This is a genomic window from Cupriavidus sp. CER-90 (assembly GCF_057652055.1).
The window spans coordinates 1,988,908-2,045,661 of sequence record NZ_JBYGYM010000001.1; the positions used below are offsets into that span (position 1 = coordinate 1,988,908).

Annotated in this window: 51 protein-coding genes (2 of these 51 cut by a window edge); 19 read left to right on the top strand and 32 right to left on the bottom strand. The window is 66.8% G+C overall.

All coding sequences use genetic code 11. The annotated features are described in order from the left end of the window. The 3 genes from AC24R4_RS08820 to AC24R4_RS08830 all read right to left on the bottom strand — a co-directional run. Positions 1–698, bottom strand: partial view of a protein-L-isoaspartate(D-aspartate) O-methyltransferase gene (locus AC24R4_RS08820; protein WP_487522755.1) — the 5' portion only. Its footprint begins 1,306 nt before the window's first position; 698 of the gene's 2,004 nt are visible here — the first part of the coding sequence; it begins with the start codon at positions 696–698; its stop codon lies beyond the left edge, outside the window. Between the two features lie 161 nt (positions 699–859). After that, positions 860–1,291, bottom strand: a complete 432-nt coding sequence (locus AC24R4_RS08825) for a PRC-barrel domain-containing protein (protein WP_487522756.1) — start codon at positions 1,289–1,291, stop codon at positions 860–862. 101 nt (positions 1,292–1,392) lie between these two features. Continuing rightward, positions 1,393–1,947, bottom strand: a complete 555-nt coding sequence (locus tag AC24R4_RS08830; RefSeq protein ID WP_487522757.1) for a BON domain-containing protein — start codon at positions 1,945–1,947, stop codon at positions 1,393–1,395. Positions 1,948–2,287: 340 nt separating this feature from the next. Between AC24R4_RS08830 and AC24R4_RS08835 the strand changes: the two genes are divergently transcribed. From AC24R4_RS08835 to AC24R4_RS08855, 5 genes are all read left to right on the top strand, one after another. After that, positions 2,288–2,899: a hypothetical protein gene (locus tag AC24R4_RS08835; RefSeq protein WP_487522758.1), complete on the top strand. Its 612-nt coding sequence runs from the start codon at positions 2,288–2,290 to the stop codon at positions 2,897–2,899. 21 nt (positions 2,900–2,920) lie between these two features. Beyond that, positions 2,921–3,682 carry a meso-2,3-butanediol dehydrogenase gene (gene budC, locus AC24R4_RS08840; RefSeq protein WP_487522759.1) on the top strand — a complete coding sequence of 254 codons (762 nt, stop codon included), beginning with the start codon at positions 2,921–2,923 and terminating at the stop codon, positions 3,680–3,682. A gap of 8 nt (positions 3,683–3,690) precedes the next feature. After that, on the top strand, positions 3,691–4,800 hold the full coding sequence (locus tag AC24R4_RS08845; RefSeq protein ID WP_487522760.1) for a flavodoxin family protein: 1,110 nt from the start codon (positions 3,691–3,693) through the stop codon (positions 4,798–4,800). Between the two features lie 72 nt (positions 4,801–4,872). Next, on the top strand, positions 4,873–5,523 hold the full coding sequence (locus AC24R4_RS08850) for a BON domain-containing protein (protein WP_487522761.1): 651 nt from the start codon (positions 4,873–4,875) through the stop codon (positions 5,521–5,523). 16 nt (positions 5,524–5,539) lie between these two features. Beyond that, positions 5,540–6,160, top strand: a complete 621-nt coding sequence (locus tag AC24R4_RS08855) for a UdgX family uracil-DNA binding protein (RefSeq protein ID WP_487522762.1) — start codon at positions 5,540–5,542, stop codon at positions 6,158–6,160. 38 nt (positions 6,161–6,198) lie between these two features. On the opposite strand, the gene AC24R4_RS08860 is transcribed toward AC24R4_RS08855, so the two are convergent. From AC24R4_RS08860 to AC24R4_RS08895, 8 genes are all read right to left on the bottom strand, one after another. After that, entirely contained in the window at positions 6,199–8,445 is a 2,247-nt protein-coding gene (locus tag AC24R4_RS08860) for a catalase (RefSeq protein WP_487522763.1), read from the bottom strand. A gap of 105 nt (positions 8,446–8,550) precedes the next feature. Next, positions 8,551–9,561, bottom strand: coding sequence for a diguanylate cyclase (locus tag AC24R4_RS08865; protein ID WP_487522764.1), 1,011 nt, complete (start codon positions 9,559–9,561; stop codon positions 8,551–8,553). A 5-nt stretch (positions 9,562–9,566) separates the two neighbouring features. Further along, positions 9,567–10,598, bottom strand: a complete 1,032-nt coding sequence (cheB, locus tag AC24R4_RS08870; RefSeq protein WP_400395875.1) for a chemotaxis response regulator protein-glutamate methylesterase — start codon at positions 10,596–10,598, stop codon at positions 9,567–9,569. After that, positions 10,595–12,907 (bottom strand): hybrid sensor histidine kinase/response regulator, encoded by a 2,313-nt coding sequence (locus AC24R4_RS08875; protein ID WP_487522765.1) that lies wholly within the window; start codon positions 12,905–12,907, stop codon positions 10,595–10,597. The genes cheB and AC24R4_RS08875 overlap by 4 nt, the downstream gene beginning before the upstream one ends. Beyond that, entirely contained in the window at positions 12,904–13,602 is a 699-nt protein-coding gene (locus AC24R4_RS08880; protein ID WP_487522766.1) for a chemotaxis protein CheW, read from the bottom strand. The genes AC24R4_RS08875 and AC24R4_RS08880 overlap by 4 nt, the downstream gene beginning before the upstream one ends. After that, complete coding sequence (locus tag AC24R4_RS08885) at positions 13,595–14,863, bottom strand: CheR family methyltransferase (protein WP_487522767.1); 1,269 nt, start codon at positions 14,861–14,863, stop codon at positions 13,595–13,597. Before AC24R4_RS08885 ends, AC24R4_RS08880 begins: the two co-directional genes overlap by 8 nt. Next, complete coding sequence (locus AC24R4_RS08890) at positions 14,860–15,333, bottom strand: chemotaxis protein CheW (protein ID WP_487522768.1); 474 nt, start codon at positions 15,331–15,333, stop codon at positions 14,860–14,862. The genes AC24R4_RS08885 and AC24R4_RS08890 overlap by 4 nt, the downstream gene beginning before the upstream one ends. Positions 15,334–15,354: 21 nt before the next feature. Beyond that, positions 15,355–16,974 (bottom strand): methyl-accepting chemotaxis protein, encoded by a 1,620-nt coding sequence (locus AC24R4_RS08895; RefSeq protein ID WP_400395652.1) that lies wholly within the window; start codon positions 16,972–16,974, stop codon positions 15,355–15,357. Positions 16,975–17,262: 288 nt separating this feature from the next. On the opposite strand from AC24R4_RS08895, the gene AC24R4_RS08900 reads away from it, so the two are divergent. Next, on the top strand, positions 17,263–18,588 hold the full coding sequence (locus tag AC24R4_RS08900; protein WP_400395650.1) for a putative bifunctional diguanylate cyclase/phosphodiesterase: 1,326 nt from the start codon (positions 17,263–17,265) through the stop codon (positions 18,586–18,588). A gap of 272 nt (positions 18,589–18,860) precedes the next feature. Next, positions 18,861–21,638 carry a DUF6600 domain-containing protein gene (locus tag AC24R4_RS08905; protein WP_487522769.1) on the top strand — a complete coding sequence of 926 codons (2,778 nt, stop codon included), beginning with the start codon at positions 18,861–18,863 and terminating at the stop codon, positions 21,636–21,638. A gap of 172 nt (positions 21,639–21,810) precedes the next feature. On the opposite strand, the gene AC24R4_RS08910 is transcribed toward AC24R4_RS08905, so the two are convergent. From AC24R4_RS08910 to AC24R4_RS08940, 7 genes are all read right to left on the bottom strand, one after another. Continuing rightward, positions 21,811–22,983 carry an ABC transporter substrate-binding protein gene (locus AC24R4_RS08910; protein WP_400396357.1) on the bottom strand — a complete coding sequence of 391 codons (1,173 nt, stop codon included), beginning with the start codon at positions 22,981–22,983 and terminating at the stop codon, positions 21,811–21,813. Positions 22,984–23,169: 186 nt separating this feature from the next. Then, a complete protein-coding gene (locus tag AC24R4_RS08915) occupies positions 23,170–23,877 on the bottom strand; it encodes an ABC transporter ATP-binding protein (protein WP_400395852.1) in 708 nt (235 codons plus the stop codon). Further along, positions 23,864–24,628, bottom strand: coding sequence for an ABC transporter ATP-binding protein (locus AC24R4_RS08920; RefSeq protein ID WP_400395851.1), 765 nt, complete (start codon positions 24,626–24,628; stop codon positions 23,864–23,866). Before AC24R4_RS08920 ends, AC24R4_RS08915 begins: the two co-directional genes overlap by 14 nt. Beyond that, the gene (locus tag AC24R4_RS08925) at positions 24,621–25,649 is read right to left on the bottom strand and encodes a branched-chain amino acid ABC transporter permease (protein ID WP_400395849.1); all 1,029 of its coding nucleotides are present in this window, start codon (positions 25,647–25,649) and stop codon (positions 24,621–24,623) included. Before AC24R4_RS08925 ends, AC24R4_RS08920 begins: the two co-directional genes overlap by 8 nt. A 13-nt stretch (positions 25,650–25,662) precedes the next feature. Beyond that, positions 25,663–26,526, bottom strand: coding sequence for a branched-chain amino acid ABC transporter permease (locus tag AC24R4_RS08930; protein ID WP_153949226.1), 864 nt, complete (start codon positions 26,524–26,526; stop codon positions 25,663–25,665). A 314-nt stretch (positions 26,527–26,840) separates the two neighbouring features. Further along, complete coding sequence (locus tag AC24R4_RS08935) at positions 26,841–27,161, bottom strand: hypothetical protein (protein WP_487522770.1); 321 nt, start codon at positions 27,159–27,161, stop codon at positions 26,841–26,843. 3 nt (positions 27,162–27,164) lie between these two features. Further along, positions 27,165–27,416, bottom strand: coding sequence for a hypothetical protein (locus AC24R4_RS08940; RefSeq protein WP_487522771.1), 252 nt, complete (start codon positions 27,414–27,416; stop codon positions 27,165–27,167). 54 nt (positions 27,417–27,470) lie between these two features. On the opposite strand from AC24R4_RS08940, the gene AC24R4_RS08945 reads away from it, so the two are divergent. From AC24R4_RS08945 to AC24R4_RS08955, 3 genes are read left to right on the top strand one after another with little or no spacing between them, the layout of a single operon-like run. After that, the gene (locus tag AC24R4_RS08945; protein WP_400396684.1) at positions 27,471–28,313 is read left to right on the top strand and encodes an IclR family transcriptional regulator; all 843 of its coding nucleotides are present in this window, start codon (positions 27,471–27,473) and stop codon (positions 28,311–28,313) included. A gap of 30 nt (positions 28,314–28,343) precedes the next feature. Then, the gene (locus AC24R4_RS08950; RefSeq protein WP_153949230.1) at positions 28,344–29,156 is read left to right on the top strand and encodes an SDR family oxidoreductase; all 813 of its coding nucleotides are present in this window, start codon (positions 28,344–28,346) and stop codon (positions 29,154–29,156) included. Between the two features lie 57 nt (positions 29,157–29,213). Next, entirely contained in the window at positions 29,214–30,209 is a 996-nt protein-coding gene (locus AC24R4_RS08955) for a tripartite tricarboxylate transporter substrate binding protein (RefSeq protein ID WP_487522772.1), read from the top strand. Positions 30,210–30,238: 29 nt separating this feature from the next. On the opposite strand, the gene AC24R4_RS08960 is transcribed toward AC24R4_RS08955, so the two are convergent. Beyond that, complete coding sequence (locus AC24R4_RS08960) at positions 30,239–30,994, bottom strand: winged helix-turn-helix domain-containing protein (protein WP_487522773.1); 756 nt, start codon at positions 30,992–30,994, stop codon at positions 30,239–30,241. A 604-nt stretch (positions 30,995–31,598) separates the two neighbouring features. On the opposite strand from AC24R4_RS08960, the gene AC24R4_RS08965 reads away from it, so the two are divergent. Together AC24R4_RS08965 and AC24R4_RS08970 are read left to right on the top strand one after the other, a co-directional pair. Then, positions 31,599–34,295, top strand: coding sequence for a glycoside hydrolase family 18 protein (locus AC24R4_RS08965; RefSeq protein ID WP_487522774.1), 2,697 nt, complete (start codon positions 31,599–31,601; stop codon positions 34,293–34,295). Between the two features lie 119 nt (positions 34,296–34,414). Beyond that, entirely contained in the window at positions 34,415–34,657 is a 243-nt protein-coding gene (locus AC24R4_RS08970; protein WP_487522775.1) for a hypothetical protein, read from the top strand. On the opposite strand, the gene AC24R4_RS08975 is transcribed toward AC24R4_RS08970, so the two are convergent. The 4 genes from AC24R4_RS08975 to AC24R4_RS08990 form a co-directional block, all read right to left on the bottom strand. After that, complete coding sequence (locus AC24R4_RS08975; protein ID WP_487522776.1) at positions 34,649–36,028, bottom strand: MFS transporter; 1,380 nt, start codon at positions 36,026–36,028, stop codon at positions 34,649–34,651. The genes AC24R4_RS08970 and AC24R4_RS08975 overlap by 9 nt on opposite strands. A 179-nt stretch (positions 36,029–36,207) precedes the next feature. After that, positions 36,208–39,567: an ATP-binding protein gene (locus tag AC24R4_RS08980; RefSeq protein ID WP_487522777.1), complete on the bottom strand. Its 3,360-nt coding sequence runs from the start codon at positions 39,565–39,567 to the stop codon at positions 36,208–36,210. A 147-nt stretch (positions 39,568–39,714) separates the two neighbouring features. Continuing rightward, complete coding sequence (locus AC24R4_RS08985; RefSeq protein WP_153949237.1) at positions 39,715–40,359, bottom strand: response regulator; 645 nt, start codon at positions 40,357–40,359, stop codon at positions 39,715–39,717. A gap of 339 nt (positions 40,360–40,698) precedes the next feature. Further along, positions 40,699–41,634, bottom strand: coding sequence for a hypothetical protein (locus AC24R4_RS08990; RefSeq protein WP_487522778.1), 936 nt, complete (start codon positions 41,632–41,634; stop codon positions 40,699–40,701). A gap of 393 nt (positions 41,635–42,027) precedes the next feature. Between AC24R4_RS08990 and AC24R4_RS08995 the strand changes: the two genes are divergently transcribed. Then, a complete protein-coding gene (locus tag AC24R4_RS08995; RefSeq protein ID WP_487522779.1) occupies positions 42,028–42,279 on the top strand; it encodes a hypothetical protein in 252 nt (83 codons plus the stop codon). Between the two features lie 47 nt (positions 42,280–42,326). Here AC24R4_RS08995 and AC24R4_RS09000 read toward each other — a convergent pair whose 3' ends face one another. From AC24R4_RS09000 to AC24R4_RS09020, 5 genes are all read right to left on the bottom strand, one after another. Next, on the bottom strand, positions 42,327–42,770 hold the full coding sequence (locus tag AC24R4_RS09000) for a BLUF domain-containing protein (RefSeq protein WP_487522780.1): 444 nt from the start codon (positions 42,768–42,770) through the stop codon (positions 42,327–42,329). 27 nt (positions 42,771–42,797) lie between these two features. Further along, entirely contained in the window at positions 42,798–43,520 is a 723-nt protein-coding gene (folE, locus tag AC24R4_RS09005) for a GTP cyclohydrolase I (RefSeq protein ID WP_400396660.1), read from the bottom strand. Between the two features lie 77 nt (positions 43,521–43,597). After that, positions 43,598–44,857 (bottom strand): arsenic transporter, encoded by a 1,260-nt coding sequence (locus tag AC24R4_RS09010; RefSeq protein WP_487522781.1) that lies wholly within the window; start codon positions 44,855–44,857, stop codon positions 43,598–43,600. 71 nt (positions 44,858–44,928) lie between these two features. Next, the gene (locus AC24R4_RS09015; RefSeq protein WP_487522782.1) at positions 44,929–46,992 is read right to left on the bottom strand and encodes a penicillin-binding protein 1A; all 2,064 of its coding nucleotides are present in this window, start codon (positions 46,990–46,992) and stop codon (positions 44,929–44,931) included. A gap of 10 nt (positions 46,993–47,002) precedes the next feature. After that, on the bottom strand, positions 47,003–47,914 hold the full coding sequence (locus AC24R4_RS09020) for an alpha/beta hydrolase (RefSeq protein WP_400394215.1): 912 nt from the start codon (positions 47,912–47,914) through the stop codon (positions 47,003–47,005). 168 nt (positions 47,915–48,082) lie between these two features. Here AC24R4_RS09020 and AC24R4_RS09025 point away from each other — a divergent pair, with 168 nt between their 5' ends. Beyond that, complete coding sequence (locus AC24R4_RS09025) at positions 48,083–48,316, top strand: hypothetical protein (RefSeq protein WP_400394213.1); 234 nt, start codon at positions 48,083–48,085, stop codon at positions 48,314–48,316. A gap of 59 nt (positions 48,317–48,375) precedes the next feature. Here the strand turns inward: AC24R4_RS09025 and bglX are convergent, their stop codons facing one another. Beyond that, positions 48,376–50,694 carry a beta-glucosidase BglX gene (gene bglX / locus AC24R4_RS09030; RefSeq protein ID WP_400394221.1) on the bottom strand — a complete coding sequence of 773 codons (2,319 nt, stop codon included), beginning with the start codon at positions 50,692–50,694 and terminating at the stop codon, positions 48,376–48,378. Positions 50,695–50,990: 296 nt separating this feature from the next. Between bglX and AC24R4_RS09035 the strand changes: the two genes are divergently transcribed. Then, positions 50,991–52,547 carry a glucan biosynthesis protein G gene (locus AC24R4_RS09035; RefSeq protein ID WP_400394219.1) on the top strand — a complete coding sequence of 519 codons (1,557 nt, stop codon included), beginning with the start codon at positions 50,991–50,993 and terminating at the stop codon, positions 52,545–52,547. Between the two features lie 51 nt (positions 52,548–52,598). Here AC24R4_RS09035 and AC24R4_RS09040 read toward each other — a convergent pair whose 3' ends face one another. After that, positions 52,599–52,838 (bottom strand): DUF3820 family protein, encoded by a 240-nt coding sequence (locus tag AC24R4_RS09040; protein WP_400394211.1) that lies wholly within the window; start codon positions 52,836–52,838, stop codon positions 52,599–52,601. A 164-nt stretch (positions 52,839–53,002) separates the two neighbouring features. Here AC24R4_RS09040 and AC24R4_RS09045 point away from each other — a divergent pair, with 164 nt between their 5' ends. Next, the gene (locus tag AC24R4_RS09045) at positions 53,003–53,296 is read left to right on the top strand and encodes a nicotinamide mononucleotide transporter (RefSeq protein WP_487522783.1); all 294 of its coding nucleotides are present in this window, start codon (positions 53,003–53,005) and stop codon (positions 53,294–53,296) included. Between the two features lie 92 nt (positions 53,297–53,388). Continuing rightward, on the top strand, positions 53,389–53,538 hold the full coding sequence (locus AC24R4_RS09050) for a hypothetical protein (RefSeq protein ID WP_487522784.1): 150 nt from the start codon (positions 53,389–53,391) through the stop codon (positions 53,536–53,538). Between the two features lie 39 nt (positions 53,539–53,577). Here the strand turns inward: AC24R4_RS09050 and AC24R4_RS09055 are convergent, their stop codons facing one another. Continuing rightward, the gene (locus tag AC24R4_RS09055; protein ID WP_487522785.1) at positions 53,578–54,366 is read right to left on the bottom strand and encodes an NAD(P)H-dependent oxidoreductase; all 789 of its coding nucleotides are present in this window, start codon (positions 54,364–54,366) and stop codon (positions 53,578–53,580) included. Between the two features lie 107 nt (positions 54,367–54,473). Here AC24R4_RS09055 and AC24R4_RS09060 point away from each other — a divergent pair, with 107 nt between their 5' ends. Continuing rightward, positions 54,474–55,376 (top strand): LysR family transcriptional regulator, encoded by a 903-nt coding sequence (locus tag AC24R4_RS09060; protein WP_400395216.1) that lies wholly within the window; start codon positions 54,474–54,476, stop codon positions 55,374–55,376. Between the two features lie 16 nt (positions 55,377–55,392). On the opposite strand, the gene AC24R4_RS09065 is transcribed toward AC24R4_RS09060, so the two are convergent. Beyond that, the gene (locus AC24R4_RS09065) at positions 55,393–55,857 is read right to left on the bottom strand and encodes a hypothetical protein (protein WP_400395214.1); all 465 of its coding nucleotides are present in this window, start codon (positions 55,855–55,857) and stop codon (positions 55,393–55,395) included. Between the two features lie 457 nt (positions 55,858–56,314). Between AC24R4_RS09065 and AC24R4_RS09070 the strand changes: the two genes are divergently transcribed. After that, positions 56,315–56,754, top strand: the start of a protein-coding gene (locus AC24R4_RS09070) for an MFS transporter (protein ID WP_400395211.1). It continues 805 nt past the right edge of the window; 440 of the gene's 1,245 nt are visible here — the first part of the coding sequence; the start codon lies at positions 56,315–56,317; its stop codon lies off the right edge, out of view.

Consider the following 56,754-nt stretch of genomic DNA (forward strand, 5'->3'; position numbering starts at 1 on the left):
GCCGCATCGGCGAACGCCCGCGCAGCGGGGCGCATGTTGCCCGCGCGAGGGTCCTCCCATCCTTGCTCGCCGATCAGCGGCACGAACATGACCTGCGCGAGCTCGTCGCGCGTAAGGCGTCCATCGGTCTCGCGAACGATCCGCACCAGCGTTTGCTGCGAATGCAGGGCGCCCAGCGGCATGATCAACGTGCCGCCCGGTGCCAGCTGCTCGATCCATGCGTCCGGGATGCGGGGGCCTCCGGCCGTGGCGATGATGGCGTCATACGGTGCGCCCGCGGGCCAGCCGCGCGTGCCGTCCGCAATGTGAATCTCCACGTTCGATATGCCCAGCGCCGCGAGCCTTTCGGCCGCGGCGTTCGCCAGCGCACCGTGCCGTTCCACAGAGATAACGTGGGCCGCGACGCGCGCGGTCACAGCGGCCGAATAGCCCGACCCTGTGCCGATCTCCAGCACGCGCGCAGTGGGCGACAAGCGCGCTGCTTCAATCATGCGGGCGACGATATAGGGCTGGGAGATCGTCTGGCCCTGTCCGATGCCAAGCGGCGCATCGTCATAGGCGCTCGGCGTGGCCGCCTCGGGCACGAACTGCTCGCGCGGTACGTCGCCCATGGCTTGCAGCACACGGGCATCCACGATGCCGCGCCGGCGTAGCTGCAGCGCCACCATGTTTTGGCGGCGATCAGCGGGGGTATCCATTCGGTGCTGCGGACAATGCGGCGGCTGCCGCGCCGGCTTTTGAATCACCGGCTTGTAAGGCGTGCAGTCGCGGGTAGATACGCGCCGCCGCCGACGCCGCGCACCCGTGCGGTACGAGTGCGCGATGGCAGTCGGCGCGACGCGTCATCCGGTGGCGAAGGTCAGACGGGGCCGCCCACATTGGTCCAGTACGGGTCGCGGCCGTAATACTGGTGGACGGTGGTGGCCCACTGCGGATCGGCCATTCTCGGCCAGCTGTCCTTGTTGAAGCCGGGGGCGTTCTTGATGCGGTCGGCGGTCATTCCAAGCCGGAAGCACTTTGCGTCGGTGTCCATGACCAGCGCGCTCCACGGAATCGCATGCAGCGTATCGCCAATGCCGAGAAAACCGCCAGTCGTCAGCACGGCGTATGCGACGCGCCCGCTTTGAACGTCGATCATGATCTCCTTGATCTCGCCCACGTGCTCACCATCGGACGCGTAGACCTTGGTGTCGTCGAGGCTCGACGCGGCCATGACTTCGGGGCCGGGGCCTTCGCCCACGCCCGAACCGACAATGCCGGCGCCCTGGGAGGATGAGAGATTGGATGCCATTGCAGTCTCCTGTGATGTGCCATCGGAAATCACCGTGGCGCAACAAGCGTGCCCGTCGATGTCGCTGGCGCCGACTGCCGCTTGCGTCGCCCGGCGACTGCTTATCCGCTGACGGCCAGTTCCAGCTGGTTGCGGATCTCATGGGACGGCAGGCATTCCTGCGCCACGTGTCCGATCCGGGCTTTCGTTTGCGCGTCGTGCACGTGGCCGGTCAACACGCAGACGCCGTCCGAGATCGTTGCCTTGACGGTGCCGGGATCGACCCACTGGGCCAGGCGCTCGTCCAGCACCTCGCGCTGCTGGATGGCGCTGCGGGGTGCGATGGCCTGCATGTCGACATTGTCGTACTGGCCGAGCGAAGCGGGCCCGGGCAACGGTCGGGTGGATTCGGCCATCGTGGGCGGCGCGGCCTGGCGCGGCGCGGTGCCATACATGCCGTGCTGTTCGATGCCGGCCGGTTCCGTCGTGCCGCACGGCGAATAGCGGGGCGTGGGAGCGTTGTCCAGATGCGCGGGCATGGCCTGCTCGTACTGGCGCTTTCGATGGTCGTCGCTTACGCCGCTGTGGCCGCCATAGCGATGGTTCGTCAGCGGCGCGCTGGTTTCGGGGCTGGCCGGGTTCTCCAGCTGCACGCCTTCCGGTGTCGTGTCGCTCATGGTTGCGCTCCTCGTGCATGGGTTGCGAAAAGCTTTAGTCGACGCATCGACCGTGCCAGCCCCCAAAGGCGCGACGCAGCGCACGGATGCAGCCGTTGCACGTACATCTGACGACCGGGCGGAGATTTTTACTATCCGTCGGTGACTACCCGTCGGACTATTGCGGCACCGCACGCGCCACATGCCGGGACGCTGCGTTCCCGGCCCCGGCGGGTGAAGGCAGGTGGCGCAAACGCGGGATCTGCCGCTTGAAGGCACGGCGTGCCGGAGCGGCCCGTCACCCGGCATGGCCGTTGCGAGGATCGTGCAGATCTTTCGTCCACCGATTGGGAGAACAGGCATGAAACCAGGCAAGCTGATCGCGATGACAGCAGTCGTGCTGTGCACGGGCGCCGCATATGCGCAGACAGGCACCGGCGTGGGTGCAGGGGGCACCAGTGGCGGCGCCGGTTCGACGTCGCCCGGCGCGACGACCGTGCCGGGCGGTACCGGCTCCAACGCTGCTGGAAACCAGGCGGGCCAGCGCGGCCGCGCCAATCCGTCGAACTCGGGCAATCCATATGGCGCGCCGAATACGCGCCCGGGTACGGGGCCCACTGACAGCAGCAACTATGGCAGCGCGACGCCGTCCCCGGGCATGCCTGGGACGCCGGGGACACCAGGTACCGTGGGCAGGCCCGGCACACCGGGAACGCCCGGCACGCCGGGCACTCCCGGCAGGCCCGGTACTTCCAGCGTGAACCCTGGCGACGGCAGGACCGATACGCCGACTGGCCTGCCACCGGGAACCGGCGTGGCGCCGGGCGGACGCGTGCCGGGCGGCAGCGCGGGAAGTGGCACGACGGGTGGCGCCACGGGCACCGGCACCATGGGTGGCGGCACCTCGGGCGGCGGGATGGGCGGCACCGCGGGTGGCGGCGCGGCGGGCGGCGCCGGCGGTGGCGCGCGGTAATCGGCACCGGGGAGGCAAACCATGAACCGGTTCCAGGACAAGGTTGTGATCGTGACAGGTGCGGGCTCGGGCATCGGCGCAGCGGCCGCGCGCAGGTTTGCATCGGAGGGTGCGGCCGTGGTGCTGGCAGGGCGCACACGCGACAAGCTCGAACGGGTGGCCAGCGATTTGCCGAACGCGCAACGCCTCGTACAGGTGACTGATGTGAGCCAGCTCGACCAGGTGGAAGCCCTGGTCCGCGCCGCAGTGGATCGCTTCGGCAAACTCGATGTCATGGTCAACAACGCCGGTGTGGCGCCTGAAGGCCGTGCGACCGAAGCCAGTGTGGAGGATTGGCGCGCGGTCATGGCGACCGACCTCGACGGGGTGTTCTTCGGCGCACGGGCCGCATTGCCGCATCTGATCCGCACCAAGGGCTGCATCGTCAATACCGCCTCGGTGTCGGGGCTTGGCGCCGACTGGAAGCTCTGCTTCTACAACGCGGCCAAGGGCGGCGTGGTCAATCTGACGCGCGCGCTGGCGCTGGACTATGGCCGCGATGGCGTGCGCATCAACGCGGTGTGCCCCACGCTGACGCGCACCGACCTGACCGTCGACATGTTCAAGGACGAGGCGCTGCTCGACAAGTTTCGCGAGCGCATCGCGCTGGGACGCACGGCGGAGCCGGACGATATTGCCGGGGCGATTGCCTTTCTGGCCAGCGACGATGCGCGCTACATCACGGGCGTGAACCTGCCCGTGGATGGCGGCCTGAGCGCGTCGAACGGCCAGCCGCCGCAGTAACCGGCGCGATGGCGGACAAGCAACGGCCGGACCCCCACGCAGAGGCCGCGCAGGACGTGCGCAAGGGGCAGGTCACGGCACCGATGCCGCGCGAGGTGTTCCGCGAACGCTTTCGCGCCCGGTTCTATGACCCGGCCTTCCGGACCGAGGACGCCGCGATCGACCGGCTGGAAGCCATCGCCTGGGATGCCTACCGCGAGGGGCGCAAGGCACCCGTGACCGCGAAGGCAGGCCCCGGTGCGGCCGATCCGGACTACGACCTGTCCGTCGAATGGCGCCAGTCGCGCGATGCCGTGCGCGATGCGCAGCGCGAGCATGACGATCCTGCCAGCCCCTCGCGTGTGCTGCTGGTGGTTGGCGCGGCCAGGAATGACTACACCTGTCCCGGCGAGATCTCCAAATCGTGGCGCCTGGCCGGCATCGCCCGGGCAAGGATGGAAGCCCTGCGGATGACCGTCGACACGCTGGACCTGAGCCTGCTGACGTCCGATCCGGACCGGCATATCCACCCCTGCAAGGGGTGTGTCTCCACGTCGATGCCGCTTTGTCACTGGCCATGCAGTTGCTATCCGAACCACTCGCTGGGCCAGGTCAATGACTGGATGGCAGAGATCTATCCGCGCTGGGCCCGCGCGCATGGCGTGCTGATCGTGACGCCGACCTACTGGTATCAGGTAGCAAGTCCGCTGAAGCTGATGATGGACCGGCTGGTCTGCGCCGATGGCGGCAACCCCGATCCCAGCAGCACGCATGGCAAGAAGGTGCCCGAAGCCAAGGCGCTGGAACTGCAGGGCTGGGACTATCCCAAGCACCTCGCGGGCCGCGTCTTCGGCGTGGTGGTGCACGGTGACGTGGCGGGCATCGAAGGCGTGCGCCGGTCGCTGTCCGACTGGCTGAATTGGATGGGACTGCTCGAAGCGGGCCCCCAGGCACAACTGGACCGCTTTATCGGGTACTACGCGCCCTATGCCACGTCGCACCGGGCGCTCGACGCGGATATTGGCGTGCAGAAGGAAGTCGAGAATGCCGCCGCTGCCGTGGCGCAGGCGGTCACATTGCGCCGGCAGGGCAGGTTGCCCGCCGTGGGCGAAGACCTGAAGCCACCGCGTCCGAAGTAATCGGCCAGGCTCCAGGGCCCACGGCACGCTTCTTGCGCCAGCCACGATATCGGCAACCATGAGGAGCGGATCATGTTCGACTTTTTGCGCCGACACAGGCATGACCCTGCCGGTGACGAAGCCACGCGCGATGCGGCACGCGATACCGGCCCGCAGCGCCGCGAGTCCCGTGCGTCGTCCGGCGCCGAGAGCTGGCGTGCGAAGGCGCACCGCGACCGCGACCAGCGCCAGGACGAACCCGGCTATGGCGGTGCCGGCTACTTTGGCAACAGCGACAGCGGTGGCCAGTCATTCAACGGTGCCCAGCGCGTGTATCCCGGCGATCCCGGCTACCGCGCGCATCCCACGCAACCGGTCAATTCCGCGCGTATCGGCGCGGCGCGCCATGCCGGCCCGAAAAACTACCAGCGCGCCGACGACCTGATCCGTGACGAAATCTGCGAGCGGCTGACCCTGCACGATGGCGTCGACGTGTCAGAGGTGTCGGTCGAGGTGGCGGCCGGCGTCGTGACCCTGTCGGGCATGGTCGAGGACCGCTATGAAAAGCGCCTGATCGAGGATATCGCCGATGATGTGTTCGGGGTGCAGGACGTCGAAAACCGCATCCGCGTGCAGCGTCGCGACGATCTCCACGACCGCCGCGACGGCGGGGTCGATAACGGTGCCGCGTCCGGGCCATCGGCATCCACGGAGCCCTCGGAGCGAACCCTGAACCTGAGCTGACGATACGGGCCTGCGCATGGCGGCGAAGCGAGACATCCCGATTGCCGATGCGGCGCACCTGAATGCCTGTCGGCGCTGCGACCTCTGGCACGACGCCACCCAGGCCGTGCCGGGCAAGGGTCCTGCGCACGCGCCGCTGATGCTGGTCGGCGAGCAGCCCGGCAACGACGAGGACCTCCAGGGCGAAGCCTTTGTCGGGCCCGCGGGGCGCCTGCTGGACGAGGCGTTGGCGCGGGCCGGCGTGCTGCGCAGCGCCGTCTACGTGACCAATGCCGTCAAGCATTTCAAGTTCGAACTGCGCGGCAAGCGCCGCATGCACAAGACGCCTGGGCAGCTTGAAGTCGAGGCCTGCCACCTGTGGCTGGAACGGGAAATCGCGCAGGTGCGCCCCAAGACCATCGTGGCGCTGGGCGCTACCGCCGCCGGGTCGGTATTGCACCGGAAGCGCGTGACGCTGTCGGAACTGATGCGCGCGCCTGTTGCGTGCGACGACATGCTGGTGGTCGTGACGTACCACCCCTCGTTCGCCTTGCGCCAGCGATCGTCAGAGGCGCGCGACGCGGCGCTCGACAAGATTGTGGCGAGCCTGCGCCAAGCCGCTCGCCTGGCCCATCTGGACGCCGCGCATAGAGGCTGACCAGGCCGGATGCAGCGCCGGCCGGTCAGCCGCACCGCCTACGCCGGAATCTTCATCGCATCGGGCCGTTGCCACCAGCGGTGCTGGCCCACCGCGTCGAGAAACGCCTGATGGGTCTTGGCATCCTCGCTTTTGCCGATCACCAGGCCAGGCCCCGCAAAGCCGCCCTGTATGCCGGCGCGCCGCGCGGCTTCGGCCACCAGCATTGCGCCGCTACCGCCGGCACCCACCGCTTTGAAGTGCTTGTAGGCCTCGCTGACGAACAGCAGCGCGCGCGGATCGGGATCGGCCGGCGGGTTCTTGCCGTCTGGCACGTAGACCGCATCGAACAGCACCGAGCCGACGGACGCCAGTGCATAGTCCACCGGCAGCGCGGCGCCGCCTGCCGTGGTCACGCTGCTGGCGCGCGGGCCGACGATCTTCGCGCTGGCGCGCAGCCCTTCGGCCAGCGATTGCAGCGACTGGATCGCGGCATCGTCCACGCCGTCGTTGACCAGCACCGCGATCTTGCGGCCGGTGATGTCGCCCTTGGGTTGCGCGTCGAGGCTCAGCGCAGGCGATGTCTGCACGCCATAGTCGTTGATCTGCACCGCCGGCCCGACCGGCTCCACGGCGATGCCCAGCTGCAGCGCCACGCCGTCCGCCAGCTCCTGCGCGATATGCACGATCTGCCCCACCACGCGCGAGCGGATGGCCGGGTCCTGCACCTTGGACAGCTCGAAGCTGTAGGCGTCAATGATCTGCTGCTTTTCCACGTCGGACTGGCTGCGCCAGAACAGGTTGGCCTGCGAGAAGTGATCGGCAAACGTATTGCTGCGCACGCGCGCCTTGACCGCGCCATCTTCGGCCGGCGCCGGATAGTGGCGGTACGCGTCCTTGTCGCCGGCCAGGAACGGGCAGCCGCCGCTGACCGAGTTTGGCTGATAGCTTTCCTTGCCCTGCACCACCGTCTGCCGCATGAACCCGTCGCGCTGGTTGTTGTGGACCGGGCATAGCGGGCGATTGATCGGCAGCTCGTGGAAGTTGGGACCGCCCAGCCGGGTGATCTGCGTGTCGATGTACGAAAACAGGCGCGCCTGCAGCAGCGGATCGTTGGTGAAGTCCATGCCGGGCAGCAGATGCCCCGGGTGAAACGCCACCTGTTCGGTCTCGGCGAAGAAGTTGTCCGGGTTGCGGTTCAGCACCATCCGCCCGATGCGCTTCACGGGCACCAGTTCCTCGGGGATGATCTTGGTCGGGTCCTGCAGGTCGAAGCCCAGCTTGAGCATGTCGGTCTCGGGCACCAGCTGCACGCCGAACTCGTATTCGGGGTACTGGCCCATCTCGATCGATTCCCAGAGGTCGCGCCGGTGGAAGTCGGGGTCCTTGCCATTGATCTTCAGCGCCTCGTCCCAGATCAGCGAATGGGCGCCGCACACGGGTTTCCAGTGATACTTGACCAGCGTGGCGTCGCCCCGGGCATTGATGAGCCGGAACGTGTGGACGCCAAAGCCCTCCATGGTGCGGAAGCTGCGCGGAATGGCGCGGCCCGACATCGTCCATAGCACCATGTGCATCGATTCGGGCTGCAGCGAGACAAAATCCCAGAACGTGTCATGGGCCGACGCCGCCTGCGGAATCTCGTTATGCGGCTCCGGCTTCACCGAATGCACGAAGTCCGGAAACTTGATGCCGTCCTGGATGAAGAATACGGGGATGTTGTTGCCCACCAGGTCGAAGTTGCCCTGGCGTGTATAGAACTTGGTGGCAAAGCCGCGCACGTCGCGCGCCAGGTCGGCGGAGCCGCGCGAGCCAGCCACCGTCGAGAACCGCACGAAGACCGGCGTCTTTTCTCCGACGCGGGTGAACAGTTCGGCCGTCGTGTAGTCCTCGATGGACTCGGTCAGCTCGAAATAGCCGTGCGCTGCCGCACCGCGCGCATGGACCACCCGCTCGGGGATGCGTTCGTGGTCGAAGTGCGTAATCTTTTCACGCAGGTGGAAATCTTCCAGCAGCGTGGGGCCCCGCAAACCGAGCTTCAGCGAGTCGTCATCCTCGGGAATCTGCAGGCCCTGGTTGGTGGTCAGCGTCTTGCCGGCATTCGATACGACGTTGCCGACGCTGGGCGATCCCAGCCGCTCGGGGCGGCCGGAAAGCCGGTCAGCCACGGCTTTCTCGTAGGTGCCGTCCTGATTGCTGCCGGATGCGCGGTCCTGGCTGGGATTGTCGCCGGAGTGCTGGGGCGTGGTCTGGCCCGTAGGCACGGTCGTCGCTGATGTTGGCTTTGGTGGGGACTGATCGGGCATGACGGCGCCTCCTTTGCGTTCCATGACGTATGGGGAAACCGTTTGTTCTGCAGAATGCGTGCCATGCCCGCACGCGCGCCCCTTGCCCGCCGCCGCGCCGGGTCGCTACACCATCACCACCTGGTTGCGGCCATTGCGCTTGGCCTGGTACAGACCGGTATCGGCCGCCTCGACCAGCCGGCTGAAGTTGCCGTCGCTGTCGGGCACGATCACCGCACCGCCGATGCTGACCGTCACGAAGCCGCTGGTGGGAGATCCGCTGTGCGCGATGCGCAGCGTCTCGATCGACCGGCGCACCTTCTCGGCCAGCAGGCGTGCGCCGCCGGGCGATGTGGCCGGCAGGATCATCGAGAACTCCTCGCCGCCAAAGCGCGCGGGCAGATCCGCCGGCCGGGCGCAGTTGTCGCGGATCACGGTGGCCACGCGGCGCAGCACTTCGTCGCCCGCCACGTGCCCGTAGGTGTCGTTGTAGGCCTTGAAGGCATCGACGTCGATCATCAGCAGCGCCAGCTGCGTCTGTTCGCGCTGGGCGCGCTTCCACTCGGCGCCCAGGTATTCATCGAAATAACGCCGGTTGGACAGCCCGGTCAGGCCGTCGGAATTGGTCAGGCGCTGCAGCTCCAGGTTGGTCTCCAGCAGTTGCTGCTGACTCTGGCGCAGCGCGCGGTAGGCCTCGTCGCGCTGCAGCAGGTTCAGGTACGAGCGCGAGTGATAGCGGATGCGTGCCACCAGTTCGATGGTGTCGGGGAGCTTGACCAGGTAGTCGTTGGCCCCGGCGGCAAACGCCGCGCTCTTCATCGTGGGCTCTTCCTTGGTGGACAGCACGATGATCGGAATATCGCGCGTACCGGCGTTCTGGCGATAGCGGCGCACCAGCGTCAGCCCGTCAGTGCCGGGCATGACCAGATCCTGCAGGATCACGGTCGGCTGCGTGCGCTCGGCCACGGCCACCGCTTCCTCCGGGTTGGCGCAATAGTGGAAGTCGATATCGGTCTCGCCGGCCAGCGCGCGGCGGATGGCTTCGCCGATGATGGCCTGGTCATCGACCAGCAGCACCATGGCCAGGTATTCGTTGCCGGCGGCCGACGGATCGGCCGGATTCCCAAGTCTAGGCATTTCCATTACCCCTTGTTTCTTGTTGTCTCCTGCCCGCCGAAGGCCCGGATCAGCCGGGGTGCGATGCGTGGCAACGGCAGGATCTCGCTGGCCGCCCCCAGCGTGGCGGCGGCCTTTGGCATGCCATAGACGGCACTGGTGGCCTTGTCCTGCGCGATGGTCAGGAAGCCGCGCTCGCGCATGGCCTTCAGGCCCTGCGCGCCGTCACGCCCCATGCCGGTCAGCAGCACGCCCACGGCCTCGCCGCGCCAGTGCTCCACCACGCTTTCGAAGAACACGTCGATCGACGGGCGGTACAGATAGTCGCCCGGTTCGGGCGTGTAGGCCATCCGCGTGCCGCCCACCAGCCGCAGATGATCGTTGGTGCCGGCCAGCAGCACGGTGCCGGGCTGCGGCGTTTCGCCGGCGCGCGCAATGCGCACCGGCAGCGGGCTTTGCGCGTCGAGCCATTCGGCCATGCCCTGCGCAAAGGCCTCGTCCACGTGCTGCACGGCCACCACCGCCGCGCCGAACCCGGCGGGCAGGGCACCCAGCAGCGTGGCCAACGCGGCCGGGCCGCCAGCCGACGCCCCGATCGCCACCAGCCGTGGCGCGGCCGGTGCCGATGCGGCTGCCGCCCGCGGCGGCGGCGTCTGGGTGCGGCCCGCCAGCAGGCGGCCGATATTGCGGATCTTGCGCAGCAGCGGGCCCGCGGCGAGCGTGGCGTCCGACTGCGTCAGCGTTGGCGTGTCGACGGCGTCGATCGCGCCGTGACCCATGGCGTCGAACACCTGGTTGGCATTGCGCCCCAGGTCCATCGTCACCACCACGATCGCGCACGGCGTGGCCGCCATGATGCGGCGTGTGGCTTCCACGCCGTCCATCACCGGCATCAGCAGATCCATCAGGATCAGGTCGGGCGTCTGGCTGGCGGCCATCTGCACGCCCTGCTCGCCGTTGCCGGCGACCCAGACGATGTCGAGCGATGGGTCGAGTGCCAGCGCGCGGCGTAGTGCGGCCACGGCCAGTGCGGAGTCGTTGACAATGCCGATCTTCATGCGCGTGCCTCGCCGATCAGGTCCCGCACGGCATCCAGCAGCGCGGTGTCATGGAAACTGCCCTTGGCCAGATAATAGTCCGCCCCGGCCTGCATGCCGCGTTCGCGGTCCTGCTCGCGGTCCTTGTACGACACGATCATCACCGGCAACTGCGCCAGCCGCGGGTCGCTGCGGATCCGCGTCACCAGTTCGATGCCGTCCAGGCGCGGCATGTCGACGTCGGTGATGACCAGGTCGAACGCCTCGGCGCGCAGCACATTCCAGCCATCCATGCCGTCGACAGCCACGCTCACGTCGTAGCCCCGCCCGGCCAGCAGCTTGCGCTCCAGTTCGCGTACGGTCAGCGAGTCGTCGATCACCAGCACGCGCTTGCTGCGCACGACGGCCTTGTCGGCGGCCGACTGGCGTACGCGCTCGATGCGGCCTTCGGACACGAGCTTTTCCACCGAACGCAGCATGTCCTCGACGTCGAAGATCAGCACCGGCGTGCCGTCGTCGGTCAGGCTGCCCGCCGCGATATCCTTGATCTTGCCCAGCGCCTGCGCCAGCGGCTGCACCACCAGCATACGTTCGCCCAGCAGGCGATCCACGGCAATGCCGTAGACGCGCTCCTGTTCGCCAATCACCACCACGGGCGTGGTGTCGCCCTCGCGCGGCGCCTCCGGGCGCTGCAGGATCTGCGCGGCGCTGACCAGGCCCACCGGACGGCCTTCGTGGCGAAAGTGCTGATGCCGCTCGGTCTGCTCGATGGCGTCGCGCGGCACGGCCACGGCGCGATGCACGAGCCCGAGCGGAAAGGCATAGGCCTCGCCGGAGATTTCCACCAGCAGCGCGCGCACGACGGACAGCGTGAGCGGCAGTTCCAGATGGAAGTGCAGGCCGCTGCCGGGCTGCTGCGACAGCTTCAGGCTGCCCCGCACCCCGCGGACCATGTCTTGCACAGCGTCGAGCCCGACGCCCCGGCCCGACACTTCGGACACCGTCTCGCGCAGGCTGAAGCCGGGCAGCAGCAGGAATTCGAGCATCTCGGCCTGCGACAGCCGTGCGGCGGTGTCGGCCTGGGCCAGGCCACGGCGCACGATGGCCGCGCGCAGCGCATCGAGATCGACGCCGGCGCCATCGTCGAAGATCTCGATCACCAGGCGGCCGGCGTTGTGGCGCGCCATCAGCGTGATGCGTCCTTCCTCGGGCTTGCCGGCGGCACGCCGCGCGTCGGGAGACTCGATGCCATGGTCCACGGCATTGCGCAGCAGGTGGGCCAGCGGCGCATCGAGCTGTTCCAGGATGTCGCGATCGACCTGTGTCTGCTCGCCGGACAGCTCCAGGTGCACATGCTTGCCCAGCGCACGGCCCAGGTCGCGGACCATGCGTGAAAATCCGGTCATGCCGTCCGACAGCGGACGCATGCGGCACGACAGCGCCGTGTCATAGATCCGGCGCGACAGGCGGCTGGCGCGATGATCGTACTGGTCGAACTCGTCCACGCGCTGCGACAACTGGGCGTGGCCGTCTTCGAGCAGCTGGCGCACCTCGGCCAGCGCGGCACGCATGCGCGGCACCGAGCCTTCGGGCGCGTCCAGCAGCGCCTGCACGCCATCGAGCGCCTGCAGCGCGCGCATCTGCTGGCGGCGCGCCTGCTGCAGGGAGCCGCCGAACGGCCGCAGCCAGTGCGATTCGACCATGGCTTCGCCGGCCATCGCCAGCAGTCGATCCAGGCGATCGGCATTGACGCGCAGCATCCGCTCGTGCGTGCCGCCGCCGGCCGCCGGTTCCTGCGCGCTTTCGTGAGACAACGCAAGATCCGGGTCGGCCGCCGGCGCGGCGGTGTGTCCGGCGTCTTGCGGAGGTGCTGCCAGCGGTGGCGGCACCAACGTGGCGCCGGGGGGCGGCAGGGCTTCGTCGCCGTCAAGCAGCTGGCTCATCCGCGCGATCCAGGCGTCGATCTCGGCCCGGCCCTCGCCTTCGGGCCAGTCGAGGTCGCCGCCGTGCGGGTGGCCAATGCGCTGAAGCAGGTCGGTGCCTTGCAGCAGGGCGTCGATATGGGCGGGCGCCAGCACGATGCCGCCGCGCTGGGCCGCGACCAGGCAGTCTTCCATGACATGCGCCACACGCACGCCGCCATCGAGCCCGACGATCCGCGCCGCGCCCTTGAGCGAATGGGCGGCACGCATGCAGGCTTCCAGATGCGAGGCGGCGGCGGGATCGCGTTCGAGCGCCAGCAGGCCGGTGTTCAGTACCTCGGCCTGCGCGTCTGCTTCGAGCGCGAACAGGTCCAGCATCGAGGCATCGCGCAATTGCTCGGGATTCATGCCAGGCTCCGCGACAGGGCCTGGCGCAGCAGGTCGGCATCGAGCAGCCCCACGCTATGGCCGGCGTGTTCGAACAGCGCCTGCGTATAGCGCGACGAAGCGCGCGTCAGCGTGGCGGGCAGCGGCAGCAGCACGTGACGCGGCACGTGCTCGACACCCGCCACCTCGGCCACCGGCAGCGCGATGGCATTGCGGCCCTGGCCCAGGATCAGGCAGCGCGCGGCCTGCCGGTCAGCGCCTTCGGGGGCGCCGAACAGCAGCGCCAGCGATACGCAGGTCAGCAGCACCCCGCGTACCGCGGCCACGCCGATCAGGGCGGCATGGCGCCGGTGCGGCAGCGAATGCACGGGAACGGGCGCCGTGATCTCTCCGAGCGCGGCCGTGGGCAGCGCCAGCCATTCGTCACCGACGCGAAAGATCAGCAGCGACTGGCCGGCGGCGCGATCGATGCCGGTGGCGGCGTGGGCGCCGGCATTGTCGATGGTGCTGTCCCACAGGCTGCCGGCCGAAAGCGAATCGAGCACGGTCACGGCGGCCTGCGCATAGACCGGGCAGTTGCGGCAGCGCAGGTGGACGTCGAGCTTCGGGCAGGAACGGTCGCCGCCGGTGCCGATGCGGCGCCAGCAGTCGTCCACGGTGCCGGCAGCCAGGCCGGGCAGCGTGTGGGGGGCGTGTTGGACGATCGAATCAGCCATGGCTCAGTCGGGCATGTCGCTGGGCGCGCTCGCGCAGCCGGTGGGCGCCCGAGGCATCGCCCTCGCTGTCGAGCAGGGCGGCCAGATGATAGAGCGCCTCTTCGTGGGCCGGGTCAAGATACACCGCCTTGCGATAGGCGGCATGCGCATCGGCGATCCGGCCGGCCGCGTCGTGCAGCACGCCCAGCAGGCACCAGCCGTCTGGCGACGATCCATGCCCGGTCAGATACTGCTGGCACGCGGCCGTGGCGGCATCGAGTTCGCCCCGGTCGGCCATGGCCGAGATCGCCGCCAGCGGGTTGCCGGCCGGCGCTGTGGCGGTGACGCCTGTCGTCGGCATTTGCGCGGTCCGGGGCGCTGGCATGGCGGAAGCCAGCGCCGGGTGCCGGATGGAGGCCGCAGGCTTCCAGGCCGGTGGCCGTGGCAACTGTGGCCTTGCAGCCGGGGCTGTGGCAGCAGGCGCGGGATGGAACGCGAAGGCAAGCGGTACGCCGGCGCCGGGCAGCCCATCGCGCGTCAGCAGGCTGGCTTCGGCCGGCCCCACGAAGATCAGTCCGCGCGTGGCGGTCAGGCGCCGCAGTGTCTGCACCGTCTGCTGCTGCGTGGCCAGATCGAAATAGATCAGCAGGTTGCGGCAGAACACGAAGTCGTAAGGCGGTTCGTCGGCCAGCAGGCCGGGCGACATCAGGTTGCCCTGCAGCAGCCGCACCTGCGCCCGGACCTTTTCCGACAACTGGTAGCCGGTGGGCGTGGGCGCGAAATAGCGGTCGCGGAAATCGAGCGGCGCGCCGCGAAAGGCGTTGCTGCCGTACAGGCCGGCGCGGGCGCGTTCCAGGGCGCGGGCGCTGACGTCCACCGCATCCACACGGAAGCGGTCGGCCGGCAGTCCCGCATCGAACAGCGCCATGGCGATCGAGTACGGTTCCTCCCCGGTCGAGCACGGCAGGCTCAGCACGCGAAGCAGGCGCTCGCCGTCGCCGAACGCACGGTGCGCGGCAAAGCGGCCCAGCGCCAGCAGGGCTTCGCGATGGCGAAAGAACCAGGTTTCGGGGACCACTACGGCTTCGATCAGCGCCTGCAGTTCGTCAGGCACCGCGTGCAGCAGGTTCCAGTAGGCGGCGGGGTCCGCGGCGCCAACGGCCTGCCGGCGCTCGTCGACCGCGCGGGCGATCACGGCCGACCCGATCGCGGCGGCGTCCAGCCCGATGCGCTCCTTGAGCAGGGCTTCGATCTGCGTGGGGGGATGCGGCAGATCCGTCATGCGGGGTTTGCCTCCGGAAACAGCAGCGTGTGTACCGCGTCGGGCAGCAGGTTGGCCACGCGAATCCATTGCACGAGCCCGCGCGCGTCCTGGCGTACGGGGCCAAGATAACGCGCCGGGCCCGGGTCGATGCCGCTGTCGACGAACGACGCCGGGTCGCAGCGCAGGGTATCGGTGGCGTATTCGAGCCGCAGCCCCAGCAGATGCGTGGCGTCGCCAGCCGCGCCGGGGCGCCGGTAGTGGACCAGCACGGTGCGCGTGCTGGTGCGCGCGCCGGCTGTCACGCCGGTCGCCAGCGCGGTCACGTCGATCACGGGCACGGTCTGCCCGCGCCGCGTCATCAGCCCGCTGACCCACGTGGGCGACCCGGGAATCTGCTTGGTGGCGGTCAGCGGCAAGACCTCGGCCACTTCGGCGCTATCCAGCGCGTAGTAGTCGGGGCCGATGCGAAACAGCAGGAAGAGCGCCATGGGAGCGGGCGGCTGGGCCGCTCAGACCTTGAAACGCGACACGCCGCTGCGCAGTTCGTTGGCAACCAGCGTCAGTTCGTCGATGGCCTGGCTCGACTGGCGCAGCGATTCCACGGTCTGCTGCGCCGCCTCGGACAGCTGCATCAGCGCCTGGTTGATCTGCTCGGCACCGCCGGCCTGGGCCTGCATGCCTTCGTTGACCATCTGCACGCGCGGGGCCAGCGACTGCACCTGGCCGATGATCTGCGACAGCTGGTCGCCCACCTGTGTCACCTCCGACATGCCGCGCCGCACTTCCTCGGAGAACTTGTCCATGCCCATCACGCCGGCCGACACGGCCGACTGGATCTCGCGCACGATCTGCTCGATGTCGTAGGTGGCCACGGCGGTCTGATCGGCCAGGCGGCGGATCTCGGTGGCCACCACCGAGAAGCCGCGGCCGTATTCGCCGGCTTTTTCGGCCTCGATCGCGGCGTTCAGCGACAGCAGGTTGGTCTGGTCGGCGACCCGGGCGATGGTGGTCACCACCTGGTTGATATTGCCGGCCTTCTCGTTGAGCGTGGCCAGCCGGGCGTTGACCGATCCGGCGGCGTCCATCACGTGGTGCATGGTGGTTTCCATGCGCGACAGCCCCACCTGGCCGGTACCGGCCAGTCCGGCGGTCTGTTCCGCCGCGTGCGACACCTCGTTCATGGTGCGGACCAGGTCGCGCGACGTGGCCGCGATCTCGCGCGACGTGGCGCCGATCTGCGTGGTGGTGGCGGCCGTTTCGGTGGCTGTGGCCTGCTGCTGGCGGGCCGTGGCGGCGATCTCGTTGACGGAGGTCGTGACCTGGATGGCCGATCGCTGGGCCTGGCCGACCAGCGAGGTCAGCTCGCCGGCCATCTGGTTGAAGCCGGCCTCCACGGCCTGGAATTCGTCGCGGCGGTTCAGTGTCATGCGCTGGCGCAGGTCGCCGCCACGCATGGCGCCCAGCAGCGACACGATCGAACGCATCGGGGCGGTGATCGCCCGCAGCAGCAGATAGCCGCAGACCAGGGCCGCCAGCACGGCGATGGCCAGCGCCACCTCGATGCTGGTCTTGGCGGCGCTGACCGAATCGACGATGCCGGCGGCGGCCCGGTCGCTGACGGCGCCGTTGTCGTCCACCAGATCCTGCAGCGTCTTGCGGCCTTCGGCCCAGACGTCATGGGCGCCGCCGCGCAGCGCGGCTTCGGCGGCCGCCGTATCGCGCCAGCGCGTGGGATCGAGATAAGGCTGGGCAGCCTGCTCGTATCTTGCGCGAACGTCGAGGAACGCCTTGAAACGGGCTCTATCCTCTTCGCGCTGGATCGAATCGGCATACAGCTTCTGCAGCTTGTCCAGCCGGCGCGTGGCGTCCTCGGTCTGGGACAGCAGCCTGGCGCGCTGAGCTGGGTCGGACGCCGTGACGGTCTGCCAGGCCAGCACGTAGATTTCGCCCCAGACGCCGCGCATGCCGGCGCTGTAGTTCAGGCCGGGCAGTGCGTCCGTGCGCATGACCGTGGTTTCATGCTCGATGGCGGACAGGCGGTTGTAGGCTGTCACGCTCATCAGGGTCATGACCAGCAGGATGAAGGTGAAGCTTGCCAGGATGCGCGTACGGATGGTCCAGTGGTTCACGGTCGATGGAATTTCTCGTTGGGCGGACGGCCGCGGCCGGCGGGACTGGCGGGGGCGGTCTGCCAGGGCCCACACTCGGATAAGGGGTATCCCTCGAATGGGTGGTAGGCGTTTGCGGCGTAGGGTACTGTAACGTCCGGGTCATTTCAACGCCGACCGCTATCGGCCAGCCGGCGCCGTTGCGCGGCGGCGGCGCCAATTTGTAGCCCTTGCTTTTTTCAAAGTTTTCGTCACACTTGCCAGATAGCTTGAGCGGGGAAAATGTTCATCACAACTGATAGGGCAGGGATGGTGGCCAAGTCGGAGGCACAGGTGACTGGCGCCTTGCCGCCGGCGGATCTGGATCCGCTGACCGGCGTGGTCGTCCGCCAGGCATTCTTGAAGCGGGTGGAAGCACGTCTGCATGGCGAGACGACGCCCCGCTTTGCCCTGTTGCTGGTGGGCGTCGACGATTTCCGCGCCTTCAATGACATGCACGGCCACCTGGAAGGCGACGCGATCCTTCAGCATGTGGCCCGCCGCCTGCGCGACGCCTCGCCGCGCGATGCCGTGGTCGGCCGGGTGGGCGGCGACGAGTTTGGCGTGCTGCTGACCTCCATTTCCGATCCCACGCTGGTGCGCCACGTCAGCGCGGCCATCCTGTCGATGCTGTCCGCCCCCTATGAGCTGGGCGGCAACCGCCACCATGTGCTGGCCAGCCTGGGCGCCTGCGTGATGCCGGCCGGCGGCGATTCCACGGCCGACGTGCTGGCGGCAGCCAGCCTGGCGCTGGCACGGGCCAAGCACGACGGCGGCCGCACCATCCGCTTCTTCAAGCCGCAGATGCGCGCCGACGTGACGACGCGCCTGTCGCTCGTCCAGGCCCTGCGCGAAGCCTACGCCCAACGCCAGTTCGAATTGCTTTACCAGCCGCAGGTGGATTTGCGCGATGGCCGCGTGGTGGGCGCCGAGGCGCTGATGCGCTGGCGTCATCCCACGCTGGGCCTGCTGACCCCGGCGGCGTTCATCGACGCGCTGGCCGCCAGCAGCGTGGCCGCCGACGTGGGCATGTGGCTGCTGCACACGGCCTGCGCGCAGGCACGGGCGTGGTCGCTGACCTTCCCCGACGCGCCGCGCGTCGCCATCAACCTGTTTGCGGCGCAGCTGGCCGAAAGCCGGCTGCTGACCGAGGTACGCCACGTGCTGCGCGCGCTGGAACTGCCGCCCGACCGGCTGGAGATCGAGATTACCGAGACCATCGCGCTGCAACAGGGCGACGAGGTGTCCGACCAGCTCCAGGCGTTGCGCCGCGACGGGGTAACGCTGACCTGCGACGATTTCGGCACTGGCTACGCGTCGCTGAGCTTCCTGAAGTCGTTTCCGGTGGATCGGCTCAAGATCGACCAGTCCTTCATCCGCAACGTCACCCACGACAATGTGGACGCCGCCATCGTGCGCTCGGTCATCAATGTCGGCCAGAGCCTGCGGATCGGCGTGGTGGCCGAGGGCGTGGAAACGGCCGAGCAGCGCGACTTCCTGCTGCGCAACGGCTGCATCGAAGCCCAGGGTTATCTGTACGGCAGGCCGATGCCGGCCGACCGCCTGACCGACTTCCTGCGCAACCAGCCGCGCTGAGTGGCGCCGTCGCACGCCGATGCTGCGATGCAGCGTCGGTCGCCTGTCGGTCGCCTTAGTCCCCCGGGGGCCACGCCGACCGGCCCCTATTTCCTGCATCTGCAAGACTTGTATCCGCCTTTGTCCCGCATGCCAGCGCGCGGCGGCGGGGAAATATGTGCTTACAAAGTCCGGTGCACAGGCCCGACGCTCCGCCGTTATCCGATATACGGTGGCAGCGGGTGCTTGCCGCCAAGGTCGCCGGCACGGCCCACCGGAATCAGGTAATCGATATGCAATCCCGTCATCGCTTCACGCTCGTGCCAGCCGCCATCGGTCTGGCCGCCGCCGTCCTGGTCCAGGTGAACGCCCGGGCACAGGACTACAGCCCCGGCGCGCCGGGTGTGCCGCCCGGCTATATCCAGCAGGACCCCAACGATGCCAACGTACTGGGCGATCCGTCCGCGATGGTGGCCGACCCGCCATCGCGCATTGCCACGGTCACCGACATGGCCGGCGGGCTGAGTTTCGCGCCAGCCGGCTCGGACGATTGGGCGGCCGTGGGGTTGAACCGGCCGATCACGACGGGCGACCGGCTCTGGGTGGACCCGGGCGGCCGCGCCGAACTGCACGCCGGCACCACGGCGGTGCGGCTGGGCGGGGGCACTGCCGCGACGATCCTGAACCTCGACGACCGCGCCACCCAGGTAAAGCTGACCCAGGGCACGCTGCAACTGCGCGTGCGGGCGCTGCCGGCAGACCAGCAGGTGGAAGTCGATACGCCAAATCTGGCATTTGTACCGCGCGAGCCGGGCGACTACCGGATCGACGTGTCGCCCGACGGGACGTCCACGCTTGTGTCGATGCGCCATGGGAGCGCCGTGCTGTATGGAGACACCCGATCGATCGAACTCGGTCGCGGGCAACGCATGCGGTTTGCCGGCACCGACCTGGCGGACGCGGGCGCGGGCAACTATCCGCCGCCCGACAGCTTCGACCAGTGGACCGCCGCGCGCGATGCCCGCGCAGACGCGTCGCCGTCGGCGCGCTATGTGCCGCCCGACATGACCGGCTACACCGCGCTGGACGATTACGGCGACTGGCAGCAGGACCCCGGCTATGGCGCCGTGTGGTTTCCGCGCGAGGTGGCGCCGGGCTGGGCGCCTTACAGCACGGGCCGCTGGGCATGGGTGGCGCCGTGGGGCTGGACCTGGATCGACGACGCGCCGTGGGGCTTTGCGCCGTCGCACTACGGGCGTTGGGCCCACTTCGGCAGCCGTTGGGGCTGGGTGCCGGGGCCGGTGGCGGTGCGCCCCTGCTACGCGCCGGCCGTGGTCGGTTTCATCGGCACCAGCGTCCGCATCGGCGGCGGTCCGGGCGTGGCCTGGTATCCGCTGGGGCCGCGCGACGTCTACCGGCCCGTGTACCGGGCCAGTCCGCGCTATGTCACGCGTATCAACAATTTTCCGGTGAACGACACGTGGATGCGCGGCGGCGACCGTGACCGCTGGGTAAACCGCAATGTGCCGGGCGCGATCACGGGTATGCCGTCGCGCAATTTCGTGGAGGGTCGGCCCGTACCGCGCGGCAGCCATCGCGACGAATGGCGCCAGCTGCCGGCGGGCGAAGTGCGCGGCGGGCCGATCATGGCGCCGGTGAAGGCCAGCCTGATCGGCGGCGCGCGGCCGCAGGGTCTGCCGCCGATGGCGCGACAGGGATTTGAACGGCAAGCCATCGCCGCGCACCCGCCTGGGCGCGTCGGCGTGGACGACCTGGCCCGCCGTTTTGCCCGCGAGGGCGGGACGGGCGGCGCCGGGCCGGCGTGGCACGGGCCGACAGCCGGCGCAGATAACCGCCGTCAGGGTCAGCCCGCTCAGCCGGGTCGCGACGACGCGCGACGCGGCCCGCAACCGGGGCCGGCCTGGCAGCCGGACGTGCGCATGAGCCAGGCCGCGCAGGCAGGCCGTGGGCCGGGGCAGCGACCCGACGGGCTGCGCAGCGGGGTGTCGGATGCCCAGCGCCAGCAGTTCGAGCAGCAGCGTGACCAGCAGCGCCAGTTGCACGACCAGCAACGGCAGATGCAAGACCAGCAGCGGCTGTCCACGGACAACCAGCGGCAGCAACAACAGGCGCTGCAGCGGCAGATGCAGGATCAACAGCGGCAGATGCAGGACCAGCAGCGGCAATCGCAGGATGCGCAGCGCCGGCAGCAATTCGACCAGCAGCGCGGGCAGCAGGAGCGCCAGCAGCAGGACGTCCAGCGCCAGGCGCAGGAACGCCAGCGGCAGTTTGACCAGCAGCGCGCGCAACAGGAGCGTCAGCAGCAGGACATGCAACGCCAGACGCAGGAACGCCAGCGGCAGTTCGACCAGCAGCGCGCGCAACAGGAGCGTCAGCAGCAGGACATGCAGCGCCAGACGCAGGAACGCCAGCGGCAGTTCGACCAGCAGCGCGCGCAACAGGAGCGCCAGCAGCAGGACGTCCAGCGGCAGGCGCAGGAGCGCCAGCAGCAGTTCGACCAGCAGCGCGCGCAACAGGAGCGTCAGCAGCAGGACGTCCAGCGGCAGGCGCAGGAGCGCCAGCGGCAGTTCGACCAGCAGCGGGCGCAACAGGAACGCCAGCAGCAGGACATGCAGCGGCAGGCGCAGATGCGCGATCAGCAGCAGCGGCAGATCCAGGAACAGCAGCGCCAGCAGATGGAGCAGCAACGTCAGCAGGCCGCGCAGCGCCAGCAGCTGGACCAGGCGCGTCAGTTCCAGGAACAGCAGCGTCAGCAGTTCGAGCAGCAGCGGCAACAGGCCATGCAGCGCCAGCAGATGGAGCAGCAGCGCCAGGCGCAGGAGCAGCAGCGGCGCGCGCAGGAGCAGCAGCAACAGATGCAGCAGCAACAGCGCCAGGCACAGGAGCAACAGCGCCAGGCGCAGGAGCAGCAGCGCCAGCAGCAGGAACGGCAGCGGCAGTTCCAGGAACAGCAACGCCAGCAACAGCAACAGCAACAGCAGCAACAGCGGGCCCAGCAGGAACAAGCCCGCCATGCGCAGCAGCAGGCGCGTAACGACGAGCGGCGCTGATCGCCGGGTGCGGCAAAGACAAAGGGCGTCCGGTTGTGCCGGACGCCCTTCGTTTCTCTCCACTTACGCTTTCTTTTTTAGACTGCTACATCAGTGCTGGCATGCCCGCCAGCGGGGTACAGCGCCCTCCGCCTCTCTCTCTCTCTCTCTTCCTTCTGGTGCTGCTGCGTCCTTACTTGGCCAGTTCCGACAGGCGCACCGGCTCGATCTTGCCCTTCTGGACCCAGCCCACCACGGTATCGGCCACCGAGCCGCCCTTGGCGTCGATGCCATCCACCTCGTTCGGATTCACTTCCTTGGGCAGCGCCTTCACCGCGTCGGGCATCTTGGCGCGGATTGCCGCGGCGTCGGTGGTGGTGCCGGCCAGCTTCATCGCGTTGGCCAGCGCCCAGGTCATCGTGTAGTTCAGCGACATCTCCGTGGTGGCATCGCGGCCGTCGTGCAGCTTCTTGTACCGGGCGTTGTAGGCCTGCGCGGCCGGACGGGCGTCGTTGACCAGCGGCATCACGCCGATCGAGCCTTCCAGCATGGCCAGGCCGTTCGTGACCTTGGCCATCTCGTCCATCTTGGCCTGGTCCATGATGATGAAGCCGCCCTTGAAGCCCAGTTCGCGGGCCTGCTTGACCACCAGCGCGGTAGGCTCGGACGGGCCGCCCACGAACATCACGTCGGGTTTGTCGGCGATGGCGCGCGACACGCCGGTGTAGAAGTCCGTGGCCTTGGTGTACGACATCGGATTGTTGCCCACCACCTTGCCGCCGGCACCTTCCCAGGCCGGTACGAATGCCTGCACCCAGGCCTTGGCGTAGTCGTGATCGGCCGGCACCATGGCCACATTCTTGCCGTAGCGTTTCATCTGGGCCTTCACGAACGGCTCGATATAGCCGGTGTAGGCCGGGGGGATGCGGATCGTGAGCTTGTTGCCGGCGTCGGTGATGCGCGGCACGCTCGAATAGGCCATGACCAGGAATTTCTCCTGCTCGTTGAATGCCTGCAGCGCGAAGATGCCGCCCGAGTGCGGCACGAACACCGCCGGCGTCTTGTGCTGCTGCACCAGCCGGCGCGCGTTGATGGCGGCTTCCGCCGGCGCGTACTTGTCGTCCAGCGCCACCACTTCGAGCTTCACCTTCTTGCCGGCCACCTGCAGGCCGGCCGCGTTGATTTCATCCACGGCCATCTGGATGCCGGACAGCACGTTCTTGCCATAGAGCGCGGCGCCACCGGACAGCGGACCCGTGTAGCCGATCTTGACCACTTCCTGCGCCTGAGCGGGCGACGCGGCGACGATGGCGGCGGCTGCGCAGGTGGCCAGCGCGAAGAAACGACCCAATGTCTTCTGTTGCATGTGTTGTCTCCTTTGGATTCTATTGTTTACGCTTTTCGTTTACGCCTTTCGCTCCCCTCTCCCGCGCGCGGGAGAGGGGTTGGGGGAGAGGGCAGGCCTGTGGAATGTCGAGGCGCATCCTGTGGCGAAACGCTCGCCCTCTCCCCCGCCCCTCTCCCGCAGGCGGGAGAGGGGAGAACATCAACCCTACCCGCTGATATACGCCTTGCGTATCCCTTCGTCCTTCAGCAGCGCGTCGCGGTCGCCTTCCATCACGATGCGGCCGCTTTCGATGACATAGGCGCGATGGGCGATGCCAAGCGCCGCGTAGGCGTTCTGTTCCGCCAGCAGCACCGTCGTGCCGGCCCGGTTGATGCGCTGGATCACTTCGAACATCTGCTTGACCACCAGCGGCGCCAGCCCCAGCGACGGTTCGTCGAGCAGCAGCGCGCGGGGGCGGCCCATCAGCGCGCGGCCCAGTGCCACCATCTGCTGCTGTCCCCCGGACAGCGAGCCGGCCGGGTCGTCCTTCTTCTGGCGCAGGATCGGGAACATCTCGTAGACCTCTTCCAGCGTGGTGCGGATGCCGCTGCGGTCGCGCCGATGCACGTAGGCGCCCAGCGTCAGGTTCTTCTCGACGCTCATGGCCGGGAACAGCTTGCGGCCCTCGGGGCAATGCACCAGCCCGGCCTGCACGATCTGCGACGGCTTCATGCCGCCCAGCTCGCGTCCGTCGAAGCGCATGCTGCCGCCGCTGGTACGGTGGATGCCGCTCATCGCCAGGAAGATCGAGCTCTTGCCGGCGCCGTTGGCGCCCAGCAGCACCACCAGCTCGCCTGCCCTGGCGTGCAGCGTGATGTTGTCCAGCGCGCGGAAGCTGCCGTACGACAGCGAGACACGTTCAAGCTGCAACATGGTCGGCTCCCAGATAGGCTTCGATGACGCGCGGGTCCTGCTGGATCTGCGCGGGCGTGCCCTCGGCGATCTTTTCGCCATAGTTGAGCACCATGATCTTGTCGGCCAGCCGCATGATCATGTCCATCTTGTGTTCGATCAGGCAGACCGTCTTGCCATGGCGCACCATCTTGTGGATCAGCTCCGCCAGGCCGACGGTTTCCTCGGGGTTCACGCCGCCGGCCGGTTCGTCGAGCAGCAGCAGGTCGGGGTCGGTGGCCAGCGCCAGGGCAAAGGCCACGCGCTTGCGGGCTTCCTGCGTGATATCGGCGGCCACTTCGTGTGCCAGGTGCGACAAGCCGACAAAGTCGAGCGCCGCCTCCGCCTTCTCGCGGCACAGCTTTTCTTCGTCGCGCAGGCGGCGCGAGTTCAGCAGCACGTCAGCCAGGCCCGACTTCGTGCGCAGGCGGTGGCCGACGATCAGGTTGTCCAGCACCGTGGCGCGATCGAACAGCGACGTCGCCTGGAACGTCCGCGCCACGCCCAGCCGGGCGATCTGGTCGGCGCGCTGGCCGGCCACGTCCTGGCCCCGGATGAGGATCTGGCCCGACGACGGCGCATGCGTGCCCGCGATCAGGTTGAAAAACGTGGTCTTGCCGGCGCCGTTGGGGCCGATGATCGCATTGATATGGCCGGTCTCGAACGTCACGGAAACATCGTGCACCGCGGTCAGGCCGCCGAATTTCTTCGTCAGGTTGCGGATCTCAAGCATTCTCGGCTCCCGGGCGGGTGGTGGGGACGGGGGCGGGCTGTGCCGCCCGTGCGGCGGCCAGCTGGCCACGGCGCTGCGCGGCGGCGCGACGGGCCTGGCGCTTGAGGAACGATCCCACGATGCCATCGGGCACGAAGATGATCAGCAGGATCAGCACCGGGCCGAATACCAGCATGCGGTAGTCTTGCAGGAATTGCAGGGTCTGCGTGACCCACGGCACCAGCACGGCGCCCAGCAGCGGCCCGAGCAGCGTGCCGGTGCCGCCGACCAGCATCGACATCACCATGTCGAAGGTGATGTCGGTGCGGGCGATGTCCGGCCCCAGAAAGCGCACCTGGCCGGCATAGAGCGCGCCGGCGAATCCGGCGTAGGCCACCGACAGCACAAACGACAGCACCTTGGTGCGCATCAGGTTGATGCCCAGCGCCTCGGCCAGCGCGTCGCTGTTGCGCACGGCCATGAAGCTGCGGCCCAGCAGCGAGCCCACGATCCGGTGCATCACGAACGTGCCGATCGCCAGGAAGCACAGCACCAGGTAGTACTGCGCCTGCACGCTGTCGAACGCGATCGGTCCGATCGCGGCCGGCACCGGAATGCCGATCAGGCCCACAGCGCCGTGGGTCAGCCCTTCCCACTTCTCGATGATCAGGTAGATGATGTAGCCCACGCAGAGCGTGAAGATCGAGAAGTAGTGGCCCTTCAGGCGCAGCGACACCACGCCCACGCCGTAACCCAGCACCATGCAGACCACGCCCGACAGGGCGAAGGCCAGCCAGAACGGCAGCTGGTGGTCAACGGTCAGGATGCCCAGCGTATAGGCGCCGATGGCCATGAAGCCGCCGTGCGCCAGGTTGAGCTGGCCCGTGTAGCCGGTCAGCAGGTTCAGCCCGAGCGTGGCGATGGCGGTGATGAACGCCAGCGTCATCACGGTCAGGAAGTAGCTGTTCGGGACCACCAGCGGGAACGCGATGGCGGCCGCCAGCAGCAGCGCCCAGCCCGTCTTGCCTTGCAGTGCTTTCATGTCGGTGTCCTCCTCAGGCGGCGCGGCCGGCGAACAGGCCCTGCGGACGCACCGACAGGATGATCACAAGCAGCAGGAACGCGATGATGTCCTTGTAGTCGGTGGAGATGTAGAAGCCGCCGAAGCTCTCGGCCATGCCGATGATCAGCCCGCCGACGATGGCGCCCGGAATGCTGCCCATGCCGCCCAGGATGATGATCACGAACGCCTTGGTGATGACCAGGTTGCCCATGCTTGGGTACACCAGGTTGATCGGCGCGTAGAGCGTGGCGGCAATCGCGGCCAGTGCCCCGGAGATGGCAAACACCAGCAGCGTCACGCGCGTGGCGTCGATGCCGACCAGCGCCGCGCCTTCGCGGTTCTGCGCCATGGCAACGATCGTCGAGCCGGTGACCGTCCGCGTCAGGAACAGATGCAGCAGCACCATGAGCCCGAACGCGGCGACGATGATCAGCACGCGCTGCAGCGGCGCGGTGAGGCCGAAAATGTCCACCATCTGGCCGTAGGGCGTGGGCATGCGGTGGAAATCGGCCCCCCACAGCGCCTGCGCCCCGGCTTCCAGAAACAGCAGGATGCCGATGGCGGCGATCATGTCGTGGATCTCGGGCGCATTGCGCAGCGGATGAAAGACCAGCCGGTCCGCCAGCATCGACAGCACGGCCACGACCGCCGCGGCGGCCAGCATGGCCAGCCAGTAGTTCAGCCCGAGCGTGGTCATCGCGTAGTACGACACATAGGCGCCGGCCATGTACAACGCGCCATGCGCGAAGTTGGGCACATGCAGGATGCCGTAGACAAGGGTGAGTCCCAATGCCACCAGGCTGTAGACGCCGCCCAGTGTGAGACCGTTAAGGAACTGCTGGAAAAACAATGCCATGCGTTGTCTCCTTGCGTTGGTGTGCCGTGACGGCACCCGCGCTGTCTCCGACGCCGTGTCGCGTTCTCGCACGGTCGTTCGTTTTCGGCGACTTTGCATAGCGTTTCAGCGAGCGTCAAGCAATCGGACGTAGTATTCCGATACGCGAAATAGGGAGTCCGCATCCCGCCGTGCTGCGTCGGTGAATTCCCTGATTTCAGCGTGCAAGTGGCTCGGGGCGGGGAGGCGTGGGCCTTATTTACGCCGCCTATGACGCGTATGTCTTCACTGCATGGCAGGGCCGGGAAAACCCCGGGGTCAGGACGCGCCGCGCCTTAAAGGATTTCTGATATCCAGTCCGTGGCGATGACCCCGATCAGCACGAGCAATGGCATGACGCAGGCCCTGCGCCAAGGCAAAGCCATCGAGCGCGCCCACATGCCAAGCAGGGCAAGCACACATGCACATGCAATGAGCGTGGCAGTGAGCAGGTAAGCTGCCAGCGACCGATATGCCCAGCGGTTCGCCATGGCGCCGCCGTCGCCGCCGAAGTGATACGGCGCCGAATCCCGCCATGCGTTGAGTGCATCAATCCCGACGGCTAGCAGTAGTAGCACTGCGAGGCAGGTCGCAAGCCACCTGATGGCTGACTTCAAGGGTCACCAGAGCCGGATCTGCGCAACCGAGCGAAGCTCGGCCTGCAGGAACTGGCCGGCGTCGATGGCTCGGCAAATGCCGCGTTCATCCAGCCACATGTTGATAGCCTCCCAGTTAGTGTTGGCGAGCCAGTGTGGCAAGGTCACTCCGGGGGTGGAATCGTAGCCGTCCGAATTTTGCCCACGCGCCGGGTTGAACCGTCCCGGAATGGCGACTGCGTCCTTCGGTCCATGAACCGTACTTCTGACGGACATGTTTTCGCTACATAGCGACGTGCATCGGGCACGGAAACTGATATCAATCGCACCATGAAGCGCACGACCTCGATTCCGCAGCCGCCCGATTCCGCCCTTGTGTCGAGCGAGGCCGCGCACGCGATGGATGGCGAGGACCGCAACTTCGTCACGGCGCTGGCGCGCGGGCTGGAACTGCTGCGCGCCTTTGGCCCGGACGACGACTTCCTGGGCAACGCCGAACTGTCCCGGCGTACGGGTATTCCCCGACCCACGGTGTCGCGGCTCACCTACACACTGGCCAGCGTCGGCTATCTCGTCTATGTGGAAGAGCAGGAAAAGTACCGCATCGGCCAGGGCGCGATGCTGCCCGGGCAGCGGTATCTGTCCGGCGCCGGCATCCGCAATATCGCCCAGCCGCTGATGCAGTCTCTTGCATTTGCGACGGGATGTACCGTGGCGCTGGCGGCGCCCGATCGGCATGACATGCTCTACCTGGAAGTCTGCCAGCCGCGCGGCGCGCTGGTCATGCGGCTGACGCCGGGATCGCGCTTGCCGATGGCGACGTCGGCCATTGGCCGCGCCTGGCTGGCGGGGCTGCCCGTGGCGCGGCGTACGGCCGTGATGACCGAACTGGAACGCCAGCACGGCACGCGCTGGCCCGGCGTGCGGACGCGGCTCGAACGCGCCATGCGCGAGCACGCGCGCCGGGGCTTCTGCGTGGCCCATGCCGAGTGGGACAGGTCGGTCAGCGGCGCGGCGGCGCCCGTCCGGCTGGCCGATGGCTCCGAAGTGCTGTCGATCAATATCGGCGGCGCGTCGACACGGCTGTCTCCGGAAGTTCTCGAAGGCAACCTTGGGCCGCGCATTCGTGAGCTGGCCGACACACTTGCAACGCGGCTGTGGCAGTCCGCGTGACCGGATTCTGAAAACGAGAAGGAGATATCGATGGAGATTCGTAACAAGACGGTGATCGTGACGGGTGGCGGTACGGGCATCGGACGCGCGCTGGTGCTGGCGTTTGCCAGGGCGGGCGCCCGCGGTGTGGCCGTGGCCGACATCGATGCCGCCGGCGCCGCGCAGGTGGCTGCCGAAGCGGCGGCCGCCGCGCCGCAGTGCCAGGTGTTCTCGCAGCGGGTGGATGTGGCCGATGCCGCCGCGGTGCAGGGCCTGGTCGATACCGCCACGCAACGCTTTGGCCAGGTCGACGTTTTCTGCTCGAACGCCGGCATCATCCTGCGCAAGGGGCTGGAGGCATCCGCCGAAGAATGGCAGCGGATCTGGGACATCAACGTCATGGCCCATATCCATGCCGCCAAGGCCGTGCTGCCGCAGATGCTGGAGCGCGGCGACGGCTATCTGGTCAATACGGTCTCCGCCGCCGGCCTGTTGTCGCAGATCGGCTCGGCGCCGTATGCCGTGACCAAGCACGCGGCCATCGGCTTTGCCGAATGGCTATCGATTACATATGGCGACCGTGGCATCAAGGTGAGCTGCATCTGCCCGCAGGGCGTGCAGACGAAAATGCTGTTCGGCGAGGACGGCGAGCGCAAGGGGTTCCTGCAGGCGGGCTCGGTCACGCCGGAGCACGTGGCCGAGAAGACGCTGGAGGGCATGGCCGCCGAGAGCTTCCTGGTGCTGCCGCATCCGGAGGTGCTGGAATACTATCGCCGCAAGGGCCAGGACTATGATCGCTGGTTGCGCGGCATGCGTCGCCTGCACGATCAGGTATCAAAGGAATTTGGCAATATTGCCGTGTAGTCGCAAGGCAATGGCAATGCCAGTATCTAAATAAAGAACGATTCAGGAGACAGAATCATGCGTGCTCGAATGATCCGGCGCCGCCAGGTGCTGGGGATGCTGGCCGCCACGGCCGCTCTCGCCGCCGTGTCCGCCGCCCCTGCCGTGCTGGCCGCCGACGCCTACCCGACCAAGCCCGTCCGCATCGTGGTGGGTTTTCCGAGTGGCGGGGCGCCCGATATCCTGGCACGCATCGTTTCCGAGAAATTTTCGCTGGGTCAGCCGGTGGTGGTCGACAACAAGCCCGGTGCCGGCGGCAATATCGGCGGCGAGGCGGTGGCCCATGCCGCGCCGGACGGCTACACGCTGGCCATGGGCACGGTGGGCACGCATTCGATCAACGGCGCGCTCTACAGCAAGATGCCGTATGACATGGTGAAGGACTTCACGCCGGTGATCCTGGTGGCATCGACCCCCAACGTGCTCGTCGTGCACCCGTCGGTGCCGGCGAAAAACGTCCAGGAACTGATCGCACTGGCCAAGTCGAAGCCGGGCCAGCTGACGTTCGGCACGCCGGGCGTGGGGACGTCGCTGCATGTGGCGGGCGAACTGTTCAACACCATGGCCGGCACCAAGATCGTTCACGTGCCGTACAAGGGCCGGGCCATGGCCATTCCAGACCTGCTGGGTGGCCATATTACGATGATGTTCGACAACCTGCCCTCGGCATTGCCGGTTGTGAAGGAGGGTAAGCTGCGGGCGCTGGGTGTGACCAGTGCGCAGCGATCGGCGTCGGCGCCGGACATTCCGACCATCGCGGAACAGGGGCTGCCCGGTTACGAGGCCACCTCCTGGTTCGCGATCTTCGCGCCGGCCCACACGCCGAAGGACGTGGTGGCCAGGCTCAACACCGAACTGAACCGCATCTTCACGCAGCCCGACGTCCAGGCCAAGCTGAAGACGCTGGGCCTGGACCCCGTGCTGGGCACGCCTGACAAGCTCGCCGACTACCAACGCGGCGAGATTGCCAAATGGGCCAAGGTCGTCAAGGATTCCGGCGCGAAGGCCGAGTAGCGACATGGACCCCGGGCGGCGTCTAGCGGTCAGAGGACACGCGCCGCCGCGCCAGTCTGCGGACGAAAGCGGTAGCCCACCTTGGGCACCGCCGACACGCAACTGTCCAGGCCCAGCGGATGCAGCGCGCGCCGCAGCCGCGACACCAGCTGCGTCAGGCAGTTTTCATCCACCATCGCACCCGGCCCCCAGACCGCGGCAATGATCTGCTGCCGCGACATGACTTTCTCGCCGTGATCCCTCAGCACGATCAGCAACCGCAACTCGAAGCGCGTGAGCTTGGCGATGACGCCGTTGCACGAGATGATGCCCTGCGACTCGTCGATATGCAGCGCATCGTCGATATCCGAAAACGCCGAGACTGACGATGTGGAGATCGGCATGCCCAGACGCGCCAGCACATGGGCCAGGCCCCGCGCCTGCTCCAGCGCGGAATCCACCGGCGGCACCGCTTCCGGCGCGGGCGGGACCGTGGTGGTGTACGGCACCGGAATGAACCGGTAGCCCTGGCGCGGCACGGTCACGATATGGGCGTCCAGGCTGACCGGGCTCAGCGCCTTGCGCAGGCGGTACACCAGTTGGACCAGGTAGAGTTCGTCCACCAGTGCGGCGCGTTTTCCCCAGACACCCTTCAACAGGGAATCGCGGGATTTGACGGCGGCCTTGCCTTCCACCAGCAGGCGCAGCAGTTTCTTTTGCTGGCCGGTTATCTTGGCTACCACGCCGCCGCGTAATACGCGGTCGGTGTCCCAATCAAAGAATACCGAATCGCTATTCCGGATCATTTCGATTACCCCATGTCGTCTGCGATGGACGACAAGCGTATCGACACGCAGAAATAGCTCCCATGGAAGATATTTCTTCGGAATCTGACCCGCACGGGTGACGGCTCAACGCCGTTCTCTGCCGTATATCGCCAATTACGGAAACAATGGACGGTGCTGTGGGCTCACCATCTTCGTCTGGATAAGGAATATCCGTGCGTGCTGATCGATTGTCAGGACAAGATGACCTGACGATATTAAAGTCCGCGGACGCGGGATACCGCCGGCATCATAACCCATTCGGGTATTAAGTTATTGCCGCAGTCAGGCATTGCGCGACCGATGGATTTGCGCGAATCCACGTCATCCATTAGCCGCGATGGGTCATTGCCGATCCATGTCCGGGGATTTGCGGTATTGGCGCGGAAACCCGATTGCGTATATGCACGCGGGCAAATCGGAGAATCCGGGTTGAAACGGATATCACCGTTTATATTCCACGCCGGATCCATGTCATTGCAGTGGCCGGAAGAGAAAGATGCGTCTGGCCGCCGGTATCACGGGCCGGAATCAAAAAGGCGCAACACGCCGGCGGCATTCAAACCATTCTGCAAGGACAGATGTCATGACAAAGAAATCGTGTGACAGCAACGACCAACCGGCCGGCCAGGCAACCCAGGGGCGCGCCGGCTGGAATTCGCGCACGTATCGCAGCGGGGACCCATCGGATACGGAACCGCCGCGTGTGCCGCTGCGCCGCTTTGCCGGCGTGCGCAATGTGCTGGGCAGCGGGCGCAACAACAGCAAGCTGGTCTACGCGCAAGATCCGGGCGATCCCAATATTCCGGATTCGAAGGGCGCGTCGGACCGCACCTACAAGCAAAACAACTACGATCCGGCCACCGAGGTCGAGAAGTACTCGTACACCTCGACCCGTGTTGCCAAGCGCGTGTACAACACCTACGGTGCGACGCAGAAAGGTACGCAGGTTTTCGGCTACTACACCGACTGGTCGCAGTACGACGGCCGGCTGGATGGCAATTACGCCAATAGCGCCGCAGGCCGTGGCACCGACCTGATGCTGCTCAATGCATCGGCTTACGATCGTCTGATCATCGGCTTCGCCGGCATCGTGGGCGACACGGGCGAAAAGCAGTACACGATCGACCAGGCGGCGGTGGATTTTGGCAAGAAGCTCAACGAAGCCACCTTCACCGACCCGTGGGGCGATGTGGCGTCGTACCGCAACGTGGGCTTCAGCGGCTGGGTCAGCAACGACTACCGCGAGCTGTTCGACCAGAGCAAGGCCCAGGGCGTACTGGGCGGCCTGGCCAAGCTCAAGCAGCAGAATCCGAACCTGAAGCTGTCGTTCAGCCTGGGCGGCTGGACGATGAGCGGCGCCTTCCACGCCGCAACGGCCGATGCCACGCGGCGCCAGACGCTGATCGAGAGCATCGCCTATATCTTCGACCGCTTCCCGATGTTCACCGAGGTCGACCTGGACTGGGAATATCCGGGCATGCCAGGCGCGGGCAATCCGCATGGCCCCGAGGACGCGGCCAACTTCCAGGCGCTGGTGCGTGGCATCAAGCAGCGCCTGCCCCACGTGCGGGTGAGTATCGCGGCGGGCGCGGCCATGGATACGATGCTTGCCGCCGACATCCCGGGCATGCTGGCCGCCGGTGTGGAGGGCATCAACCTGATGACCTACGACTTCTTCGGCACGCCATGGGCCGAGAAACTGGCGCACCACACGAACCTGTACGACTACGAGGGCAGCCAGTTCAGCATCGACAAGTCGGTGAAGTACCTGCTGAGCGTGGGCGTGCCCTCGAAGAACATCTTCGTCGGCTACGCGGCCTACAGCCGCAGCGCGCGCAATGCGGTGATCGAAAGCTGGTCGCCGCTGGTGGGGACGTACAGCCCGGGCACCGGCACGACCACCGGCACCTACGAGTCGGGTGCGAGCGAGTTCTACGACATCCTGTACAACTACCTCGACCTCGAAAACCGCACGGGCATCAACGGGTTCAACGTGTACACGGACCAGGAGGCCGACGCCGATTACCTGTTCAATCCGGAAACCGGCCTGTTCCTGTCGATCGACACGCCGCGCTCGGTGAAGGCAAAGGGCGAGTACGTGCTCCAGCACAACCTGGGCGGCCTGTTCACCTGGACCATCGACATGGACAACGGCGTGCTGCTGAACGCCGCACGTGAAGGCCTGGGGGCGACGGCGAAGACCGAAGTCGTCGACATGGAGCCGTTCTACTTCGAAGGGATCAACACCGGCAATGTGGGCGCCACGGTGGCCGTGATCGAAGGGCCGACCGAGGCGTTCGAGGGTGACGAGGTGTCGTTCTCGGGGCTGCGCTCGCATGGCGCGGAGCCGCTCACCTACAAGTGGAGCGCGCCCGGCCTGACGTTCCTGGACGGCAAGACCGCCGCAGTGGTGGAGGGCGCGCTGCCGCTGGTCACCCGTACCTACACGGTGACGCTGACGGTGACCGATGCCAGCGGCAAGACGGCCACCGACACCCAGAACCTGGTGGTCAAGAAGAAGACCCAGGAGCCGCCCACGTCCCGGATCACCGTGCTGCTGGAATCGGGCACGCCGTATGCGCTGTCGGCCGAAGCGTCGTTTGACCCCGATGACAATCCCCTGACCTATGTCTGGGATGCGCCGGACCTGCCGTTCGACGGCAGCACCGCCGAAACGGTGGAGAGCACCGCGCCGTCGGTGACGGCACCGACCGACTATTGGGTCAAGCTGACCGTGAACGACGGCACCGAAACGGACCAGAGCGCGATCTTCCTGACCATCGTGCCGGGCGAGGCCTCGGAAGGCGATGTGGTGGCCGTTATCACCGGACGGACGCAGGTCGAAAGCGGCGCCCCGATCCAGTTGTCCGCCGGCGACTCCAGCGGTCCGCCGCCGCTGCTGTTCTCGTGGTCGGCGCCGGGTCTGTCGTTCGATGGGGCGGATTCGGTCACGGTCAACGCCAACGCGCCGCTCGTGGACCGCGACACGATCATCGAGGTGAAGCTGACCGCCACGGGCTCGGCAGGCACGGGCGACAAGGACACCACGTCGGTACAACTGCGCGTGCTGGCAGGCGGCAGTTCGGACACCTCCGGCACGTGGCGTCCGCAATCGTACGAGTCGGGCGCCGAGGTGACCAACAACTACGAGGGCCAGGGGCTGCGCAAGTACCGCGCCAAGTGGTGGGTGGGCGCCGACCAGGAGCCGGGCGATCCGAACTACACGTCGACGGTCGAAGGTGGCGACTCCAAGCCGTGGCTCGACCTGGGCCCGGCCTGAACTGACCAGGAAGTACCCAGCCGGCGGGTAAGCCGGTAGCGGTTCCGGGCAACGCGCTGTCAGGCAGGACGGTGCATTGCCCGGTTTTTTTGTTGGCTGGCCGATGTCACGAGGAAATCATGGCGAATCGATACGTGCGGAAGGGGCGCGGCATGGGCGGCGTGTTGGGCACGGCGGCGCTGGTGCTGCTGCTGGCGGGTTGTACCGTGATTTCGGTGGAAGGCGATCACAACCGGATTCGCGATGCCGGCGGCCATGGCGGCCTGGCGGTCCCGGCACCGGATGAGGCGTCCACGTGGCACGAGCGCCTGGAGCGGATCGAGCGCGCGCTCGGCATGGCCCATCGGGACGGGCTACGCTGAGGGGCCCGTTGTATCCGCAACCTGGCGATCGCGCAACCGGCTCAGGCTGACAATGGCGCCGAGCGTGGCCACCAGGGCGGCCACATACAGCGCGGTCCGCGCGGCGTCGCCGCCATCCAGGCTGAATAGCAGGGCAACGACGGCGGTGCCTGTCGTTTGCCCAAGCAGGCGTGTCGTGGCCTGTGCACCGCTTGCGCCACCGCTGCGCTCGTGCGGCGTGGCGCTGATCATGGCACGGTTGTTGGGCGACTGGAAGAACCCGAAGCCGATGCCGCATAGCGCGGTGCGCCAGGCGATGTCCAGGCTGCCGGCATCGGGGCTCAGTACGGCCAGGCCGACCAGCCCGGCAGCCAGCATCATCAGCCCCGCACCGGCCAGCACGCTGGCGGGATACCGGTCCGACAACCGGCCCGACAGGGCGGCCATGAGGGCCACCATCAGCGGCCACGGCGTGATCAGCAGGCCGGTCTCGGCCAGGCTGCGCCCAAGCTGGTATTCGAGGTAGAACGGCAGCGCCACAAACGCCAGCATCTGCGTCATGAAGGAACAGAACGAGGTGCCAACGGCCAGCGTGAAGGCGCGGCTGGCAAACAGGTCTACCGGCACAAGCGGCGCCGGCTGGCCCTGCTGCCGGCGTACGAGCAGCCAGCCGAGCAGGATGGACAGCAGCAGGCCGGTCACCCCTGCAATCCGCAACGTGTCGTGGCCCAGCCCATCCACACCCAGCACGAACAGCCCGATCACCACGGCGGACAGCACCGCGCTGGGATAGTCAAAGGCGCGCGGCTGCGGCGGCGTTTCGGGCAGCGCGCGGCGCGATAGCGCAAGCGCAAAAATGGCGACTGGCACGTTGACCGCAAAAAGCCAGGGCCAACTGCCGAATCCGAGGATCAGGGCGCCCAGCGACGGCCCCACGGCAATAGTCACCCCGACCACGAGCGCGTTGAGACCGATGCCGCGGCCCAGCCGGGTCGGCGGGTAGATATAGCGGACCAGTGCCGTATTGACACTCATGATGCCCGCGCCGCCGATGCCCTGGATGACACGCGCCGCCACCAGCACCGGCAGGTTGGGTGACAGCGCGCAGAGCAGTGACCCCACCAGGAACGTGGCCAGCCCGACCCGGTAGACGCGCTTGTACCCGAGGATTTCGCCGAGTGACGACAGTGGCAGCAGGAAGATCGTGACCGAAAGCTGATAGGCATTCACGACCCAGATGGTTCGTGCCGGGTCGCTCTGTAGATCCCGCGAAATGGACGGAAGCGCGATATTGGCGATCGATCCATCGAGAACGGCCATGACCAGGCCGCAAAACACTGTCAGGATTGCCCAGGTACGCTGGGGGCGCGGGAGACCTTGATGGGACTGCATCGGGAGAGGACGGACGGCTTGCGCTGTTCTTGGAAAGCCCTGAACACGCAGTGGAATACCGCGAAGGCGCGCTCGGACGCGCCATTATGGTCCGCCCGGACAGGCCATGCAACGACGGCAATCCTTTCCCGATCCATGTGTGGTGTGTTCGCACGGCCGCGCCGCCTTGTGCCGACAGGTCAGGCATCCAGCCCGGCGGTCTCGTCGCGGAACGTGCGCACGGCTTCATGCAGCGCAGTGCCGGCGGCGGCGATGGCCGGTGTCCACCCGCTGGCCTTGCTGCAAAGCGATTCCACCTGGCGGCACAGTTGCACCATGTCCTGCGCGTCGATCACCAGAAAGGCACCGGCCGACCGATGCGCCCAATGGCGGAGCGCCACCGGGTCATGACGCAGCAGGATGGCTGCCAACTCCGGGCCGTCGTCCTTCAAGTGTTCAAGCAGCATGCTCCTGTAGCGCGCAATTTCGGTGGATGGAATTGGCGGGTTGTCCTGCTGGCCGCTTGCCGGCAGGGCGTCGTGCGCGTCGGGATGGTCTGCTGCCTGCTTGCCCGGGATGGCTTGCAGCGCCTGTTCGAGCGCCTTCAACGACGCCGGCTTGGCGATATGGCCGGTGAATCCCCGGTTCCTCCACGCGCCCGCCTGTTCCGTGTGCGTGACCGCGCTGAACGCCAGGACCGGTACGACTGGATCGATGGCGCGGATCGCGGCAAGTAGTTCATAGCCGTCCATGACCGGCATATGGACGTCGGTCAGGACGGCATCGAAGTGGCCATGCTCGAAGGCGGACAGTGCCTGACGCCCGTCGCCCACCACAATCGGGTCCCAGCCGAGGGCAACCAGTTGTTCGGCGATCAGCGCCTGGTTCAGCGCGTTGTCCTCGGCAACCAGAATCGTGGGGCGTGGCAAGTCGCCACCGGCGGACGCCGTATCGGGGCGAGTCGGGCCAGTGTCCCCGTCGTGGTGCGCGTTGTCCAGGCTGTCGTCTGCGAGGGCGGCGGTGGCCGTGGCGTCGGCGGCGTCAGCCGGTTCGGCGTCCAGAGCGGCCAGTGTGCCAGCCAGAATGGCATTGTGGCTGAACGTCGAAACCTCGAATACCCCGTGACCACGGTCGGCAGGGTGCTCCGGGCCGTCCCGCGTCACCCACACCACGTTGGCCGGGTGCAATTGCCGAAGATCGGCCACGGTATCGAGCCCGTATTCGCCGGTCACCACGAAAATATGGGGTCGATTGGCCCGCAGCCACGCCTGCGCCGCGCCGAGTTGACGGAACACGTCGCACCGCCAGCCCGCGCGCTCCAGCCAGGCCTGCAGCATGGCACCCGAATCCGATTCCTGGCAAAGAATCATCGCCCGCGTGCCGCGCGTCACCGGGTCGGGCGGCGCGGTCTTTGTAGCCGCGGCGCCCAGTGGCACCACCACGGTGAACGCGCTGCCGACACCTTCGACGCTTTCCACCGTGATATGGCCGTTCATCAGCTCGGTCAGCCGTGCGCAGATCGACAGCCCCAATCCGGTACCGCCATATCGGGCCGATGTACTGGCTTCCCCCTGGACGAACGGGTGGAAGATGCGCGCGACCAGCGCGGGCGGCATGCCGATGCCCGAGTCTCGCACGCGGCAGACCAGCAGGCTGCGGTCCTGGGTGTCGGTGGTGACCTCAGCGCTGAGCGTCACTTTGCCGCACAGGGTGAACTTGAAGGCGTTGCTGAGCAGGTTGTTGATGACCTGGGCAATGCGGGTCCGGTCGCCGGTCAGCACAGTGTCCAGCGTTGGGGAGAGATGCACGTAAAAGCGGATCGGCTTGCCCTGCGCCATCGGCGCATAGGACATCGACAGGCTTTCGAGATCGTCAATCGGCCGGAACGGTTCGGCGACCAGTTTCATTTCGCCGGCGTCGATCTTCGAAAAGTCCAGAATGTCGTTGACGATCCGCTGAAGGCCTTCCGATGCCAGTTGTAGCGCCCGAAGCCGTGGCGCCTGCGCTTCCAGCCCGTCCGTACGTGCCAAAAGCTCCAGATTGCCGAGCAATGCGTTCAATGGCGTCCGGATCTCGTGGCTCATCGAGGCAAAGAAGTTCGACCGCGCGCGCATCATGGCTTCGGCCGTCTCGCGCGCCTCTCGCAACTGCAGTTCAAGCTGGTGCTGCGCCGTGATGTCCTGGACCGCGCAGAACAGTACCGATTCGTCGCGATATCTGGCCGGCGCGCAGGTCACCTGCAGAAACTGCCGAGGGGCCCCCGCGGAGGCTTCCTGAACCGGCGATGCCGGCGTGCCTGCCCCCGCCACCGCCGCCGCCGCGGCGGGCACTGTCACCTGGACGATCGAGGCGAGCCGGGTCTGGCCGGACGAGGCGGCCTGATTGCGCAGCGCATCCATGATGGACGCCGGCATGCGAGCGCCCTGGGTGCAGCCGAGTAGCGAGTCGGCGACGGCGTTCGACGTCAGGATCGACTCGTCATGCTGGCGCACGATGCACAGCCCGATCGGCGTGGCACTGACCAGAATATGGTTGATGGTCTCGTTCTCGAGCGAACGGGCCGCTTCGGCGTGGCTGCGGCGCAGAAGATGGATGTCCCAGTAGCGCGCGGTCAGCACGATGCCAAGGATCAGCAGCAGCCCGGCGCCGAGCATGGCGAACAGTTCGGTCGCGATCGCATTCAGCAGCGTGCCGTACGAGAGCTGGTAGATCAGTGTGCCAAATGCGGGGTCCAGCGGCTGCACCAGCAGCAGCCCGTAGCGTGTCGGGGTGGGGGTGTCGAGGGGAAGGCTTCTGGCATGCCGCAGGATGTCGTCGGACGGCGAGGCACCGGCATCCGGAGATACGTCGATGCTGGCGTTGTCGCGATTCACCAGCCAGAGCGTGGCAGGATCGGGGGGACGTGCAAGCCCGGCGAGAAATGACCGGGCCGGAATGCTCGCTGCAACAAGGATGGCGCGCCCGCTCCCGTCCGTGGCCCGCGCGTCCAGGGTCGCAATCATGGCGCGCGTGCGAAGAATCGGGTCGCTGACGGGTCCGACCCAATGCGGCGCCGTCAGGTCCGGACCCGCGCCATGGCTCGCGACGCCGCGCGCAAGGTCGTCTCGCAGGCGGGTCACCAGCCCGGCATCGATTTGCGTGTGGGGGGGAATCCCCCCCGGAGACACCAGGATGGCGAACGACGCATCGGGCGCGACCACGTACGCCTGCATGTCGAGCCCGAATGCCATGCTGGTGGTCAGCGTGGCCGTGGCGATCTGCTGCAGTTGCCAGATCCTGTGCGGTAGCGTGTTTGCCCAGGCCTCGCGCGCGGCGTCGGTCACCAGCAGCACATACTTCCCATCGGACGACCGCGCCGCACCGGTACGGCGAACCTGTGCAAGCAGTTCGGGGTCGGGCGGCGCATCGCTGGATGCGGCGAGATAGTAGTCGACAGTCAGCGCCGTACGGCGCAGGAACGACGTCTGGCTCTGCAGCGTCACGGAGATGCCGCTGACATATTGCGCGACATGGCTGCGGCGAACATCGAGATGGCGCGCGGCCGCCAGCCCGGCCAGCAACAGCCCGGACACGATGACGATGGCGATCAGCAGCCCGACGGTGGCGTAATAGAGTTGTTGCTGGCGCCGCGCGTTATGCGCGAGCGCGGCAAACGACTGCGCCAGGGACTCCTGGGTACGATCCAGTATCTGCTGCATGACGAAAGCTCAGATCAGCCCGTTCTCGTAGGCGTAGCGAATCAGATCCGTATTGGTCTGGACGTTGAGCTTGCGCATGGCCACGGTCTTCTGGCTGGAAATCGTACTGACCGACCGGCCCAGCTTGCTGGCGATCTCGTTCAACTGGAAGCCCTGGGCATACAGCCGCACCACCTCGAGTTCGCGCAGCGTCAGTTCTGTGGCCGGCGCGGCGGAGGCAACGCTGTCCAGCACGGCGCGGATGGAAGGCGAATAGAAATTGCCGTTGCTGACGGTCACATGGATGCAGGCCCGGACGATCTCGTCGAGTTCGTCTTCCTTGCTGACGAACGCGCGGGCGCCGAGTTTCATGGCGCGGATGACAACCCCCGGGTTGGTTTGCGCACTGACGATGACAATGCGCGTTTCCGGATAGAGGCGCCCCAGCCTGCGCAGCAGGTTGAAGCCGTCCAGTGACGTATCGCCATGCCCCATGCTGAAGTCGGTGACGGCGACGTCCACCGGGTTCTGGGCCAGGGCGCCGACCAGCTCGCTGCCGTTCGTGCATTCACATTTCACCTGGAAGCCCGGTGTGCGCTGCAGGCAGTCGCGCAGGGCCGTGACGACAAGGGGATGGTCGTCAGCCAGAGCGACCCGAATGGTTTTTGCAGGCATGCCTCAAAGTCCTTTTCGCAGACAGATGACGCGTCCAGTAGGAATCGCGACTCGTTTTGGTGCTTTTTCAAGCATAGGAAAAATACTCCATCCGTTCCCGAAAATCACATTTCTATGACAAGACGAATTGCGCATTGTCAGATTTCAATTACATAGAAAATTCTCGCCGTATTTCGACATGGGATGACAGGATGGAGGGCAATAACGCGGCATTTTCAGGCCGCGTTGGCCATGCATGGACGATGTGCCAGTCCGTCGAACCATGCATCGGATCGGTCGCATTTTGGCGCTTGCGGATCGATCGAGAAATAGCCATTCAACTAGATTGTTGGATGACCATTACGAACGCGTCTCTGACAGGATTTTTACCTGCCTGTCGATGGCGTCGGTAAATGCCCGGTACTGCGGCAGCAGCCTGCTCACGCGTTCGACGAAGCCCGCGCAGCGTTGGGACTGGACCGGTGGCCCCCCTTTCAACAGCATGGCCGCGGGGTGCGACAGCGCCGCATGTTTCGTCAGGTATTCGGGAAGGTGGTTCGATCCGCGCAAGCGCATCAGCATAAGAAGCTCGACTGGAATCGTCTGCTCGACTGGATGATCGAAATCAAATAGCGAGTGATCGGTATCCAGCCGGCATTGCATGAGGTGACGGTCGGCCAGTTCGAACGCCAGGGGCATGAAGGTTTCGTCGTCGGCCTGCCAGCGTTCGACGATGCGGGCCAGCAGCGCGTCGCTCTTGTGGAAGACGGTTTGCGGAACGCTGACGCCTAGCGCCTGCCCGGCGATGTTCACGATCATCCCGGTCATGCCATTCATCGGGTGCAGTGCCGCCAGGTCGCTGTCGATGCCGAACCAGGCGTCCAGGCAGAAGGTGCCGAGTTCCTTCCAGTCGAGCGCCAGCAGCATGGCGATCTGCTGGGACATGTCGCGCTCGTAGGTCTGTCGGCGGGTCGGGCCGCTCCATTGCTCCTTGTGCAGGGCCAGCGCATGCGTGCCGGACAGCGATTCCACAACGCCCAGCTGCAGTGACAGCCAGTTCGGCGTGGCGCAGGTGTCGCCATTGTCCAGGTCGATCGCGCGCCATTGCCTGAGCCGACCCAGCCAGAATATCGCACGCGCGGCCCGCGGGACGGGAACGGCCGAAGGTGTGGCGGTGAAGGTGGAAAGCGTGTCCCGGTACATGCCATGCAGGGCGTTCGCTTGCGCCTGCGCAGTATGGAAGATGGTCTGACGCCGTTGCTCGTCTTCCGTCTCGTGTGTGATCTTCTTCCGCATTGTCGTTTCCATAGGGATGGAGATAAGAAGATCGACACTACGAGTCCCTGCGATTACAGTCCATCACTTTTCATTGAAAAATCAGGCAATTGTTCAAGACGGTTGCGCAGAAATACAGGTGACGTACGAACGATGCAGATGTCAAAAACAGGATTCAGTTTTTTAATCGAATTACTATTTATCTTGGACCATTAAATTGCATGTGGGACGCAGGCTGAGTCCTCCGGTGCGCTGGAGACGTCGTCACGTTGCACGTCGTCAGATGTAATCGGCTCATGTGACGCTGACGATTCAATACATTCGCAGTGGGCGTGGTCTTTCGCACTGCATCACGTACAGCATTGAAAAGTGGCATGCTATGTCCGCGCGCAAATACCCGCGTGGAGGTGTGCCATGACGATGCGTCAATTCGACGAGTTTCCCCCTCAGGAACGGCAGGAGGTCGAGGCGGTGTTCAGACAGGTCGGTCTCGCCATGCAGGAATTCGACATTTCCGATGTCAATGGCACGGCGGCCCGCCAGGTGACGGTGCGAAGGCAGGCGACCGGCGCCGAAAGCGTCTACGACGCCGGGCCGGGCACGTCATGGGTGGAAGAACTGGAGAGCGACCTGGAGTGCGGGCTGTTCGGGCAATTGTCGGCCTGAGCCCATCTGCCCACGGCGACGCACATTCACCAGCAGGCGCCAGAGGCTCAGCTTCGTCCGCGATCCGGACTGCGTCCGACGATGGAGGCGCCGGCAATAAGTTCCCTGAGCAAGGCCAGCGAGGCGGCGCCAGGCATGCGGTATGGGTCGAGTTCGCCCTGTGCCGAATACTTGAGCAGCGTCGCGGCGTTGATCTTTCCGGCATTCACGCGCCCCATCGACCAGCCGGAAAATGCCCGCTCGGCGATCTCCTCGTAGTGCAGCAGGACCACGTCGTGATGGCGCTTGTCCTGGCCGATATTGAGGTACAGCCGGGATACCGCCTCGCGGCTGCCTTCCAGCGCCTGCAGGAAAATGCTGTTGCTGTGGCACAGCACGCCGGTAATGCCGTGGCGGGGGTTGTGCGCCAGGCTGGTTTCGAGGATGGCATCCAGCACATCGGCGGCCAGTGGTTCCCTGGCGCGGCTGGCGTAGAGCAGACGAACTAGCATGGTGGCCTCCTGCGGTGGCGGGGCGGATCAGCGGCGGTTCAGGTTCAGCAGCGTCAGGAATTCGCGGCGCAGCTTGTCGTCCTTCAGGAACGAGCCGCGCATCACGCTATTGGTCATCTTGGCGTCGGTGTCGCGCACCCCGCGCCAGTGCATGCAGAAATGCTCGGCTTCCATCACAATGGCCAGGCCATCGGGATTCATCTTTTCCTGGAGCAGGTCCGCCACCTGCGCCACCGCCTCTTCCTGGATCTGCGGGCGGCACATGATCCATTCGGCCAGTCGGGCGTACTTGGACAGGCCGATCAGGTTCGAGTGCCGGTTCGGCATGACCCCCACCCACAGGCTGCCGATAATCGGGCACAGATGATGTGAGCAGGCGCTTCGCACCCGGATCGGACCCACGATCATCAGCTCGTTCAGCTGCTCGACGTTCGGGAATTCCGTGACTTCCGGCGCCTTGGCGTACCGTCCGGCAAAGATCTCCTTGAGGTACATCTTGGCGACGCGTCGGGCCGTCTCGCGGGTGTTGTGATCCTGGTCGACGTCGATCACCAGCGTGCGCAGCACGTCTTCCATGCGCGCCTCGACCTCGGCCTGCAGGGCATCGAGTTCGCCATGCTCGAGAAAGCGCGCGATGTTGTCATTGGCATGAAAACGCTCGCCGGCCTCGGTAATACGGGCCCGGATCCGGTCGGAAACCGGTGTATTGGCAGGGTGCCTGTCCCCCACGGGGTGATCCTTGTGTGACATGTGCGGCCGCTGGAGATCGGCGGAAAAGGGGCGCGGTGCGCGGTGCTTCACTATAAGCGAAAACGGCCGAGGCGGATTCAGCGCAGGACGGCAAGCGCCGGCAGCAGGGCCAGCGGCATCACGATCGCGCCCGTTTTAAGGAATGTGCCAGCACTGACGGCGTGGCCCTCGCGGCGCAGGGCGGTGAGCCACAGCAGCGTGGCCAGCGATCCGGTGACCGACAGGTTCGGCCCCAGGTCGACGCCAATCAGCACGGCCGCCGTCACGGTTTCCGAGGCGTGGCCGGCGGCCAGCGCCGACGCGGCAAACAGCCCGGCCGGCAGGTTGTTGACGATATTGCTGACGATGCCTACCGCCGCCCCCGCCATGCCGGCGCCGACCACGGCATCGGTGCCCTGGCGCATGGACAGTTCGCGCACCCAGTCGGCCAACTGCGCGGTGAGGCCGGTCTGCGACAGGCCGGCCACCAGCACGAACAGCCCCGCCACCATCGGCAGCACGCCCCAGGATACTTCGGCCAGCGACGGGCGCAGCAGGCGCGGCTGCGTGGCGCAGACGGCCAGCAGCGTGGCGGCACCGCCGATGAACGTGGGCCAGCCCAGGTCCATGCCACGCAGCGACGCCGTCAGCAGCGCCGCGCCGGTCAGGATGATGCCTGCCGTGGTCAGCCATGCCTGCAGGGTCAGCGGCGGCGTTTCCACGTCGTCGGCAATGCGCTCGGCCAGCGCGTCACGCTGGGTCCAGTACAGGGCCACGAACGTCATGACGATGGCCACGGCTGACGGCAGGGCGAATCGTGCCAGCCAGCCCAGCAGCGGCGGCATGCGTTCGCCGAACAGCACGAGGTTGGCCGGGTTCGAGATCGGCAGCACGAAGCTTGCCGCGTTGGCGATGAACGCGCAGGCGTAGAGGTAGGGCAGGGGATGCCGTACACGTGCCGCGCGCGTGGCGGCCAGCACGGCGGGTGTCAGCACCACCGCCGTGGCATCGTTCGACATGAAGGCCGTCACGGCGATGCCAAAGCCATAGACCAGCACGAACAGGCGCCGCGCCGACCCGCGGGCGCTGCGCACGGCCAGGGCCGCCACATGGTCGAACAGCCCGGTCTTGCGCGCCAGTTCGGAGATCAGCATCATCCCCGCCAGGAACAGGTAGACGTCGTTGCCGCGTGCCACCGCGTCGAGCGCGTCGCGCCAGGGCAGCAGGCCCGCCACGCAAAGCAGCAGCGCGCCGGCCATGGCCCAGAACGGCTCCGGCAGCCGGAACGGGCGGAACAGCACCCCCAGGGTGGCCAGCATGGCAACGGCCCAGATCAGCGGCGTGGCGTAGGCGGGCATGGTCGGCATCGGAAGGGCGGAGTCAAAAGGGGGGTGTCAAAAAGGTGGCGTCAAAGGGATGACGCCGACGATCAAAGGGCGGCGCCGCTGGCGCGCGGCGCGCTGGCCGATGCCGGCATGTCCAGCGCGGCGGGCGTCGGGGACGGGGCCATGGGGGCACCCGGCGCGCCGGGTCCGCTGCCATCGGCGGGCAGGTCCGGCCCGGCCGGTGGCGGCGGGAAGCCCAACGACGCCAGGCCGTGCGTGCCGTCGGCGTTCTCCGCGTAGGCCCAGTCGTTGTTGAACTGGGCCAGCTGCGGCGGCGTCGCGAAGCTGGCGTCGGGCACGCCCGCCAGGCGGCCTTCCATATAGGCGGCCCAGATCGGCAGTGCCGTGGTTGCGCCGAACTCGTGGCGGCCCAGCGTGCGGTTGTCGTCGAAGCCCATCCAGGCCACGGTGACCACCTGCCCGCCGTAGCCCGCGAACCAGCCGTCCACCGAATCGTTCGTGGTGCCGGTCTTGCCGGCGACGTCGTCGCGGCGCAGGTAGCGTTTGACGCCGGCACCCGTGCCTTCGTCCACCACGCTTTGCAGCAGGCTGTTCATGACAAAGGCATTGCGCTCCGAGATGACGCGCGGCGGCTCGCTCGTGTCGGCGGCAAACAGGACACGGCCGTCTCCGTCGGTGATCTTCTCGATCAGGTACGGCTCGACGCGGTGGCCCTGGTTGGCGAACACGCCGTAGGCGGCCGCCAGCCGCAGCGGCGACGTGGTGCCCGTGCCCAGCGCCATCGGCAGATACGGCGGCAGGCGCTTGGTGGCAAAGCCGAACTTGCCGGCGAAGTCGATCGCATACGGAATGCCGATGGCCTGCAGCGTGCGGATGGCCGGCAGGTTGCGCGACTCGGCCAGCGCCTGGCGGACCGTGATCGGGCCGACAAAGCGGCCGTCGTCGTTGCCCGGCTGCCAGCGCGGCGAGTTGTCGAGCGGTGCGTCGTTGATCAGCGTGCCCGGCGAGATGCCGCGCTCCAGCGCCGCCGAATAGATAAACGGCTTGAACGTCGAGCCCGGCTGGCGCTGCGCCTGCGTGGCGTGGTTGTAGCGGTTCGCGTTGAAGTCGCTGCCGCCGACCATGGCCTCGATGGCGCCGGTGCGGGCGTCCAGCGAGATCAGCGCCGCCTGGGGCAGCGCCGTGGCGGTCTTTTCCGCGCCATGCCGCTTGCCGTAACGCTCGATGCCGGCCTGCACGGCGTCATACGCCAGCGTCTGGTGCATCGACGACACCGTGGTGTAGACGTTGATGCCGCGCGTATAGGCCTCGTCGCCAAAACGGTCATGCGCCAGCTGGCGCGCCAGTTCGGCCACGTATTCGGCGTGCCCGTCGAAGCGGCCATTGGCATCGTGATTGACCACGATCTGCGTATTGCGCGCCGCGCGATACTGGTCCTGCGTGATCATGCCCAGCGCCAGCATGCGGCCGAGCACGTACTCCTGGCGACGCTTGGCGCGGGGCAGGTTGACCACCGGATTCATTGTCGAGGGGGCCTTGGGCAGGCCCGCCAGCATGGCTGTCTCGGCCAGCGACAGTTGCGCCAGCGGCTTGCCGAAGTAGGTCTGCGCCGCGCTGCCGAAGCCGTAGGCGTGCTCGCCCAGGTAGACCTGGTTCATATAGAGTTCGAGGATGCGCTCCTTGGGCAGCGATCGGTCGATCTCGAAGGCCAGCAGGATTTCATACCACTTGCGCGACAGCGTTTTCTCGCGCGACAGGTAGAAATTGCGGGCCACCTGCATCGTGATGGTGGAAGCGCCCTGGGCGTAGCCTTCGCCAATATTGGCCAGCGCGGCGCGTAGCAGGCCTGGTACGTCCACGCCGACATGGCTGTAGAACTGGTCGTCCTCGGCGGCCAGCAGCGCATCGGACATCAGCTTCGGCATGCGGTCGATCGGGATGAACGCGCGATGCTCGGTGCCGAATTCGCCAATCTGCACGTTGTCACGGGTGAAGACACGCAGCGGCACCTGGGGGCGATAGTCGCGCAGTGCGTCGACGGACGGCAACTGCCGGAAGCTGACCACGGCGGCAAAACCGGCCAGCAGCACACCAGCGGCGGCCAGGCCAGCGGTCACGGCCGCGGCCTTGACTACGATTCTTTTCATGGCGCGCATTCTACCGTGCTGCGGAAAGCGGCAACGGCACACCGGAATCGGTCATGTCGGCAGGCGGCGCTTTGGCCGCGCGCCGGGGCGCTTCGACCGGCGGAGGTGGTTGATGCGGCACCTGGCGGGCAAATTCGCACAGCGCGAGCCAGGTTTCGGGCAATTCGACGATCGTGTAGTGGTCCGCCCCGGCAATGGTCTGCACCGCCACCGGGCCGGGCCACGCGGCCATCAGCCGTTCGGAGCACGCGTGCGGCACCACGTCGTCGCGTTCGGCAAGCAGCACCTTGGTGCTCTGCACGACCTTCTTGCAGTGGGAGATGGAATCGAAGTGATGGCGCATCAGCTGGCGCAGCGGCACCAGCGGAAAGCGTTTGCGCACGATCTCCAGCAGCGAATCGTAGGGGGTGATCAGCTGCAGGCTCTCGAAATCCTGCAGGTCGGCCAGCTGGATGGCCACCCCGGTACCCAGCGAGCGGCCTACCACATGCACGCGCACACCCGGAAAGGCGCGGCGGATATGCAGCAGGAACTGGCTCGCATCGGCCACGGCGGCGGCCTCGGAGGGCATGCCGTCAGAGTGGCCCAGCCCACGGTAGTCGAAGGTGGCGAAGCCCATGCCGGCGGGCAGCCATTTCATGAACTGCAGCGTTTCCAGGACGTCCTCGCCGCGGCCCGGCAGGTAGAACAGCAGGTCGCGCACGCCTTCGTGGTCGGCGTGGTAGGTATAGCCCCGGAACAGGCCGCCCGGCACCGGATGCGAATAGGCGTCGATGCCGTCGGGCAGGTCGCGCGGCGGGCGCCGGCGCGCGTCGAACAGCAGGCGCTCCTGGTTGACGGTGAGGTAGGTCCAATAGCAGGCAAAGCCGCCGGCCGTCACAAGGGTGGCGGCCAGTGTCCTGCGCAATAACGACGATGACATGGGGGCGTTGAACGGTGACGTCGGGCGGTGACGGATGGGGTCACGGACAGTAATGTCCCGTCCAGCCTACCCGAATTTCTGGCAATGCGGCGTTGGACCCGGCAGGATGCCCGCAAGTTCTTGTACGATATGTCGCATATCGACATCAAGGCCACCAGGGGCTGTTGCATGAGTGACGAACAGAAGCGCGCCGAGGAGGCGCAGGCAATGGAGCGCGTGGTCAATGCCACGCGCCAGGTGCAGGTGGCTTTCACCGCGCTGCAAAGCCAGTATCCGCCCGAAGGTGGCGGCAAGCCGTCGAAGATCGCCTTGCAGACCTTCGATGCCGCGCTGCAGGCGCTGGAAGACGCCCAGGCGGCGTTCGACGCCGTGCTCAACGACCTGCTGGACGGCAACCGATAAGCGCTTCCTGCCGAGGATATCCGGCCCCATTCCGTACGGGGCCGGGGCGCGGATATCGATCATTCGAGCGTGAACTTCGCTTCCTTGACGGCAGCCGAGTCAAAGCCCACCTGCACGCTGAACTCGCCCGGTTCGGCCACATATTCGAGCCTGGCGTTGTAGAACTTGAGCTTGTCTTCGCCGATCGGGAAATCGATCACGCGCGATTCGCCCGGTGCCAGCATCACTTTGCGGAAGTCCTTCAACTCCTTGACCGGCCGCACGGTCGATGCCATCACGTCCTGCAGATACAGCTGCGCGACGGCTTCGCCGGCACGGTCGCCGGTGTTCTTCACGGTCACGCTGGCCGTGAGCTGGCCGTTGCGCGCCAACCTGGTGCCCGACAGCCGCACGTCGGACATGCTGAACGTGGTGTAGCTCAGGCCGTAGCCGAACGGGTAGAGCGGGCCGTATTCCTCCTCGAAGTACTGCGAGGTGTAGTTCGGCGCCTTGCCGGGCGTGAATGGCCGGCCGATCCGCAGCGCGTTGTAGTAGGTGGGAATCTGGCCCAGCGAGCGCGGGAACGTGACCGGCAGCTTGCCCGACGGATTGGCATCGCCGAACAGCAGGTCGGCGATGGCATGGCCGCCTTCGGTGCCGGGATACCAGGCCTCGAGAATGGCGTCGGCGTTCTCCTTTTCCCATTGGATCGTCAGCGGCCGGCCGTTCATCAGCACCAGCACCAGCGGCTTGCCGGTGCGCTTGAGCGCCTTGAGCAGCGCCAGCTGGCTGCCGGGCAGGCCCAGGCTCGACCGGCTCGATGCCTCGTGCGACATGCCCCGCGTCTCGCCCACGGCTACCACCACCGTGTCGGCGCCGCGCGCCACGCGCACGGCTTCCTCGATCATGTCGCCGTCCTGGCGCTTGTCCTGCACCACCTCGGGGTTGTCCCAGTTCAGGAAGTTCAGGTAGCCAACCACGCGCGGGTCGTCGGTGATATTGGCGCCGCGCGCGTACGTGACCTGGCCCTTGCCGGCCAGCGCGTCGCGCATGCCCTGCAGCAGCGTGACCGATTGCTTGTCCACGCCGGCGGCCGACCAGCTGCCCATCATGTCGATCTGCGAATCGGCCAGCGGGCCGATCACCGCCACCGTGCCGGCCTTCTTCAGCGGCAGCGTGCGATTGCGGTTTTCCAGCAGCACCATCGACTTGCGGGCCGCCTCGCGCGCCTCGGCGCGGTGCAGGCGGCTTTCGGCATTGACATCGGGCGGATCGTCGGCAGCGCGTCCGATACGGCGGAACGGGTCCTGGAACAGGCCCATGTCGTACTTGGCGGTCAGCACTTCGCGGACGGCTTCATCGATCAGCGATATCGGCACCGCGCCGGACTTGACCAGCGTGGGCAGCTGCTCCAGGTAGCGCGTATCGGCCATGCTCATGTCCACGCCGGCCTCGATGGCCAGCCTGGCGGCGTCGCGGCCCGTGGTGGCCACGCCATGGCGCAGCAGTTCGTCGATGGCGCCGTGGTCGCTGACGGTCACGCCCTTGAAGCCCCATTCCTTGCGCAGCAGGTCACGCAGCAGCCATTTGTTGGACGTGGCCGGCTGGCCGTTGACCGAGTTCAGCGCGATCATCACGCCGCCGGCGCCCGCGTCCAGGCCGGCACGGTAGGGCGGCAGATAGTCGTTGTACATGCGCTGCGGGCTCATGTCGACGGTGTTGTAGTCGCGGCCGCCTTCCACGGCGCCGTACAGCGCGAAATGCTTGACGAATGCCATCACGCTGTCCGGATTGGCCGGCGATGTCCCCTGGAAACCCTTCACGCTGGCGCGCGCGCATTGGGATACCAGGAACGGATCTTCGCCGAAGCCTTCCGACGTGCGGCCCCAGCGCGGGTCGCGCGAGATGTCGACCATCGGCGCGAAGGTGGCGTCCAGGCTGTCCGATGCGGCCTCCAGGCCCGAAATCCGCGCGGCCTTTTCCACCACGGCCATGTCCCAGCTCGACGCCAGGCCCAGGCTGATCGGGAAGACGGTGCGGTGGCCGTGCACCACGTCATAGGCAAAGAAGATCGGAATCTTCATGCGGCTGCGCATGGCCGCTTCCTGCAGCGGGCGGTTGTCCTTGCGCGTGACGGAGTTGAACGTGGCGCCCACGCGGCCGGCCGTGATTTCCTCCATCAGCTTCGGTGCGGGCATCTCTGGCCCGATGCTGATCAGCCGCAACTGGCCGATTTTCTCGTCGAGCGTCATCCGGCCGATCAGGCCATCGACGAACGCCTGCCGGTCGGTGGCAGGCGGGGTGCCGGCCGATGCCGGGGCGGCGGTTTCGGCGGCAGCGGCGCCGGCAAACATGGGCGCGCAGGCAAGGCTGGCGGCAACGGCCAGCGTGGAAAGCATTCGCATTATTCGTTGTCTCTGATGGGCGGACTGGCGGACGCACTGCCGGGATCATCGCCCCGCATGATGCGGGAAGCACGCTTCGCCGGCTGTCGCCACGTGTCTGACAGGCACGTCAGGAGAAATCGGTTATTTTTCTGAACTGCGCCGCAAGTTTACAGCCTTACTGTGCCTAAAATGGCCGGTTTGTGGCCGCTGTGTGGCTTTTTTCCGATGTAAATCCAGGAGGTTGATTGGTGTTTGCCGCTTTCGTCGCCCGCCCCGTCGCGTCGTTTCGTAACAGGTTGCAACTTGCCTTGCCGGGCGTCGCGGTTGCTGCGTGCCTGCTCGGCGCCGCGCCGGCTCACGCCTTTTCGCTCGACGACGTGACCGCCCGCGCGAAGACCCTGGCCGACCGGCCCTATGCGGCGCCGGCCAGCAACCTGCCGCCCGTGTTCGCGCAGATGCAGTTCGGCGACTACATCAAGATCCAGCCGAAGATGGACAACGTGGAATGGAAGGGGCAGGGCACGCCGTTCAAGCTCGGCTTCTACCACCAGGGCATGCATTTCAGCACGCCGGTGCGGATCAACGAGATCGTCGACAGCCGCATCCACGAAATCAAGTACGAACCCAGCCGCTTTGACTTCGGCGATCTGAAGCTGGACAAGGCCGCCACCAACAAGCTGGGGTACGCGGGCTTTCGCGTGCTGTACCCGATCAACCGAGCCGACAAGCTCGACGAAGTGATGAGCGTGCTGGGGGCCAGCTATTTCCGCGTGATCGGCAAGGGGCAGGTCTATGGGCTGTCCGCGCGTGGCCTGGCGATCAACACCGGCCTGTCGGAGCCCGAGGAATTCCCGGCCTTCCGCGAGTTCTGGATCGAGCGCCCGAAGCCCGAGGACAAGCGCCTGGTGTTCTACGCGCTGCTCGATTCGCAGAACGCCACGGGCGCCTATCGGTTCGAGCTGCAGCCCGATGCCGATGCGGTGCTGAAGGTGCAGGCGCGCGTGTTCATGCGCGGCGCGGTCAAGAAGGTGGGCATTGCGCCGCTGACCAGCATGTTCCTGTTCGGCCCGCAGCAGATGCGCGATGCCAACAATTTCCGCCCGGCGCTGCATGACTCGAACGGCCTGGCGATCCATACCGGCGACGGCGAATGGCTCTGGCGCCCGCTGAACAACCCGAAGTACGTCGCGCTGAGCATGTTCCAGGTGAACAATCCGCGCGGCTTCGGCCTGATGCAGCGCGGCCGCGACTTCGCGTCGTATGAGGATCTGAAGGACCGCTACGACCTGCGCCCCAGCGCGTGGATCGAGCCGCAGGGCGACTGGGGGCGCGGCAAGGTCGAACTGGTGGAAATTCCCACCCCGGACGAAACCAACGACAACATCGTGTCGTTCTGGACGCCCGACCAGCTGCCGCCCAAGGGCACGCCGATCAAGGCCGACTACACGATCCACTGGACCATGGACGAGCGCGGCATGTTCGCCAAGGACCTGGCGTGGGCCAAACAGACGCTGCGCACGGCCGGCGAGATCACGCAGAAGAACCTGATCCGTCATCTGGACGGGAGCCTGGGCTTCGTGATCGACTTCGAGGGCGGCCCGCTGGCCTCGCTGCCGGCAAATACGCCGGTGCAGGCGCAGTTCAGCGTGGGCGACAACGCCGAGGTCATCGAAAACGTGCTGCAGCCGAATCCGGTGACCAAGGGCTATCGGGTGACGCTGCGCATCAAGGTCAAGGATCCGAACAAGGTGGTGGAAATGCGCGAGGCCCTGGTGGCCAACGGCAAACCGCTCAGCGAGACCTGGAGCTACCAGATCCCCCCGGGTACCGCCAACCAGCCGACGCCGGCCCAGGCCGTCAAGTAACGGCTGCCGGCACGATCGAAGGCAAAGGGCCAGCCACGCGGCTGGCCCCTGTTATTTCCGCGCGCGGCCGGACGCGCGCTCGCGCAGCGGCTTCAGCAGGTCGGACAGGCCGTTGTGGTCAAGCTCGTGCATCAGCGCCAGCAGCCGGCCGATCTCGCCGGGCGGAAAGCCCTCGCGCGCAAACCAGTTCAGGTAGTTGCCCGGCAGGTCGGCGATCAGCGTGCCCTTGTGCTTGCCGAAGGGCATCTCGCGCGTGACGAGCAGGAGTAGCGATTCGCTGTCCGGCAGCATGGATCGGGTTCCCGTGGTGAAGAGCGGGCATTGTAGCGCCGCATCGGGCGGCCGCCGCGTAGCACGCCCGCCGACATGCGGACATACCGCTTGCGTGATCCCGCCCATTTCCGGTAGTCTCCGTTTTGCATACAAAAAATGAACGCAAACCGGAGACAACCCCCATGGAGCTTGCCGCTCAACTTCCTCAATTGCTGACTGGACTCGAATGGTCGGGGTGCGCCCTGGCCATGAGTGGATCGTTCCTGGTGGCGCTGCACAACCGTGCATCGCGCTGGGGATGGATTGCCTACCTGTGCTCGAACCTGGTGTGGAGCGCCTTTGCGCTGGTCACCGGTACCTATGGCCTGTTTGTCCAGCAGCTTGGCTTTACGGCGACGAGCCTGTACGGGCTGTACCGTCACACACGCCACTACCGCCAGGTGGCGCGTGAGGCACGCGGCGCGCAGGCGGCCTGAACGGTCAGGACTGGCTGGCCGGCCGGGAAGCGTGAAACTTCCCGGCCCACCCTGACGTCGAAGCCTGCATTGCAACGATTCAGGCTCGGCCCATGCGCGTCATTTTCACCACCCTCGGCATATGGTTTCTGCTGGCTGCGGCCCAGGGGTGTACGACCGTTTCCGATACCGGAGAGCGGCAATCGAGCGTGACCGCCTACGGCACCGTCGATGCCGGCGTCAGCGTCACGCGGGACCGCTGAGGCCAATGGCCGCCGCCGGGCTCTCTCGATTTCCTCATCTCAGGCCGCTTCGGACACATGTACGGCATAGCCGGTCTGTCCCGGGGCGATATCGGGCCGTAGCGTCAGCGCCGGTATCTCGTAGGCGCCGCTGTTCTGCGGCCGAAACGCGATGGGCGCGGCCGTGAACAGTTGGTCCAGGCGCTCGCCCAGTGCATCGGTCGTGGCCTGGAAGCGCGCCGCGTCCATGCGGCTGGTGCGATAGACCACGAACGGCGGCAGCACGTCGAAGCCCGGGTAGTACAGGATGCCGTGCTGGATCGGGAACAGGATGTCGTCCATCGGCCCATTGATGCCGCGCGGCCCATAGTGCGATTCCCAGCCGCCCGTGGTCACCACCAGCATTGCCCGCTTGCCGGCCAGATTGCCTTCGCCGTAGCGGTCGCCCCAGCGCTCGTCGGAGTGCTCGCCCACGCCGTATGCGAAACCGTAGGCGTACACCCGCTCGACCCAGCCCTTGAGGATGGCCGGCATCGAGAACCACCAGAGCGGGAACTGCAGGATCACGGCATCCGCCCAGCGCAGCTTTTCCTGTTCCGCGGCGATATCGGGGCTCTGCACGCCGTTCTCGAAGGCGTGGCGCGAATCGAGCGATGGATGGAAGGGCGCGCCGCCGGGACGCCGCTCCAGCGTATCCCCGGCATCGAGCGGTGCCTTCCACTGCATCGCATAGAGATCCGAAACCTGCACCCGGTGCCCGGCGGCTTCGAGCCGTTGCACCGCGAAATCCCGCAGCGACCCGTTCAGCGAGGTGGGCTCGGGGTGGGCGTAAACAATCAGTACGTTCATGACAGCCTTCCATTGATCATTCGGTGAAGGCAGGATAGGCGTGGCTTCGGTATATTAGAAATGAATATCCGGAATTCCAGCCATTAACCTTTGCTATGCCACCCGCCATGACGAACCTGCGCCGCCTCGACCTGAACCTGCTGGTCACGCTGGATGTGCTGCTGTCGGAGCACAACGTCACCCGCGCCGCGGAGCGCCTGCACTATTCGCAGCCATCGGTCAGCGTGCATCTGGCCCGGCTGCGGGAGATCTTCGACGATCCCCTGCTGTTGCCGGGGCCGCGCGGCATGCGGCCCACGGCGCGTGCCGAATCGCTGCGGACGCCGCTGCGCGAGGCGCTGGCCGCGCTGGAGCTTGCCGTGTCACCTGAACGCCCGTTCGATCCGGCCGTGGCCACAAACACCTGGCGGATCGCGGCCACCGACTACAGCGAATCGACGGTGTTGTTGCCGGCGCTGGCCGGCCTGCGGCAAGCCGCGCCCGGCACACGGGTGGCCGTGGTGGAGATGGTGCCGGCCAGCCTCGTGCGTCTGGCCGAACGTGGCGATATCGACCTGGCATTCCACACCACCGAAGGCTCGCCGGCATCGCTGCATCGGCTGCCGCTGTTCACGGAGCGTTACGTGCTGGTGGGGCGCGCCGGGCATCCGCGCCTGAAGCGCAAGCCCACGCTGGCGCAGTTCTGCGCGCTGGAGCACGTGATCGTGTCGCCCGACGGCGGCGGCTTCTTCGGCGTCACGGACGAGGCACTGGCGGCGGCGGGGCTGTCGCGCCGCGTGGCGTTGTCCGTGCCGCATTTCCTGTACGTGGCGGCGGTGGTGGGCAGCACCGATCTGGTGGCGATGCTGCCCGCGCGGCTGGTGGCCGATAACCCTGCGCTGCAGGTGGTGGAGGCACCCGTCGAAGTCCCCGGCTACGAGATGTCGATGCTCTGGCACGAGCGCGTGCATCGCGACCCCGCGCACCAGTGGCTGCGGCAGGCCATCGTCGCATCGCTGCCCGCCGCCTGAGCGGGCGACCCCCGATTCAGTTGCAGGCCGTGCCCGGCACGGGCTTGCCGGTGGTGGTCAGCCCCTGGCAGGCATCGCCGGCCACCAGCGGTGCGTCGCCGGACTGCGGCGGTGCCAGGCGCAACTTGCCCGCCACGGTACAGCAGTTGCGCGGCACGCTGACGTGTTGCGACTGCGGTTGTCCCTGCGAGGGTGGCGACTGTTGCGGCGAGGGTTGCAAAGGCGGCAGCGGCTGCGAGGACGGCTGCGCCGAGGGCGGGTTCGATGGCTGCGGTGACAGCTTGATCGTCGGCATCGACTTGCTTGACGAGGATGCCGGCCCCGAGGCGTCGGGGCCATCGGCATCGGGCGCCATGCAGCTGCCCATGTTGCAGATCCGGTCGCCCTTGCACTGCATGTCGTGCTGGCATCCCTGCCCAAGGGCGGGCAGGGTCCAGGCCAGGCCGATGGCCGAAAGAAACAGAGCTTTACGCAGGGACATATCCCCTCCCACCCGATAAAACGCGCGGCACCCGGCGCCATGCTTCGTGGGTACGGTGCCCCGGCGTCGCATGTATCCAGCATAGGGCGACGCGTGCATGCCCCGCCATGCTCTTGTGCCCTATCCCACAGTGGCGGACCCGCACCTGGATACCGGCGGATACAGGACTTCGGCGAAGGGGCATTGCGCCGGGCTCCGGCAGCGAAAACGGTTTTGCTTCACAATAGCGCCCTCGCGTAGTCGGTGCCGTCCCCGGCGGCACAGCGTAGTACTACGTAGCAGCATCACCCCGTTTTTTACCCCGTATCACCGGTATCACCCGCATCACCCCGTATTACCCCGTATTACCTACTACGACGCCGCACCGGAGCACGCTGGAGCCCCCGAGGCAGGACGCAAGATCCTGCCCGCCAGTCCGCGGCGCAAAGCCATAACAAGTGTCTCGCGATCTCTCCTCATGACTGTTCCTTCCGGAAATTTCAGTAACGTCCCCGATCCTGCCTCGCATGCGCTCGCCGATACGCCCCGCGACCGTGCCGCCGACCGCCGCGCGCTGCTGGCGCTGGGCGTGGGCAGCTTCGGCATCGGCACGGGCGAGTTCGTCATCATGGGCCTGTTGCCCGATGCCGCACGCGACCTGGCCATCAGCATCCCCGAGGCCGGCCACCTGATCAGCGCCTACGCGCTGGGCGTGGTGATCGGCGCGCCGCTGCTGGCGGTGCTGGGCGCGCGCTGGCCGCGCCGCAACCTGCTGATCGCGCTGATGGCGTTCTTTGCCGTCGGCAACGTGGCCAGCGCGCTGGCGCCAACCTATCTGTCGATGCTGGTCCTGCGGTTGCTGACCGGCTTTCCGCATGGCACCTACTTTGGGGTGGCGGCGCTGGTGGCGGCCGGGCT

Bases quoted from the DNA above. Each gene is read 5' to 3' on its own strand.
- AC24R4_RS08915 (WP_400395852.1), bottom strand. From the start codon at position 23,877: ATGTTGCAGCTTGAACGTGTCTCGCTGTCGTACGGCAGCTTCCGCGCG.
- AC24R4_RS08930 (WP_153949226.1), bottom strand. From the start codon at position 26,526: ATGGCATTGTTTTTCCAGCAGTTCCTTAACGGTCTCACACTGGGCGGC.
- AC24R4_RS08905 (WP_487522769.1), top strand. From the start codon at position 18,861: ATGCAATCCCGTCATCGCTTCACGCTCGTGCCAGCCGCCATCGGTCTG.
- AC24R4_RS09010 (WP_487522781.1), bottom strand. From the start codon at position 44,857: ATGCCCGCCTACGCCACGCCGCTGATCTGGGCCGTTGCCATGCTGGCC.
- bglX (WP_400394221.1), bottom strand. From the start codon at position 50,694: ATGCTTTCCACGCTGGCCGTTGCCGCCAGCCTTGCCTGCGCGCCCATG.
- AC24R4_RS08955 (WP_487522772.1), top strand. From the start codon at position 29,214: ATGCGTGCTCGAATGATCCGGCGCCGCCAGGTGCTGGGGATGCTGGCC.
- AC24R4_RS08880 (WP_487522766.1), bottom strand. From the start codon at position 13,602: ATGGCTGATTCGATCGTCCAACACGCCCCCCACACGCTGCCCGGCCTG.
- AC24R4_RS08960 (WP_487522773.1), bottom strand. From the start codon at position 30,994: ATGATCCGGAATAGCGATTCGGTATTCTTTGATTGGGACACCGACCGC.
- AC24R4_RS08890 (WP_487522768.1), bottom strand. From the start codon at position 15,333: ATGGCGCTCTTCCTGCTGTTTCGCATCGGCCCCGACTACTACGCGCTG.
- AC24R4_RS08875 (WP_487522765.1), bottom strand. From the start codon at position 12,907: ATGAATCCCGAGCAATTGCGCGATGCCTCGATGCTGGACCTGTTCGCG.
- AC24R4_RS09015 (WP_487522782.1), bottom strand. From the start codon at position 46,992: ATGAAAAGAATCGTAGTCAAGGCCGCGGCCGTGACCGCTGGCCTGGCC.
- AC24R4_RS08835 (WP_487522758.1), top strand. From the start codon at position 2,288: ATGAAACCAGGCAAGCTGATCGCGATGACAGCAGTCGTGCTGTGCACG.
- AC24R4_RS08860 (WP_487522763.1), bottom strand. From the start codon at position 8,445: ATGCCCGATCAGTCCCCACCAAAGCCAACATCAGCGACGACCGTGCCT.
- AC24R4_RS08975 (WP_487522776.1), bottom strand. From the start codon at position 36,028: ATGCAGTCCCATCAAGGTCTCCCGCGCCCCCAGCGTACCTGGGCAATC.
- AC24R4_RS08950 (WP_153949230.1), top strand. From the start codon at position 28,344: ATGGAGATTCGTAACAAGACGGTGATCGTGACGGGTGGCGGTACGGGC.
- AC24R4_RS08845 (WP_487522760.1), top strand. From the start codon at position 3,691: ATGGCGGACAAGCAACGGCCGGACCCCCACGCAGAGGCCGCGCAGGAC.
- budC (WP_487522759.1), top strand. From the start codon at position 2,921: ATGAACCGGTTCCAGGACAAGGTTGTGATCGTGACAGGTGCGGGCTCG.
- AC24R4_RS08825 (WP_487522756.1), bottom strand. From the start codon at position 1,291: ATGGCATCCAATCTCTCATCCTCCCAGGGCGCCGGCATTGTCGGTTCG.
- cheB (WP_400395875.1), bottom strand. From the start codon at position 10,598: ATGAAGATCGGCATTGTCAACGACTCCGCACTGGCCGTGGCCGCACTA.
- AC24R4_RS08940 (WP_487522771.1), bottom strand. From the start codon at position 27,416: ATGTCCGTCAGAAGTACGGTTCATGGACCGAAGGACGCAGTCGCCATT.
- AC24R4_RS08925 (WP_400395849.1), bottom strand. From the start codon at position 25,649: ATGAAAGCACTGCAAGGCAAGACGGGCTGGGCGCTGCTGCTGGCGGCC.
- AC24R4_RS08885 (WP_487522767.1), bottom strand. From the start codon at position 14,863: ATGACGGATCTGCCGCATCCCCCCACGCAGATCGAAGCCCTGCTCAAG.
- AC24R4_RS09045 (WP_487522783.1), top strand. From the start codon at position 53,003: ATGGAGCTTGCCGCTCAACTTCCTCAATTGCTGACTGGACTCGAATGG.
- AC24R4_RS08965 (WP_487522774.1), top strand. From the start codon at position 31,599: ATGACAAAGAAATCGTGTGACAGCAACGACCAACCGGCCGGCCAGGCA.
- AC24R4_RS08970 (WP_487522775.1), top strand. From the start codon at position 34,415: ATGGCGAATCGATACGTGCGGAAGGGGCGCGGCATGGGCGGCGTGTTG.
- folE (WP_400396660.1), bottom strand. From the start codon at position 43,520: ATGTCACACAAGGATCACCCCGTGGGGGACAGGCACCCTGCCAATACA.
- AC24R4_RS09060 (WP_400395216.1), top strand. From the start codon at position 54,474: ATGACGAACCTGCGCCGCCTCGACCTGAACCTGCTGGTCACGCTGGAT.
- AC24R4_RS08855 (WP_487522762.1), top strand. From the start codon at position 5,540: ATGGCGGCGAAGCGAGACATCCCGATTGCCGATGCGGCGCACCTGAAT.
- AC24R4_RS09020 (WP_400394215.1), bottom strand. From the start codon at position 47,914: ATGTCATCGTCGTTATTGCGCAGGACACTGGCCGCCACCCTTGTGACG.
- AC24R4_RS08830 (WP_487522757.1), bottom strand. From the start codon at position 1,947: ATGAGCGACACGACACCGGAAGGCGTGCAGCTGGAGAACCCGGCCAGC.
- AC24R4_RS08945 (WP_400396684.1), top strand. From the start codon at position 27,471: ATGAAGCGCACGACCTCGATTCCGCAGCCGCCCGATTCCGCCCTTGTG.
- AC24R4_RS08920 (WP_400395851.1), bottom strand. From the start codon at position 24,628: ATGCTTGAGATCCGCAACCTGACGAAGAAATTCGGCGGCCTGACCGCG.
- AC24R4_RS08850 (WP_487522761.1), top strand. From the start codon at position 4,873: ATGTTCGACTTTTTGCGCCGACACAGGCATGACCCTGCCGGTGACGAA.
- AC24R4_RS08900 (WP_400395650.1), top strand. From the start codon at position 17,263: ATGGTGGCCAAGTCGGAGGCACAGGTGACTGGCGCCTTGCCGCCGGCG.
- AC24R4_RS08865 (WP_487522764.1), bottom strand. From the start codon at position 9,561: ATGCCTAGACTTGGGAATCCGGCCGATCCGTCGGCCGCCGGCAACGAA.
- AC24R4_RS09025 (WP_400394213.1), top strand. From the start codon at position 48,083: ATGAGTGACGAACAGAAGCGCGCCGAGGAGGCGCAGGCAATGGAGCGC.
- AC24R4_RS09055 (WP_487522785.1), bottom strand. From the start codon at position 54,366: ATGAACGTACTGATTGTTTACGCCCACCCCGAGCCCACCTCGCTGAAC.
- AC24R4_RS09040 (WP_400394211.1), bottom strand. From the start codon at position 52,838: ATGCTGCCGGACAGCGAATCGCTACTCCTGCTCGTCACGCGCGAGATG.
- AC24R4_RS08990 (WP_487522778.1), bottom strand. From the start codon at position 41,634: ATGCGGAAGAAGATCACACACGAGACGGAAGACGAGCAACGGCGTCAG.
- AC24R4_RS09000 (WP_487522780.1), bottom strand. From the start codon at position 42,770: ATGCTAGTTCGTCTGCTCTACGCCAGCCGCGCCAGGGAACCACTGGCC.
- AC24R4_RS08995 (WP_487522779.1), top strand. From the start codon at position 42,028: ATGACGATGCGTCAATTCGACGAGTTTCCCCCTCAGGAACGGCAGGAG.
- AC24R4_RS09065 (WP_400395214.1), bottom strand. From the start codon at position 55,857: ATGTCCCTGCGTAAAGCTCTGTTTCTTTCGGCCATCGGCCTGGCCTGG.
- AC24R4_RS09050 (WP_487522784.1), top strand. From the start codon at position 53,389: ATGCGCGTCATTTTCACCACCCTCGGCATATGGTTTCTGCTGGCTGCG.
- AC24R4_RS08985 (WP_153949237.1), bottom strand. From the start codon at position 40,359: ATGCCTGCAAAAACCATTCGGGTCGCTCTGGCTGACGACCATCCCCTT.
- AC24R4_RS08910 (WP_400396357.1), bottom strand. From the start codon at position 22,983: ATGCAACAGAAGACATTGGGTCGTTTCTTCGCGCTGGCCACCTGCGCA.